A 43,524-nucleotide genomic window follows, 5' to 3' on the forward strand; every position below is an offset into this window, starting at 1 on the left:
GCCAAGAACAAGATTATCGCTGCTGGCCTGACCGTGATGTTCCGCCAGGGCTATCACGGCGCCGGTGTGAGGGATGTCGTGGGCGAGGCCGGGGTTCCCCAGGGCTCGTTCACGAACCACTTCCGATCGAAAGAGGATTTCGCGGCTGAGGTTCTGAACCTCTACTTCGCCTCGATCCGGGAGCGGATCGCCGAGTCCCTCCTCAATGGCGATCTTGCACCACGCGAGCGACTGCGACGGTACCTGGACCTCATCTCGGATCGGCTCGCTGCCGATGGCTATGCGAGGGGATGCTTGATTGGAGACTTCAGCCTGGAAGTCGTCCAGGAGAGCGAAGCGCTGCGACAGCATCTCATCGGGATCTACCAGGAGTGGCTGCAACCCTTTGCCGAATGCATCGCAGAGGCTCAGTCAGCCGGTGAAATTGACAGCAAGTTCGCTCCCCAGGATCTGGCGGAGTTTCTGCTTGCCTCCTGGGAAGGGGCGATCATGCGCATGAAAGTGGAGCGTTCGGACGCGCCGCTGAGGCGGTTCAAGGATATCGCTTTCGCTACGGTTTTCGGTCCGCGGACGTCGTAGTCGCGATCTTGTCGTCTCGGTATTCAGCGAGGAACTGGAAGGTGACACCATGATGCACTCGGACCAGTTGCACATCGATACCGATATCGTTCGCCAGATGGTCTTCGATCAGTTCCCGGAGTATCGCGACGAGCGGATCGAGCAGGTTGGCGCCGTTGGCACGGTCAATGCGACCTTCAGGATTGGATCGAGTGTAGCGGCAAGGTTCCCCCTGCGCGCCACGGATCCGGTCGGATGCGCCGACATGCTGCGCAGCGAAACCGCCGCGATGATGGAATTTGCGGCGCATTCTCCGTTTGCCTGCCCTCGCTCGATCGGGCTTGGTCAGCCCGGCCCGCTCTATCCGTTGCCTTGGGCGATACAGACTTGGATCGAAGGCGATGTCGCCACGCCGGATCGGCTTGCTGCTTCAGCGACCTTCGCGCTCGACATTGCCAACCTGATCGCGTCGCTGCGCGCCGTGAACCCACATGGCCGCCGTTTTGATGGCCAAGGTAGGGGTGGCAGTCTTCCCGACCACGACGACTGGATGTCGACCTGTTTCGAGAACAGCGAGGGTCATATGGACGTGCCTCGGCTCAGTCGCATCTGGGCTCGGCTGCGTCAGTTACCGCCAGCCGGGCCCGACGTCATGAGCCACCGGGATCTTATTCCGGCGAACCTCCTCGTGCGTGGGGACCGCCTTGTGGGCGTCCTCGACACCGGCAGCTTCGGACCGGCCGATCCGGCCTTGGATCTTGTCGCCGCGTGGCATCTCCTTGATCGCAAGCAGCGCGAAATCGTCCGCACTCATCTTGGATCAAGCGACGTCGAGTGGAAGCGCGGAGCGGCATGGGCCTTTCAGCAGGCCATGGGCCTAGTCTGGTACTACCGCAGCACCAACCCAGCAATGAGCGCACTTGGGCGCAGCACGCTCTCTCGCATCCTCGACGATCCGGAGATCTGATGCCAGCGTCGGACGCCGTCGGCGAGGTGGTGGCACTCGGGCCCGAAGTGACGCGTTTCCGCGTCGGCGATCGCGTCTTGGGACAGGTAGTTGCCGATTGGCCCGATGGTGATGCGCCGCCGGTGTTGCACAAGCAGACGCTGGGGTGTCGCTGCCCGGGGTGCTGGCACGCCATGTGGTGTTCGGCGAGGACGCCGCGGTAATGGCACCGGCCTCTCTCAGTGACCACGAAGCCGCGACCTTGCCGATCGCGGCGCTCACCGCCTGGTCCGCATTGGTCGAGTCCGGTCAGTCGCAGCCGGGCACGACTGTGCTTATCGAAGGAACCGGCGGCGTGGCGTTATTTGCGCTGCAATTCGCGCTGGCCTTCGGACAGGTGCCAATCGTGCTGTCCCGCCACGCCGACAAGCTCGAACGCACGCGGGCGCTCGGGGCAAAGCTCGGGGTCGATACCAGCGCGACACCCAACTGGACCGCCGAGGTGCGATCGCTCACCGGCGGGCGCGGCGTCGACCATGTGCTGGAGCTGATCGGCGGCGCCAATCTGCGGCAGTCGATCGAGACGGCAGCGGCCGACGGGCGAGTGTCCCTCATCGGCCAGCTTGCGGGCGCCGAGGTGACGTTGCCAACGCCGACGCTCACGCGCAACCGCATCACGCTCCAAGGGATCGCCACAGGCTCCCAGCGGCAGTTCGAGCGCATGAACACGGCAATCGAGGCGCTGGGCATCAGGCCGGTGATCGATGCCGTCTACCCGTTCGAAGCGGCACGCAAGGCGTTCGAGCACCAGCGGCGCGGACCATTTGGCAAGGTTGTGATCGGCGTCGCCTGAAGGACACGATCGACGAGCGCGGAACCTCCGCTGGCGGGCCGCACCAACTGCGTCAATCCGCTCCCCCGTGCGACACCGTCGCGCAGGGTTTCGGCTTGCCCAACGCCTATCCTGAGGCTCTCCAAGCGAGGACGACGCCATGGCCCAGGACTTTGCTTATCCCACCGACGGCGCGCTGCGCCGCTATTTTGCCGAGGGCGATTTCCTCGATGGGCAGTCGGTGCCGCTGCCGCATCCCGCCCCCGACGCCGCCGATCTGACGATCGCCACGTTCTTTCATATGCCCGGATGGGTCATGGCTTTACTGGGGCTCCGCAACGCACTGGTTGCGCCCCTGGGTCTAAAGACCGGCGGGCCCGAGGATTTGCGTCCTCCGACCCGCGAGGAAATCGTCAGCTGCAGCTATGCCGGCATTTTTGAGGTGCACTCGGCGACGCCGGATGAGGTGGTCCTGGGGGCCAACGACAAGCATCTCGACTTTCGCGTCTCGATCCTGCGGTCGGTGCACGACGACCTCGTCGCCATCAGCACCTGGGTGCGACCGCACAATGGTTTGGGTCGCGCCTACCTTGCGGCGGTCTATCCATTCCACCGCATCATCGTGGCGCGCTGCCTGGCCAACGCGGCACGAGCAGGCATCGTGGCGGCCTGACCTACTCTTCCGGAATCCCGGGGGTGATCGCCGGCATCCTGCTTCTTGTCGCCAACCGAGGGGCGCAGCCCAGTCGGTCACGATCCGACGGGGGCAGCAGCTGACGCCAGAGTCGTCCATGCGCCCATGGCGAGGGTGATGACGGGCTCGAGTTCGGCCCGGCTGGCACCGTCGCGAGCCTGCATCGATAGGCCGTGCATCACAGTGGTGTAGTAGCGGGCGATGGCGTCGAGGCTGTCAGTCGAGACGGCAAGGTCGCCGTCGCCGATGCCTCGGACGAGCCGCTCCCTGATCTCGTTGAACTGCGCCCGGCGAGCCCCCGCCAGAAGTTCCCGCACGGGGTGATTTTCCACGGCGCCCGTCGGTGCCGCGAGGACCAGCATGCAGCCGCGCGGCGCGTCACCGGGCGCGTCATCGTCACGGGCCTGCCCGCCGGCGAGGCATCGCTCAGCAATTGGGACCTCGTCTACAAGCATCAGGTCCAGGTCGTCGGCTTCAACATGGGTATGCTGATCCGGGCCGCTCCGCAGATGTTCGGCGAGGTCATGGGCGAGCTGTTCAGGCTCATCGCAAGTGGCGTGTTATCGCCCGTCCAGCCAACCATCTACGAACTCGCTGAGGGGCCGAAAGCCCTCTCGGAGTTGGCCGGCCGCTCCAGCGTCGGCAAGCTGGGGTTGAAGCTCTGAACTGGCGTCGCCCGTTCGCGCGGCGCAAAGCCTGGCCACCTTGATCACAGGCTGGCTCTCGCCGCCCATTCCGTAGAGCGCCCCTCCGATTACGCCATCTGCATCGCGGCAAAAGCCGGCGCTATTGCCGTTCCGCAGCCCGGTGGTTCGCGAGCGAGGTCGGCATGGTCGTGGGTATCTCCGTCAGACCCTCCCGCCGCTGGAATTTCCACCTGCCGCCGACTTTGACCAGCCTGTCGCGATGCCGCCCGAAGGCAGCGAGCGTCGGGCGGTCGTCCGCATGGCGAACGATCATTGCCCAACTGACATTGGTTTCGGCGCTCTCGCCAGTGAGCGTAACCAGCGGGTTGGAAATGATGTGGAACGTTCGGCCCCGCTCGCTGCTGAGCCCCCCTTCAAGCAGGCTGCGAATTGCACTCGGTCCCGTCGCGCGCCCTAACGGCTCGAGGATCACTTCGCCGTCCTCAGCGAAGAGTGCCGCAAGCTTCGGCCAGTCCCGTTCATCTAGGTAATGTCCGTAGTCGGTGAAGAGGCGGTTGATCGCCTGCAAATCCTCGAGCCGTTCGAGGCGAATGGAGACGTCGGAATCGGAACGAATGGCCATAAGGCTCTCCTCAAGGGTGAACTGCCGCCATGGCGTGCGCCAGATGCGGTTCGATTGCGATGTTGGGGGAATGGTCGATCTGAGATCAGCAGGGCCGGCAAGCGGCATCGACCAAGGGCAGGTTGGCTCACGCTACCGCGCCTCGCAAGCGAATTGTGCCTGAGCCATCGCAGCCCGCCTCGTCAGCTCTCTTCCTGGAGCACTTGGACGCCCGCCAGTGGCACCGCGGCAGCCGGCGGCGGCAAGGTTGGGGTAGCAGCGGGTCGAGGCCGCAGCGACAGGCCGAAGAGCGGCCTCAATACGGCGACACGGCGCACGACCTCGTACCCGATGGCACATCCGGCGATCGTGCCCAGCACGATGACTGAGGCCTCCGCCCAGAGTGGCAGGCCCGCAGCCCAGACGCCGAGACAGACAATCAGGGTCTGGTGCAGGATGTAGTAGGGAAAGACCGCCTCGCTCAGGTAGCGCAAAGCCGGGCTAGTCCGATTGAGATGGCGCTGGGCGTATCCGAGCAGGGCTGCGATCGTGGCCCAGCAATAGGCGATCCTCACCAAGCTCTGAACCCCCTCCCAAAGGCCGATCGCCGGAGTTGATAGCGACGCTGCCAGTCGCACCGCGCCGAGTGTCAGCGCGAGTGCGAGGGCCTGGTGCCATGCCCGATCGATGGCCTGCCAGAAGGGCGGGCTCTTGGCTGCGAGATAGCCGAATACCAGCATGGTCAGCGAGTTGGCGTGGTTGAACCAATCGTCCACGATCGCATCGGTCACCGGAAAGGCATCGCTCAGAAGCGCATCGTAGGCGACGAAAGGGACGACCGGCAGCAGCAGAAGGGGCACGCCGGTCCGGCCTGCATAGAGGCGGTCGAATGGGCGGCGCAGCCACTCCAGTACTGGCCTGAGCGGCGCGAGGAGCAGCGTGTAGAGCAGGATATAAACGACGTACCACAGGTGGTTGTATGTCGGGGTGATGATCGAGAACTCGAAGTCGAAATCAAGGTACTGCCACCAGAATGCGAGGTAGTCCGGCCCGATTTCCCCCTTGGCGAGGAGTTCGTAGTACGCCTGCGGTGTCACGAAGACAAAAAAGCCGAAGAGGATCGGGATCCCCAGCCTTGCGAGTCGCTGCGGCAGCAGTCGGCGGGCCGGCAGCTTGTCCATAACGAACTTCAAAGCCACCCCCGAGATGAAGAACAGCAGCGGTAAGCGCCAGGGCGCGACGAGCCGCATGAGCGGCTCCAGGGCGTGCGAAACGAAGGGGCTCTTCGCGTGCCAGTCCCAGGTCACGTAGAACATTCCGATGTGGTAGAAGATGAGAAAGCCGAAGGCGATGATGCGCAGCCAATCGATGTCGTAGCGGCGCATGTCGGGCGAATGGGCGGGGGTCATGCCGGTCTCCTTGTGTGAGCGAGACCGGTAGGGCTAGGTGGGTAAGTCAGACCCGCCAATCGCCGAGGGACGAGTGCCGGCCCGGCGGGACGAGTGGCGGGTACCGGGGACGCGCGGCGGCGATGGGGGAGCAATGACGGAGCTTTCGGCGGAGCGCGCCGACGAACAAGCGATCGACCGCCGGGTAGTGATGCGCGTCTGGGCAATCGCATCGCTTTTCTTCACGGCAGTGGCCGTGATCAACGCGCTGACGCTGATTACCGAAGCCGAGCGGGCCGGCGTCCCATATGACGCGCATGAGCCTTGGATACTCGAGGGCAGCAGTATCATCGTCCTGTTTCTGCTCGTGCCGGCGGTGGCTTGGTTCGAGCGGCGCTTCCCGTTCGCGGCCGACAGCTGGCCGCGTGTGCTGGGTTGGCACCTGCTCGGAAGCATCATGTTTGCCGGGGCGCATATCGGAGGCCTGTGGCTGCTCCGGACGCTGGTCTTCGGCGCTCTTGGCCAGCCCTACACCCTTCTGGGCGAGCCGCTGACCGACATGCTCTACGAGTATCGCAAAGACCTGTTGCCCTACGCGGTCATCATCCTCTTCCTGTCGCTCACCCGCGGGCTAGAACTGGCGAGGCGGGAGACTGCGGTGGCGCGCCGCGATGCCCGTGACACTGGCCAACTGACGCTGAAATCCGGTGGGCGTACGGTTTTCCTGCATGCGACGTCGCTGGATTGGGCCGAGGCGGCAGGCAACTATGTCGAGATTCGTGCCAAGGGCGTCACCCACCTCGTACGCACCAGCCTCGCCGCGCTGGAACAGCAATTGGCCGAAGCGAGGGCGCCGGTGGCACGTGTGCACCGCTCGCGCCTGATCAACCGCGAGAAGGTTCGCGAGGTAGTTCCTACCGGGGACGGCGATGTCATCATCCGCATGCTGGACGGAACGGAGTTACGAGGCTCGCGCCGGTATCGGGACGCGCTGAAATAGCAGCCGCCGGTCACGACCATCGGCTCGCGCGACTAGACACGAGTCTACCTGCTGCGTGGGCAGCAGCTGAGGCTTGTCTCTGACGGTGGACCGCCGGCGCCGCACCGGGGCAGGCTATTCCCACGAATCGAGCATCGTCTTGGACACGAAGTCGAGGTGCTCGTTCATCGCAGCGCGTGCGCCCTTTGAATCGGCTTTGACGATGCAATCCACGATGCGTTCGTGATCGGTGAGGATGTGCTCTCGCACCTCCTCGATATCGGCGAGATGCTGGTGGAAACGGCTGTCGACAGCTTCCGCTCTCATCGACCAGAGCTGATCGAGTACTTCTCGGAGTACGGAGTTTTGAGCGTAGTCCGCGATGGTCATATGCAAGGCGCGGTCCGTTTCCGTCGACCACACGCCTTCGCTCGCTTCGGATCTCATCCGAGCTATGACTGCTTGCAACCGCTCTTTTCCCGCCACATCGATATTCTGGCAGGCGAGCGTCGTTGCCTCGGGCTCCAGCAGCCGTCGTACGGTCATGATCTCGATCGGAGAGCGGCTCTGTTCCGGCAAGCCTTTCTGGGTCTTCTTCAACCTGCGGACGAAGGCGCCAACTCCCACCCGTATTTCGACCAGGCCAGCGACCTCCAACGCGATCAGCGCTTCGCGCACCGTTGGACGCGAGACCCCGAGGTTTGCGGCCAAGTCGCGCTCCGACGGCAGTTGCTCTCCTGGTTTGACCTCGCCAGCCAGAATCTGGTCGCGAATCTGATCAGCGATCTGGATGTACAGTTTGCGATTTGAGACAGCCTCAAGCCTGATCATATCACCCCTACCGCCGTCGCCCCTGGCCTCTGATGCTAGCGAACTCGTCATGCATAGCAACTCATCCCAAGGTGGTCACTGGTCTAGCCACTTGACAGCTAGTCTGCCTTGCCATCTGATACGCCTAACACGGAAACGCGCGGCCTGGGAGGGGACAGTTGCGTACTGAGGAGCAGGCGTCTCGACGCCTCCCCACCTATGACGACCCCTCGGTTCCGCTCGTCGAGATGAGCGGGATCGACAAGTCGTTCCCGGGCGTGCGAGCGTTGTCGGATGCCCAGTTTTCGCTCTTTGCGGGCGAAGTGCACGCCCTGATGGGCGAGAACGGCGCCGGCAAGTCGACGCTGATGAAGATCCTGTCGGGCATTTACCAGCGCGATGCCGGCGAAATCCGCGTCGATGGCAAGCCGGTGGAGATCGCCGGGCCGCGCGAGGCGCAAAAGCTCGGCATCGGCATCATCCATCAGGAACTGGCGCTGATGCGCGACCTGACGGCAGCGCAGAACATTTTCATTGGCCGCGAGCCGCGCAAAGGCCTGTTGCTCGATGAGCAAAAGCTCAACGCCGATGCGGCAGCCATCTTCAAGTCGATGAACCTGGCGCTCGATCCTCGGGTGCCGGTCGAAAGCCTCACCATCGCCAAGCAGCAGATGGTCGAGATCGCCAAGGCGCTCTCCTACCGCTCGCGCGTCCTGATCATGGACGAGCCGACCGCGGCATTGACCGAGAGCGAGATCGCCGAGCTCTTCACCATCATCGCTCGGCTGAAGGCCGACGGCGTCGGCATCATCTACATCTCGCACAAGATGGACGAGATCAAACGCATCTCGGACCGGGTGACGGTGATGCGCGACGGCGAGCATGTGGGCACGGTTCCCGCTGCCGACACGCCGATCGAGACCATCATCTCGATGATGGTGGGCCGCAAGCTGACCGACGAGGCACTGGTCATCCCCGACACCAGCACGGCCGAGATCGCGCTCGAGGTCCGTGGTCTCCGCCGCGGTAAGGAAATCCGCGATGTCGGCTTCTCCGTGCGGAAGGGTGAAATCCTCGGTCTCGCCGGCCTGATGGGCGCCGGCCGCACCGAAGTCGCCCGCGCCATCTTCGGCGCCGACCCGGTCGAGGCGGGCGAAGTCCTTGTGCATGGCAAGAAGGTCGAGATCCGGCGCCCGCAGGACGCGGTGCGGGCCGGCATCGGTTATCTCTCCGAGGACCGCAAGCAGTTCGGCCTCGCCACCGGGCTCGACGTCCGCAACAATATCGCGCTGGCCTCGCTGTCGCGCTTCATCGGCCCCGGCGGCATCGTCCGCGATGGCGAGATGCGGCAGGTAGCCGAGCGCTTCATCAAGCAGCTGTCCATCAAGACCCCTTCGGACACGCAGGAGGCGCGCCTGCTCTCGGGCGGCAACCAGCAGAAGGTGGTCATCGCCAAATGGCTGCTGCGCGACTGCGAAATCCTGATCTTCGACGAGCCGACGCGCGGCATCGACGTCGGCGCCAAGTCCGAGATCTACAAGCTCCTGAATTCGCTCGCCGCACAGGGCCGGGCGATCATCGTTATCTCGTCCGAACTGCCCGAAATCCTGCGTCTCAGCCACCGCATCGCGGTGATGTGCGAGGGCCGGCTCACCGGCGTCCTGCCGGGCGGCGCCAGCCAGGAAGAGATCATGCGGCTCGCCACACAGCGCGAAAGCGCGATGGCGCCGGAACCGAACAGCAAGGTGGCATAATGGCGATGACCGAAACGGCAGCCAAACCCGGACTTCTCGCCAGTATTCGCGGCTCAGGCGCTTATCATAAGCTGCTGGCTTTTTCCGGCCTGCTGGCGCTGCTGGTCGTCTTCTCGCTGGCCTCGCCCAATTTCCTGCAGACGGCCAATATCCTCGCCATCCTGCAGGCGACCTCGGTCAACGGCGTGCTCGCCATCGCCGCGACGCTGGTGATCATCACCGGCGGCATCGACCTGAGCGTCGGCACGCTGATGACCTTCTGCGCGGTCGTCGCCGGCGTCGTCCTCACCTACTGGGGCCTGCCGCTACCGGTGGGCATCCTCGGCGCAATCCTTGCCGGCACCTTCAGCGGCCTCGTTTCTGGCACGGTGATCGCCAAGCTCAAGGTGCCGCCGTTCATCACCACGCTCGGCATGATGCTCATCCTCAAGGGCCTGTCGCTGGTGATCTCGGGCACCAAGCCGATCTATTTCAACGCAACGCCGGGCTTCAACCAGATCTCGCTCGGGTCGATCGTTGGTTCGGTCGTGCCGGTGATGCCCATTCCGAACGGCGTCTTGATCCTGTTTGTCGTGGCGGTCATCGCGAGCTTCGTCCTCACCCGCACCGCGCTCGGCCGCTACACCTTCGCGCTCGGTTCTAACGAAGAGGCAGTGCGCCTCTCGGGCGTCAATGTCGATCGCTGGAAGATCGCCGTCTACGCCTCCGCCGGCGCCGTCTGTGGCATTGCCGGCCTGCTAATCGCCTCGCGCCTCAACTCGGCGCAGCCGGCGCTCGGGCAGGGCTACGAACTCGACGCCATCGCGGCGGTGGTGATCGGCGGCACTTCGCTCTCGGGCGGCCGCGGCACCGTGCTCGGTACGCTGATCGGTGCGCTTATCATTTCGGTTCTCGCCAATGGCCTCCGCATCCTGTCGGTGGCGCAGGAATGGCAGACCGTGGTTACCGGCTCGATCATCATTCTGGCCGTCTATGCCGACATTCTGCGGCGCCGCAAACTTTAGGCGCCGGCTTTGCCTGCACCGACGCCAGGGTCGGTGCCAATAACGGAGACGGCGAACAACGCCGCCACGACAACGAAGTCAAACCGGGAGGACACCCATATGCTTAGACGTACTCTGCTCGGCGCCGTCGGCGCTCTTGCACTTCTCGCCGCCGCTGTTCCGGCGCAGGCGCAGGAATATGACATCGCCCTTATCTCCAAGGGCTTCCAGCATCAGTTCTGGCAGGCCGTGAAGGCCGGTGCCGACAAGGCCGGCGCTGAATTCAACGCCAAGGTGACCTTCGAAGGTCCCGATACCGAAGCCCAGGTCGACAAGCAGATGGACATGCTGTCCGCGGCCATCGCCCGCAAGCCATCGGCCATCGGCTTTGCCGCGCTCGACAGCCAGGCTGCGACCCCGCTACTGCAGCAGGCCAAGGATGCCGGCATCCCGGTCATCGCCTTCGACTCCGGCGTCGATAGCGACATCCCGCTGACCACCGCCACCACCGACAACGTAGCCGCGGCCGCGCTGGCTGCCGACAAGATGGCTGAACTGATCGGCGGCGAAGGCAAGGTTGCCGTGGTTGCCCACGACCAGACCAGCCGCACCGGCATCGACCGCGTCAAGGGCTTCACCGAGCAGATCAAGGCAAAGTACCCCAAGATCGAAGTCGTCTCGGTGCAGTACGGCGCCGGCGACCAGCTGCAGTCGACCGAAATCACCAAGTCGATCCTGCTCGCCAACCCAGACCTCAAGGGCATCTTCGGCGCCAATGAAGGTTCGGCTCTCGGCGTGCTCAACGGCAAGAAGGAGCTCAGCTCCAACATCGTCGTGATCGGCTATGACTCGGGCGCTGCCCAGAAAGCCGCCATCCTCGATGGTTCGATGGCCGGCGCCATCACCCAGAACCCGGTCGGCATCGGCTACGAGACCGTCAAGGCTGCCATCGCGGCCCTGAAGGGCGAGACCCTGCCCAAGGTCATCGACACCGGCTTCTTCTGGTACGACAAGACCAACATGGACGCGCCGGAAATCGCCGCCGTTCTCTACGACTGATCTCCCTCCGCCGGGCAGGCTCGCCTGCCCGGCACCCCATTTCATTTATCACTTTCCGGCTTGCTGCCATGACCAAGATCACCACGCTCAGCACCCACGACCTCCGCTTTCCGACGTCGGCCTCACTCGACGGCTCGGATGCGATGAACCCCGATCCCGATTACTCCGCGGCCTATGTGGTGCTAGGCACCGACGGGCCGCTCGAAGGTCACGGCCTCACCTTCACTATCGGCCGCGGCAACGAGGTGGTGGTGGCAGCGATCGAGGCACTGCGCGAGCGCGTCATCGGCCTCGAACTCGACTGGATCGCGGAGAACCCCGGCCGCTTCTGGCGCCACGTGACCGGCGACAGCCAGCTGCGCTGGATCGGCCCCGACAAGGGCGCGATGCACCTCGCGACCGGCGCCGTGGTCAACGCCGTGTGGGACCTCCTCGCCAAGCGCGCCAACAAACCCGTCTGGCGCTACGTCGCCGAGATGACGCCCGAACAGCTCGTCTCGATCATCGACTTCCGCTATCTGACCGACGCCATCACGCCCGACGAGGCGCTCGCCATCTTCAGGAAGGCCGAGGCTGGCAAGGCTGAGCGCATCGCCGAACTCGAAGCGAACGGCTACCCCTGTTACACCACCTCCGCAGGCTGGCTCGGCTATTCGAACGAGAAGCTGACGCGGCTCGCCACCGAGGCGGTGGAGGCCGGTTTCTCGCACATCAAGATGAAGGTCGGCCGTGATCTGGCCGACGATATCCGCCGGCTCGAAATCGTCCGCTCGATCATGGGCCCTGACCGCTACCTGATGATCGACGCCAACCAGGTGTGGGAGGTCGACCAGGCAATCCATTGGGTCAACGAGCTCAAGCGCTTCAACCCCTATTTCATCGAGGAACCGACCAGCCCCGACGACGTCGAGGGTCACCGCAAGATCCGCGAAGCCATCGCCCCGGTGAAGGTGGCGACCGGCGAGATGTGCCAGAACCGCATCCTGTTCAAGCAGTTCATCACCCGCGGCGCCATCGACATCGTCCAGATCGACGCCTGCCGCATCGGCGGCCTCAACGAGGTGCTGTCGGTCCTCCTGATGGCCGCCAAATACGGCCTCCCGGTCTGGCCCCACGCCGGCGGCGTTGGCCTCTGCGAATACGTGCAGCACCTCTCGATGATCGACTACCTGGCCGTCTCGGGCACCAAGACGGGTCGGGTGATCGAGTATGTCGACCACCTGCACGAGCACTTCATCGATCCCTGCGTGATCGACAAAGCTGCCTACATGCCGCCGAAGCTGCCGGGCTTCTCCATCGAGATGAAACCCGCCTCGATCGCGGAAAACTCATTCTCGAAGTGAACGCGCGCGCATTGGGCGGGCCTTCCGAAGTCAGGCGCTTGTGGCGGATGCTGCGAGCCCCCTGCCCTCTACCAGCGTCAGTTCGGTGCCGACCACTTGCCGCATGCTGTCAGCCGACCGAGCAGCGTCGCCGGCCTCAATTGCATCGACTAGCTCGGCGTGAACGGCGGTAACCGCCGCGCGCGTATCGTCATCGTCAATCGCCGCCGCAAGGGCCACGGTCAGCTCCACGAGGCCCAGGGCCGAACGGAGCAACTGGTTGCCGGACGCTTCGGCGATGATCCGATGGATTTCGAGGTTGGCCAGCGCGTGAGACTCGACGCTGTCGGCGGCGATCTCCATCTGATGCACCCAGTATTTCATGAGACGGACGTGCTCGGCGGTGCGCTTCTGGCAGGCAAGCTCAGCCGCCCTGCTCTCGAGGGCGAGCCTGATGTCGAACAGCCCCTTATGGAACCCAGGGGCCGGCTCCGCCTCGAAGTGCCACGCGAGGACTTGCTGATCGAAGAAATTCCAATGCGTCTGAGGCGTGACGCGAGTGCCCACCTTGGGTCGTGCTTCCACGAGGCCCTTGGCCTCGAGCGTTCGCAGCGCCTCACGCAGCACCGTTCGGGACACACCGTAGCGCTCCATCATCGCAGCGTCGCTCGGTAGGATGGAACCCACCGGAAACCGGCCCGTAACGATGCCCAGACCGATCTCGTTGATGACGAACGTATGGTAGTTCCGCGCAGCCAGCCGCCCACCGATCGAGCGAATGAGGCTGCCTGGTTCGCTCATGCTACGCTTTCTGGGGCGACTTATCTCCCCGTGCCGAGGCGGCGAATACCAGGCGCTGCAGCACGATGAAGAGGAACAGCAGCGCGCCGATGACGATCTTGGTCCACCAGCTCGAAAGGGTGCCGTCGAAGATGATGTAGGTCTGGACCAGGCCCAGCAGCATCACACCTACGAACGTGCCGAGCACGAAGCCATAGCCGCCGGTCAACAGCGTGCCGCCGATAACCACCGCCCCGATCGCATCGAGCTCGACCCCCGCCGCAGCCAGCGGATAACCCGCGGAGGTATATAGCGAGAATACGATTCCCGCCAAACTCGCGAGCACGCTCGACAGCATGTAGATCTGCACCGTCGTGCGGGCGACCGGCACGCCCATCAGCGAGGCTGAGGTGGTGTTGCCGCCGAGCGCGAAGACGTAGGAACCGAACCGGGTGCGGTGCGCGAGGATCGCGCCGATCGCAAAGACAGCGACCATCAGCAGCCCGATGAAACTCAACCGCCCGCCACCCGGCAGCTTGAAATAGAGCGACGAGAGCAGGTCGTAGAACTCGTGGTTGATCGGCACGGAGTCCTGCGTGATCACCGAGGCGCCACCGCGCGCGAGGAACATGCCGGCGAGCGTCACGATGAAGGCCGGGACCTGCAGGTAGTGCACCGCAAGGCCCATCAAGGCCCCGAACGCCGCAGCCACCGCAATGGCGATGGCAAAGGCAACCAGCGGATGCACGCCGAACCAGCTGATCAGCACTGCGACGAGCACGCCGGTGAAGCCGATCACCGCGCCGACCGAGAGGTCGATGCCGCCCGAGAGGATGACGAAGGTCATGCCCACCGCGGTGATGCCGAGGAAGGCATTGTCCGTGAGGAAATTGCCGAGCACGCGGGTCGACAACATGCCCGGGAACTGGGCGACCGCGAGGGCGTAGGCGATGGCGAAGATGATGACGGTCGCAAGTAGCGGTCGGAGGCTGCGGTTCATCGGGCCGATCCCTTGGAAATGCGCTGCCGGTACCAGCCGACGGCGCGCCCGGCCAAGGGCGACTGGATGACGAGGATCAGGCTGATCATCCCGGCCTTCACCACGAGGTTGAACTCTGGCGGGAAGCCCGAAACGAGGATGCCGGTGTTCATCGCCTGGATGATTAGCGCTCCGATCACCGACATGACGAGCGAGAACCGCCCACCGAGCAGCGAAGTGCCGCCGATGACCACGGCAAGGATGGCGTCGAGCTCGAGCCAGAGCCCGGCATTGTTGGCGTCGGCGCCACGGATATCGGCCGCAACGATGATGCCAGCGATGCCAGCGCAGAAGCCGCTGAGCCCATAGACCATCAGCAGCAGCAACCGGCTGCGGATACCGGCGAGAGTCGCCGCCGAACGGTTGACGCCGACCGCCTCGATGAACAGTCCGATGGCAGTCTTGCGCACCGCGAAGGTGACGATAACCAGCAGCGCCAAGGCGATCACGACCGGCATCGGCAGCCCAACAAAGGAACCAGTGCCGACGAAGATCAGCGCCGGATCGGAAAAGGTGACGATCGAGCCTTCGGTGATGAGCTGCGCGAGGCCGCGGCCGGCAACCATCAGCACGAGGGTGGCGATGATCGGCTGGATGTCGAGCAAGGCGACGAGCACGCCGTTCCAGAGCCCGCACAGCAGGCCAACACCAAGTGCGGCGCCGATGGCAATGGGGGCCGGGTAACCATTGACGACGAGCGTCGCGGCCACGGCGCCGGTCATCGCCATCACTGCGCCCACGGACAGGTCGACGCCTTTGGTCGCAATCACCGCCGTCATGCCGATGGCGAGAATGGCAACCGGGGCGCCGCGGTTGAGCACGTCGATCAGGCTGCCGAACAGGCGCCCGTCCTGCCAGTCGATGCGGAAGAAACCGGGGAAGAGCAGCCAGTTGAGGATCAGCACGCCCGCGAGTGCGAGGGTCTGGGCGTTGATGAATCGGCCAAGCGCCAGGCTCTTCATGCTGCGGCCTCGTCGTTGTGCGCCGCGATCGCCTGGACGATGACGCCGGGATTGATGTTCGCGCCACGAAGTTCTGCCACCATTTCCCGGTCCCGCATCACCACGATGCGCGACGAATAGGCCACCACTTCGTCGAGTTCGGACGAGATCACCACCAGCGCCAGCCCGTCGTCGCGCAGCCGGTTGATGGTGCGGACGATCTCGGCGTGGGCGCCCACGTCGATGCCGCGAGTAGGCTCGTCAAGGATCAGGAACGCCGGGTCGGTGGCGAGCCAGCGGGCGAGGATCACCTTCTGCTGGTTGCCACCCGAAAGCAGCTTCACCGCCATTTCGAGCGAGGCGGCACGGATGTCCATGGCTTCGCCGAACTTGCCGGCGAGCTCGAACTGCTCGTCACGGCTGAGGGCGCTGAACCAGCCCAGCTTGCCCTGCAGCGCAATGGCGATATTCTCGCGCACGCTCAAATCGCCGAAAATGCCCTGCGCCTTACGATCCTCGGGGCAGAAGCCGAACCCCTTGGCGATGGCGTCGCTGGGGTTGCGGATATCGACCCGCTTGCCGTTGATCGAGACCGAGCCTTCGTCGGCGGCGTCGATGCCGAACATGGCGCGCGCCATCTCGGTGCGGCCCGATCCGAGCAGCCCAGCAACGCCGATCACTTCGCCCTTGTGGATGGTCAGCGAAAACGGCTGCACGCTGCGCTTCCTGCCGTAGCCCTCATACTGGATGAGGACCTCGGTCGCGGGGCGCTCGGCTTCGATGCTGGTCGAACCGGAGAACGCCACGTCCTTGCCCAGCATCTTGCGAACGACGTCGGTACGGGTCAGCTCGTTGAGCGGGCGCGTCTCGACCAGCCGGCCGTTACGCAGGATCGTCACGCGATCGGCGACGGCAAAGACCTGGTCGAGGAAGTGGGTGATGAAGACGATGGCGAGCCCGTCTTTCTTGAGGCTCGTGATGACTTCGAACAGCCGCTCGACCTCGTTGCGGTCGAGGCTGGCGGTGGGTTCGTCGAGAATGAGGACCTTGCCGGAGAGCTGGACGGCGCGGGCGATGGCGACGATCTGCTGCACCGCCACCGAATGGCTGCCCAGTTCGGTCGCCGGGTCGATATTGAGGTCGTAGCGCTTGAGCAGGCTGCGCGCGTCGCGCAGCATCTTGCGGCGGTCGACAAGCCCGAAGCGGATCGGCTGATGGCCGAGGAAAAGGTTCTCCGCCACCGATCGGTTCGGCAGCAGGTTCACTTCCTGGTACACCGTGCCGATGCCAAAGGATTGGGAATGCAGCGGGCTGTGAAGCGTCACCGGGGCGCCGTCGACCAGTACCTCGCCGCCATCCGGCTTGTGGGCGCCGGTTAGGATCTTGATGAGGGTCGACTTACCGGCGCCGTTCTCGCCCAGGAGCGCATGCACCTCGCCCGGCAAGAGGCCGAAATCGACTGCGTCGAGCGCCGTGTGGTTCCCGAAAATCTTGGAAACCGCGCGCGCCTCCATTCTGAAGGCCGTCTGCTGCACTTCATCCCCCCGGTCGCGTGCCACCCATGCTCCCGACATGGGCGACGCCTCGCCGGCCGCMGCCGGCGAGGCGCGATACTTTGCTTAGTAACCCAAACCCTTGCGGCTGTCATACTCGGCCTGCGGGTTGTCCGCGGGCGTGTAGAGCTTGGACTCGGTGATGATGAACTTCTCCGGCGCCGTGCCTTCGCCCAGATAGGCGGTGAGGGCGTCGAAAGCCGGGCCGGCCATGTTCGGGGTCAGTTCGACCGTAGCGTTGGCCTCACCGGCGACCATCGCCGCGAAGATATCCGGAACCGCGTCGATCGAGACGACGAGGATGTCGGTGCCCGGCTTCAGGCCCGCGTCCTTGATCGCCTGGATGGCGCCAACGGCCATGTCGTCGTTGTGGGCGTAGAGGGCGCAGATGCCCTTGCCGCCATTCTCGGCCTTGAGGAACCCTTCCATGACTTCCTTGCCCTTGGAACGGGTGAAGTCGCCGGTCTGGCTGCGGATGATCGAGATGTTGGCGTGGCCAGCAATGGCTTCCTCGAAGCCCTTCTTGCGGTTGATGGCCGGGGTCGAGCCGACGGTGCCCTGGAGCTCGACGACCTTGCAGTCCTTGTCGGCGACCTTGTCGACCAGCCACTGGCCGGCAACGCGACCTTCCTTCACCTGATCGGACGCAACCGAGGTCAGGTACAGGTCTTCGGGCGCATCAACGCCGCGATCGAGCAGCACGACCGGGATGTTGGCTTCCTTGGCTTCGGCCAGCACTTCGTCCCAGCCGGTGGCGACCACCGGAGCGACGAGGATGGCGTTCACGCCCTGTGCGATGAAGCCGCGGATCGCCTTGATCTGGTTTTCCTGCTTCTGCTGGGCGTCGGCAAACTTCAGGTCGATGCCGCGCTTTTCGGCCTCGAGCTTGGTCACCGAGGTCTCGGCAGCGCGCCAGCCGGATTCCGAGCCGATCTGCGAGAAACCGACCGTCAGGTCGGCCGCCAGGACGCCCGAGGTCAAAGCGGTAGCGATGCTCGCCGCGACGGCGAGCCGGGTAATGAATGTCACGATGTCCTCCCTTTGCGGCGAGGTGCTTTCACCTTCGCGGCAGGAGAGTCGGTACCATTAGTACTATTATATGTAAAGATGCTGTTCGAACCCTCGTTGGCAGGTATGGCAACCTCAGGCTGCCCTAGACTCTCCCACCATTTTGGCCGCTATCGTAGCCACAATCGTGGACGCTACCCGCAGCCGGGTTCTTCGCGTTCCCTCTTCTGGCCTAACGCGGCCCTAACACGGCATCGGCTAGGGAAGCCGATCGGCTTGAGGTGGGGGACCGGGTGCGCGTACTGGTTGTTGAGGACGAACGGCAGCTCGCGGACTCGATTGCCGAGGGGCTGCGGCTCCACGCCATGGCGGTGGATGTCGCCTATGACGGCGAGGCTGGCCTCGAGCGGGCGGAGGTCAACGCGTATGACGTCCTCGTCCTCGACCGCGATATTCCGCTCATTTCGGGCGACGAAGTCTGCGCCGCGCTGGTTCGATTCCAGTCACAGACCCGTATCCTGATGCTCACGGCGGCGACCGCCATTGCGGACCGCGTTGCAGGTCTCGGGCTGGGGGCTGACGACTACCTGACCAAGCCGTTTGCATTTGCCGAGCTTGTCGCGCGCGTCCAGGCGCTCGGGCGGCGGGCGCGCCCCGCCATTCCGCCGGTCCTCGAACGGGCTGGCATCCGCCTCGACACGCACCGCCGCACAGTGCAGCGCGGCGATCGGCCGGTCGACCTGTCGCGCAAGGAATTCGCGGTGCTCGAGGAACTGATGCGGGCCGATGGCGGTGTCGTCTCCGCCGAGCAGCTTTTGGAGAAGGCCTGGGACGAACAGATCGATGCTTTCACCAACGTTGTCCGTTTCACGATGATGAACGTCCGGCGCAAACTCGGCGATCCCGCCGTGATCGAAACCGTCCAGGGCGTAGGATACCGCCTCAAATGAAGATCCTCGGCTTCCCTTGGACCATCCGCACGCGGCTGAGCCTCCTCTACGCCGGCGCGTTCTTGGTTGCGGGCGTGGCGCTCATCGTTGTCATCTACCTGTATCTGGGGCAGGTGCTCGACCGACAGTTCATCGTGCGGCTCAGGGATCTGGGCGCGCCGGGAGAACTGCCGCCGCCCGATATCATGGAAGAAACCAATCGGCTGCGGGTACTGGTCCAGCAGGGGCGGTTCAATACGCTCGATACGATGCTGGTGGTCTCTCTCGGATTGGTGGGCATCATGACGATCGTCGCCGGTATTATCGGCTGGCTGGTGGCGGGACAGGCGCTTCGGCCCCTCCGCGAGATCACCGCCACCGCACGCCGCGTCGCCGACCGGAGCCTCCATGAGCGCATCGCCCTCACCGGCCCCAAGGACGAAATCAAGGATCTCGCCGACACGCTCGACGAGATGCTCGAGCGGCTCGATCGATCCTTCGATGGTCAGCGTCGCTTCGTCGCCAATGCCTCGCACGAACTCCGCACGCCGCTCACCATCACCCGCACGCTGATCGAGGTCGCCTTGCTCGATGCGGACGCCGACGCCAAGGTCAAGCAGCTCGGCACCACCCTCCTCGCCGTGAACCAGCGTCATGAGAAACTGACCGACGGCCTCCTGGCCCTCGCGAGCAGCGAACACCGGGCCGCGGATTTCCATCCGGTCGATCTCGGAGAGATCGCTGAACACACCGTCTCGGAGCTGCGCCCCATCGCTGACAAGGCCAGCGTCGTTCTCCAAACCGACCTTCGGCCGGGGATCATCATGGGCGACGCTTTCCTCCTCGAGCGGCTGATCCAGAACCTCATCGAAAACGGCATCCAGTATAACCTGCCCGCGAACGGCTGGGTCCGCGTCGCGACGGCGACGGCCGGGCACAGCGCCGAACTCGTCATCGAGAATACCGGCCCGATCGTGCCGGCCTACGAAGTCCCAAACCTCTTCGAGCCATTCCGCCGGCTCGCCGCGACCGAGCGGCTAGCCGGGGCTGCCCGTGGCACGATCGTCCGCGGGGCCGGGCTCGGTCTCTCCATTGTGCGCTCGGTCGCCCATACGCATGGCGGCGAAGTACAGGCGACGCCGCGCGAAGGCGGCGGGCTCATCGTCCGCGTGCGCATTACGGCAGCTCGCGAGGCGGCCCTAACGGCCAGCTAATGCGCCGTTTTGTATCTCGTCACTCCCCAAGACGGAGACGTGACGATGATTGCCCCAAGACTCCTTCTCATCCTGCGCGCCGGCCTCACGGTCGCGGCCATCGCAACCTCTGCGGCCACAGCGGCGCAGCAACCGCCGGCTGACCGCGAGGATGTGGTGCTCGCCTATTCCCAATGCATGCGCGACAACGGCTATGCCGAATTTCCCGACCCGACCGCCGACGGAAACATGCGGTTCCTGATCAACCCGGAAAGTGCACCGCGCTTCAAGGCCGCGGCGGCCGCCTGTCGCGATCTCGCTCCCGAAGGTCTTCGCGATCAAGGCATCACACCGGCGGATCTCGACGCTCTGCTGAAACTGTCCCAATGCGTGCGAGAGAACGGCCTGCCGGACTTCCCCGATCCGGACTCCGAAGGGCGGATCGACCCCAAAGGCGTCGGCGCCGGTCCGAACGATCCTCGGCTCAAGGCCGCGATGGAAGCTTGCCGCGACGCTGCCGGCGGCGCCCGGATCATGATCGGGGGATGATGCGCGCCCGTGCCATACTCACCGGCGGCGTGGTGGTTCTCGCCGCCGGTGCCGTCGCGGTCACCGGCCTCTTGTGGACGCAGCAGCCGCCACCATCTGCAGCACCCTCGGCAGTTCCGGCTGCGACGGCTGAAGTAATGCGCGGAACGCTCCTCGACACCAAGACCGTGACCGGCACCCTGGGCTATGGCGATCTAAGCTCGCTGCGGCCCAGTCTCGCCGGTGCCTCCGCCATGGTCACCTGGATCGCGCCCGTCGGCTCGATCATCGAGCGGGGCGAGCCGCTCTACGCGCTCGACGGCCAGCCCGCGATCCTCTTTTACGGCTCAGCGCCCCAGCATCGGACGCTCCGTTTCGACCCGGACACCCCGTCTCCGGTCTGGGTCGAACTTGAAGAGGGCAAGATGGCAGTCGAGGCGGCCGAGCTGACCCTCCGCCTCGAAGAAGCGCGGCTCGCCGACGCCGAGGCTCGTGCGGCAGACGTCGACGCACGGCTTCAAGACGCCCTCTCGTCCACCCCCGCCACGCCCGAGTTCATTCAGCTCGCCGGGGCCGTCAGCGCCGCGGAGGCCAAGCTCGCTCGCATCCGCGAACTTTCCGCCGCGGAGCTTGCACCCACCGCGGAAATCGCGACCGCCGAAGCCGAATTCGCCACCGCCCGCGCCAGCTTCGACGCCGCCATTCGCACGCTTCGCGGGGACCTCGCCACCGCCGGCCTCGATGCGATGACAGCCCGCGTGGCCATCGCCGAAGCCAAAGTGAAGCGCGACGATCTGCAAAGCGAACTTGCGGCGCTCGTCGCCCGTGCATCTGACAATGCCGACGTCGAGCAGCTTGCCGAAAATCTCGCAGCCCTGGGTTACGCGGGAGCGCTCCCCGAGCAGGTTCGCGCGTGGCAGAAGTCGGCCGGTCTTCCTGTCACCGGCATCGTGGACCCCGGCCAACTGGTCGTCGCCGAAGGTCCCGTGCACATCGCCGCGCACACCGCCGGCATCGGCGAGACACTGATCGAGTCCTCAGCGGACCGCGGCTCCCTCGTCACCTATTCCAGCACCGAGAAGCTGGTTGCCGTCCCGCTCGCGGTGGGTGACCAGGCGCTGGCTGCCGTCGGCCGGGCCGTCACCGTAACGTTGCCCGACGACACCGAGGTCGACGGCATTATCTCCGAGGTCGGGTCGGTGGTGACGGACGGTGCCATCGAGGTGACCATCGCGATCGCCGATCAGGCCGCGCTCGGCGGGCTCGAAGTTGCCTCTGTCGACGTCGAGTTCGTGAGCGACAGCCGCAACGATGTGCTCTCGGTGCCGATCGCAGCGCTCCTCGCGCGTCCGGAAGGCGGCTTTGCCATCGAACTGGTGACCGATAGAGCCAGCGCCCTCGTCCCCGTCGATACCGGGCTCTTTGCGGCCGGGAGGGTCGAGGTGACCGGAGAGGGCATCGCCGAAGGCATGCGGGTTGGAGTGCCCGGATGAAGGACCCCATCGTCTCGCTGCGCAATGTCTCGCGGGCATTCGCCGGCGGCGTCTTCGCCCTGCGCGATGTCAGCCTCGTGATCGGCCGCGGCGAGCTTGTCGCCATCGTCGGTCCCTCAGGCTCGGGCAAGTCGACGATGCTCAACATCATCGGCACGCTCGACCGTGCTAGCGCGGGCCAGGTCGAGATCGACGGGCTCGATGTGTCAGAGCACGGAGACGACGACCTGTCTGCATTGCGTGCGCGCCGCATCGGCTTCGTGTTCCAACACTTCCACCTGTCACCCGGCGTTTCGGCGCTCGACAATGTCGCGGACGGCCTCCTCTACACCGGCGTTGGGCTGAGCGAGCGTCGCGAGCGGGCAGAGGCGGCCTTGCGCCAGGTCGGCCTCGGTCATCGGCTCGACCATCGCCCCCACCAGCTGTCCGGAGGGGAAAAGCAGCGGACGGCAATCGCACGCGCGCTGGTGCGCCGCCCGATGCTGCTGCTTGCCGACGAGCCGACGGGCGCGCTCGACAGCGCCTCGGGTGACGGTGTGGTGCAGTTGCTGCTCGATCTGCACCGGGAGGGCACCGCCGTGGTCGTGATCACCCATGACCGCGAACTCGCGGCGCGCTTCGACCGGCAGGCATCGATTCATGACGGGCAATTGGTCGACGACCGAAGGCGGTGTGCGACGTGACCACTGTGGAGCCGGCAAAGCTGCTGGCCCCCGATGTCGTGCGGCTCGCAGTGTACGGGCTGCGGGCTCGACCGCTCCGGGTCGTGCTCTCGGCGCTTGGTATCGCAATCGGCATCGCAGCGATGATCGCGGTGGTCGGAATCTCCACCTCGAGCCGCGCCCAGTTGAACCAGCTGCTTTCGGAGCTTGGCACCAATCTCCTGAGCGCCGGCCCGGGCACCTCGATGTTCGGCGAAGCCGCGACGATGCCATCGGAGTCGATTGCGATGATCGGACGCATCGCTGAGGTCGAGGCCGTGAGCGCCATCGGTCAACTTGCGGATGCAAAGGTCTATCGGAGCGACCGCATCCCCGAGACGCAGTCAGGCGGGATGGCCGTGTTTGCCGCCCGCCTCAACCTGCTCGAGACGGTTGGCGCACGGATCGCCGGTGGTGCGTGGCTCAACGAGGCTACTGCAGAGTACCCGACCGTTGTCCTCGGGGCCCGCGCTGCCACGCGCCTCGGCATCGGCAACAATCTCATCGGCCAGCCGATCTGGCTCGGCGGCCGCTGGTTCACCGTGGTCGGGATCCTCGAGCCGGTGTCGCTCGTGCCGTCACTTGACCTTTGCGCGCTGATCGGCTGGCCGGCCGGTGAGCGTTACCTCGACTTCGAGGGCGACATTACCACCCTGTATGTTCGTACCGACCCTGCAGCAGTCGAGGCGGTACGCGATCTCCTCGCGAGCACCGCCAATCCCGAGCAGCCGAACGAAGTCGACGTGTCTCGCCCCTCCGATGCCCTGGCAGCAGAGGCCGCGGCGGACATCGCTTTCACCGGCCTTCTCCTCGGCCTCGGCGCGGTGGCGCTGCTCGTCGGCGGCATTGGCGTCGCCAATACGATGGTGATCTCCGTGCTCGAGCGGCGCGCCGAGATTGGCCTCCGGCGCTCGCAGGGGGCAACGCGGGGTCACATCCGCATCCAGTTCTTCGGCGAGGCGCTGCTGCTGGCGCTGCTCGGCGGCGGCAGCGGCATCGTGATCGGCTGGCTGGTGACGGTTGGCTATGCGCAGCTACAAGGCTGGCCAGTCGACATCCCCCTCTGGGTCGCCGCCGGCGGCATCGGCGCAACGCTGCTCATCGGCGGCATCGCCGGCCTCTACCCCGCCATCCGAGCCGCCCGCCTTGCCCCGACCGAGGCGCTGAGCGCGGGTTAGCACCAGAGCGGACGTTGAGGCCAAGCCATCGAGCTCTCACGTTCCCGAACTCACCCCATCCATCTCGATTACTCCCTTGATCAGCCCTTGCTTCTGCGTTGCCCAGGTCGGGATGTTGCGGGCTGCGTCTGCGAGCGTCGTCCGATGGGTGATCAACCGCTCGACCGGTATCCGACCGTTCCGAATGGCATGCATGACCCGCTCGAAATCCTCCGACGTGGCGTTGCGGCTGCCCAGGAGAGACATTTCCTTGCGGTGAAAGTCGGGGTCGGCAAACGTGATGGTCTCCCGGACTACGCTGACCAGCACGTAGGTCCCGCCATGGGCGACGAAGTCGAAGCCCTTTTGCATCGAGGCCGCGTTCCCGGTGGCGTCGAAGACAAGGTCGTAGCCTTCCCCGGCGGTCAGCGATGCCGCTGCCTCGAGTGCCCCCTCCCCTCCCTGGAGCGGTGATGCGCCGGCGATCTCCCGTGCTACTGCCAGCCGTGAAGGATCGAGGTCCATGACTGTGACAGCGACACCCGAGATTGCCGCGAACAGGCTGAGACCGAGGCCGATCGGACCAGCCCCAATCACCAATCCACGCTGACCGGCCTTCGCTCCCGAACGACGGACGGCATGTGCGCCGATGGCCAGGAACTCGACCGCCGCACAGGCATCGATGCTCAACCCTTCGGTAGCAATCAGGTTAGCCGCCGGCAGCGATAGCAGCGACGCCATTCCGCCGTCCCGGTGGACGCCAAGCACCGAGATGCGCACGCAGCAATTGGGCTTGCCAGCTCGGCAGGCGACACAGATGCCGCACGAAAGGTATGGATTGACGACGCAGACTTGGCCGGCGCGAAAACCCGACCCCGGCGGCGCCTCCAGCACCTCGACCGCGAGTTCGTGTCCCATGACCCGCGGATACTCCAGAAACGGGTGCTTGCCTTCGTAGATGTGATAGTCCGTGCCGCAAATGCCGACCCTGAGCGGTCGAACCAGCACGTCCCCCTCGCCGCGCGGCGGCGCCGGCCGGCTCTCGAGCTCCAGCACTCCGGGTTCGCGACAGACCAGCGCCTGCATATCAACTGCTTCCGTTTGTAGAAAATCGGCTGGAACAGCGAGGGTCGGAACTGGGGAGAACCAGGTTCCGACCCTCGCCGCGGGTCACTGGAACTGGGCCATGTTGTCCTTGGTTACCAGTGCCGCACCCGAGTCGATGAGGGATGGGACCTCACCGCCGCGGATAGCCTCGACGAGGGCATCGACGCCGAGTTCGGCCATCTTGGTCGGGAACTGCGCGACCGTCGCGTCCTCGATATCCGCCGTCAGGGCTTCCGCCTCTCCGCAGCAGAAATCAAAGCCCACCAGCACGATCGCATCGCTTGCGATGCCGGCGTTCTTGATTGCCTGCGCGGCTCCCGCGGCTGGAGGGCCGCAGGCAGCATAGATCGCCTTCAGATCCGGATTGGCGGTCAGCAGATCCTGGGCGACGTTGATCCCCAGCTCTTCCGTGCAGTTGGTGCCGCCACGCCCGACGATATTGACCTCGACGCCCTTGAGGCCCTCGAGCATGCCGTTGACGCGATCGTCCAGGGCCGGGACGCCGGGAACACCCTCGAGGATACCGAGCGTGTCGCCGTTCTTGAGCACCGTCTTCAGGTATTGGCCGGCGATGACGCCCGCGGCGTAGTTGTCGGTGGTAGCAAGCGACGTGCGGCCCTTCCAGTCCGGGATGTTGTTGTCCATCAGAACAATCTTCACGCCCTGGGCGATGGCCTTGTCGAGCGCCGGTGCCACCGTGGGATCGACTGGGGTCAGGGCGATGCCCTGCACGCCCTGCGTCACCATCGACTCGATCTGGGCGATCTGGCCCTCGATGTCGGTGGCCGATGTTCCTTGGCCGTAGATGATCTCGACGCCTGGATTGGCCTCGGCGTAGGCCTTGGCTGCATTCTCCATGGTGGCGAAGAACGGCACCGGGAACTTGGTGATGAACCCGATCTTCACGTTATCCGCCGCTGCGACCGGTCCGCAGGTCGCGGCAGCGATCGCCAATCCCCCCAGTAGTAGTTTGAGCTTCATTGGTCTTCCTCCCTTCGGACCGCCTCGGTTGAAGCGCTCCCTCCACTCGATCCCCTCGGATCGATCCCCTAGGCCTCGGCTCCGACGATGAGTGAGACCAGTTCGTGCTGATTGGCTTTGCTGGGCTTGAGCTCCCCGACCTTGCGCCCCTGCCGCAGCACGACGGCGCGGTCGGCAAGCTCGATGACATGTTCCATGTTGTGGGTGATGAGGATCACGGCGTTACCCTCGTCGCGGAGTTGCGCGATCAGGTCGAGAACCTTGCGCGCTTCCCTGAGGCCGAGCGCGGCGGTCGGCTCGTCGAGGATCACGACCTTGCGGGCGAACACCGTCGCCCTTGCCACCGCGATCGCTTGGCGCTGGCCACCGGACATGAGCGCTACCGGCGCGTCGAACCTCGGCAGCCGCACCTTGAGCCGGTCGATCACCGACGCCGCCTGGCGATCCATCTCCCGCGTGCTCAGGAGCCTCAGGCCGCGCGGCAGCCAGCTCGGGAACGACAGTTCCCGTCCGCAGTAGAAGTTCTGGGCCGGGGTCAGGTTGTCGAACAGCGCGAGGTCCTGGTAGACGGTCTCGATGCCCGCCCGGCGGGCCGCCGCCGGGTTGCGGATCGCGGTCGGCTCGCCATCGAGCAGGATCGCGCCCCCATCAAGCGCGTGCACACCGCTGATGCATTTCACCAAGGTGGACTTGCCCGCCCCGTTGTCGCCGAGGAGCGCCAGCACTTCGCCGCGGTAGGCCTCGATGCTCACGCTCTTGAGTGCGTGCACGGCGCCGAAGCGTTTCTCGGCATGGTTCACGGAAAGAACCGGCGAGGCGGACGTGGCGGCGCTCATGACGCCCTCCCCGACTGCATGACGCGCACCCGCGCTTCCAGGTGATTGCGCAGCACGTCCGCCTCGACCGCCACCACGATGATCGCCCCGATTGCGATCATCTGGAAGAACACGTCGACATTGAGCAGGTTGAGGGCGTTGCGGATGACGCCGATCATCACCGCGCCGACAAGGGCGTGACCAATATGGCCGCGTCCTCCGAGAAAACTTGCGCCTCCAATGATCACTGCGGCGATGGTGTCGAGCTCGAGCAGGTTGCCGTAAAGCGGCGAGCCCGCCTCGGTACGGCCGGCAAGAACTATGGCGCCGATACCCGCGCATATACCCGAGATGACATAGACAGAGACGAGCACCCATTTGACCGGGATGCCCATCTGCACGGCCGCTTCGGGCTTGCCGCCCACCGCGTAGATCCAGCGCCCCCAGACCATGGCCCGGGCTATGAAGAGTGCGGCAGCAGCGACGCCGAGGACCACAAAGAAGGAATTGGGGATGCCCAGGGTCGAGCCGCCGCCGATCGCCGCGATCGCCGCCGGCATGCCGCGCATGGTGGTGTGGCCGATCGCCAGTTCCAGCGCGAGGCCACGCGCGATGCTCAGCGTCGCCAGGGTAATGATGAAGGGATGGGGCAGCCGGCCGAAGACATAGACGAGCCCATTCACGGCCCCCACGAGCGCCCCGCTCAGAAGCATCGCCGCCATGACCAAGGGCGCAGAGTCGGCAACTCGGAAAGCGAGCCCGCCGATCACCGTTGCCAGCGCGAGGTTGGCGCCCACCGAAAGATCGATACCGCGTGTGAGGACGACGAGATGCTGCCCGATGGCGACGATCGCGATTACGGCGGTCTGGGCAACGATGTTCCCAATGTTCACCGGCTTCAGGAAGTTGGGGGTCGCCAAGCTGATGACAACCACGAGAACCGCAAGAATAAGCACCGGGCCAAAACCCAGCAGCTTCAGCGCGATGGCGAGAGCTGAACCTTCAGCCGCCGACCGGGCACGTACCTCAGCCCTATCTGCGCGCGGTCCCTCTTCCACGAGCACAGTCCCCTCCCGTATGTTCATTATGTACAAAAAACTTCCATTTACAGAAATCGTCAAATTGTTTTTTATAGGTTGCAGAACAACTGCAGGGGACTGAACGTGAAGACCGATACTCTGTTCAAGCGCACGTTCAACGACGCCCTGGTGTTGATGGCCGAGCTGAGGGAAGGCGATCCCGTCCCTTCGGAGCCGGTGCTGGCCGCCAGGCTTGGGGTCAGCCGTACAACGGTGCGCAAGGTCCTCGCCGCGCTGGGCGATCAGGGGATGGTGCGCGGCACTGGACGACTACGCTTCGTCCGCAGGGTGGGACGCCAGGCCTCCCCGTTTCCCGAGGCTGAAACTGTTCCCACCTCCGTCCAGGTCGAAAAGCAGTTCATGGAATGGATGGTACGCGGCGATGCGAGGCCCGGATCGTTGATCAACGAGCTCGAGCTGGCGCGGCAGTTCGGCGTCGCCACCACGGTCATCCGGGAGTTCCTGAACAGCTTTCAGCGCTTCGGCCTGATCGAGCGGCGGCCGAGCGGCGGTTGGGTTCTGCAGGGGTTCACCGGCGGCTTTGCGCTGGAGTTGTTCGAGATACGAGAAATGTTCGAGCTGCGTTCGGCAAAAGCCTTCGCCGGGCTACCGGAGGCCTCGCCGCTTTGGCGCGAGCTGCGGCAGCTGCGTGAGGAGCATGTTGCGCTGCTTGGAGAAATCGACACCCGCTTCCACGACTTCTCCAGTCTCGACAGCCGGTTCCATCGCCTGGTCAACGCGGCCCTTCCCAACCGCTTCATCGATGGGTTCTACGACATCATCACGCTGATCTTTCACTACCACTATCAGTGGAACAAGAAGGACGAGCGCGAGCGCAACGAGGTCGCCATCCGCGAGCACCTCAACTACATTGACGCGCTGCTGAGCCGGTCGCGCGCGACCATTGTCTCCGCCTGCCGCACCCACATGACCTCAGCCAAACAGACCTTGATCCGTTCGACCTCCGACGCGGCGACGGCCTAGTGCTGGCGGCCAGCGGGCTGGAATTGCCCGCTAGACGGAGAAGTCAGCCCTTCACGGCCCCACCGGTCAGGCCCGAGATGACGTAGCGCTGCGCCAGCAGGAAGAAGGCGATTGCCGGCATGATGGACAGCGTGAGGAAAGCGAGGATGCGCGGCCAATCCGAGCCGAATTGGCCCTGGAACTGCATGATGCCGAGCGGCCAGGTGTACTTGTCCTCGGAGTTGAGGACGATCAGCGGCAGAAGGAAGCTGTTCCAGCTGCTCACGAAATTGAAGACGCTCACCGTTGCGATGATCGGCAGGCACAGCGGCAGCGTGACGTACCAGTAGATGCGGATATAGCCGCAATTGTCCATGCGAGCCGCGTCGATCAGCTCCTTGGGCAGTTCCTTGAAGAAGTTATGGAAGAGCAGCACGGCAAAGGAGACGCTGAAAGCCACCTGCACCGTGATGATGCCCCAATGGCTGTCGAGCATCCCCAGGTCGCGCATCTTGATGAACAGCGGCAGGATGCCGGTCGCCGACGGAAAGAGCAGGCCCAGCATCAGATAGCCCATGACGAACTTGCGGCCGAAGAACTTGATGTGGGCCAGCGCGAAGGCTGTCATCGAAGCCACGAGCGTTGAGAGCACCACCGTGCCGGCTGCGATCAGGAACGAGTTCCACAGCGACGAGAAGTAGCGCGGACCACCGAGAATCTCGACGAAGCGCACCGTATCCCAGCTCGCCGGCAGGCCGAACGGGTTTACCCGGAGCTCGCCGATCTCTTTGAAGCCGCCTAGCGCGGTGGTGTAGAACGGCACGATTACGAAGGCCACGACGACCAGCAGCGAGATCCACTGGACCGCGGAGATGACGGGGCGGCGTTTCCGGTTTGCGGCGGCCATCAGTTCTGCTCCACCTTGAAGAGAATGCGACGATAGGCGAGCGCCACGGCCACGCAGGCGATGAAGAGCAGCACGCTCACCGCGCCCCCGAACCCGAGCTTCATGCGCAGGATGCCGAACTGGTAGAGGAACGTCACGATGGTGTGGCTGGAGTGCGATGGGCCGCCGTTCGACAGCGGAATGATCAGGTCGAACAGCTGCAGCGCACCGGTAACGGCGAAGAACACCGAGATGACGATGGCCGAGCGGATCATCGGGATCTTGATGTGCCGCACGATCTGCCAGCGCTTGACGCCGTCCAGCCGCGCCGCCTCGATGACCTCGGACGGAATGGACTGGAGCCCGGCGATATAGATCATCATGTGGAAGCCGAAGTACTTCCAGGTGATCACCAGCATGATGGCCGGGATGACCCAGGTCTTGTCGCCGAGCACGAACGGCATCTCGACGCCAATGGCGTTGCCGATGGCCGGCAGCAGGCCGTAATTGCCGTCGTAAACGAACTTCCAGATGAGCCCCGCGGCGACTTCGGCCAGCATGAAGGGCAGGAAGAACAGCGTGCGCATCACGTTGATGCTGACGGCGCGCTCCGCCAGCGCAATAGCACACCACATGGCGAGCGGCAGTTGGACCAGCAGGGAAACGGCCACGACGATCAGGCTGTTGCGGACCGCGGTGCCGAAGTTCCGGTGCTTGAGCACGTCGACGTAGTTATCGAAACCGACGAAGTCGGTGATCGGGCCGTAGCCGTTCCAGTCGAAGAACGAGAAGGTCGCCGCGTCCACCATCGGCAGCACGACGAACAGCGTGAAGAGGATGAGCGCCGGCGGCAGGAACAATAGCAGCGGCACGAGGCTCTTGCGTTCCATGTAGCGACGGCGACGTTGCACTACGGGCAGGGTCGAGGTCGCCGCGTCGGCTATGCTGGTCACTGGATGATCCTCCCTCGAAGTCCGCCTTGTAGTCCAAGGCGAGGAGACAAAGGCCGGCGGCGCATTCGATCTGAAGCTCGCGCGGGCGAGCCGGAAACCGGCGGGCGGCGTTGGCCGCCCGCCGCAAAGGCCTGCCGCCTAGAGCGACTCGTCCACGGCTTCCTTGATCAGCTCAGCCGCTTCCTGGGCGCTGATCGAGTTGCCGGCGAGCTCGGCCGAGACGTCGTTCACCACACCGCCCACGTTCGGGCCCAGGGCCTGATCGAAGAACAGGGCATGCCAGTGGGCGCTGCCGATGTCTTTGGCGATCTGCACCTTGAACGGGTTGGTCATGCCATCGGCCGCGCCCTTGGCGATCGGGATGTAGTAGGCGGCTTCGGCGTATTTCTTCTGCACTTCGGCAGAGTTGAAGTACTCCACCCACTTCACCGCGGCGTCCGAGGCGTTCTTTGAGAAGAGGATGCCGCCCAGGCCGCCAAGCGTGTCGGTGGGATCACCCTTGCCGCCTTCGATGGTCGGGAAAGGCAGGATGCCGAGCTGGTCGTCCGGAATGCCCTGCTTGTTCGCCGAGTTGTCCTTCATGGCGCCGTAGTCCCAGTCACCCATCAGGTGCATCGCGGCCTTGCCGTCACCAAACAGGCCCGAGGCGTCGCCATAGCTGGCGGCCAGGAACCCCTGCTGCCAGGGGTCGAGCTGGGCCAACTGCAGGAAGTACTCGCCCGCCTTGACGAAATCCTCGCCGGCGAAGCCGTCGCCCTCACCACGGGCAGCTGCCTCGAAGCCGCCTTTGCCGGCCAGCCGCACGACGAGCTTGGACCACCAGAAGTGGGCCGGCCACTTGTCCTTGGCGCCGACGGCAATCGGAGTGATGCCGGCATCCTTGAACTTCTGCACCCCGGCGAGGAAACCCTCCCAGGTCTGCATGCTGGCGGGATCGACGCCGGCCTGCGCGAACAGGGGCTTGTTGTACCAGAGTACGACCTCGCTCACATCGCGCGCGACGCCGTAAATGTGGCCATCGGGCGCGGTGAAAGCGGAAACACCGGCCTGGCCCTGATTGTCCTTGGCCTCCTGGGACAGCACGTCCTCGACCGGGCGCAGGAAGCCGGCCTTGGCCTGCTCGTAGAACACGCCGCCGCCCCACGAGTGGAACACGTCGGGCGCATCGGCCGACTGCAACAGTGTGGTCAGCTTGGCCTTGAACGCTTCGTTCTCGAGGAACGGGAGCTCGACCTTGATGTCCGGATTGGCAGCCATGAAGTCGGCTGCGATCTGGTTCATCAGCTCCACCTCGGCCGGGATGGATGTGATGTGCAAGTGTTTGACGACGGTCTGGGCCTGAGCTGGCAAAATGGCGGCCATAGCCAGCATCGCGGCAAGCGCAATACGCTTCATGGTTTCTCCTCCTGTCCTCGCGGCGGCCCTGCCCTCATCGGTCTTTGCGAGCCGCAGAAGTGAGGCGTTCCCGCCATCACCACTTGCTACTTTCTACGCATCCCTTATTAAAGGCGCAAGAGGAACGTACCTCAGAAATGAGCGGGCGCGGTGAATGCGGCAGCTAACTGATTGAGATAATTTGGAAACACGGCATGTCTGGACGCCTCTCCGCCAGCAAATCGTGCATTTCGCCAGACATTTTGATATGGTATGCGCACTAATTCACTTTCGCCGTTGGAGAGTCACCTGGTCGTCAAAATCGCAGACCCGCTGCTGATGCGTGAGATCAACAAGTACCATGTGCTGGAGACCATCCGGTGCCATGGACAGATTTCGCGCGTCGAGATCTCCGAACGCACGCTGCTTAGCGGCACCACGGTGTCGGCGATCACCGGCGCACTGATCGAAGAAGGCTTGATCGACGCCATCCACACCCAACCGCACAACGAGGCGCAGCGAGGCCGGCCGCGCGTGCTGCTCGGCCTCGTGCCTGATGCTGCCTATGTTCTCGGTATCAAGATTTCGGAGAGCGTCACCACCGTAACGCTGGTCGACTTCCGCGGTGAGCTCGTTGCCTCGTCGCAGCTGCCGATCCGAATGGCCCGCCAGCCGGCGGACGTGATCACTGACATCATCGAGGATGCGCTCACCGACTGCGTCAACAAGTCGGGCATCGATCGCAGCCGCATCAAGGGCATCGGCATCGGCGTGCCGGGACTGGTCGATCCGCGCTCGGGCAAGAGCTACTCGAGTTCGGTTTTCGGCGAGCGTGAAATTCCCATTGGGTCGCTGCTCAGCGAGCGCACCGGATTGCCGGTGAAGCTTGAAAAGCCAGCAAATCTGCTGGCGCTGGCCGAAAGCTGGTTCGGCTATGCGCAAGCCGAACGAACCTTCGCAGTCATCTCGCTCGACCAGACGGCGAGCCTGGGCCTGTGGATCGAATCCGATCTGCACCGCGGCGCCAGCACGCTCGGCCCGACGTTTGGTCATATCAAGGTGGGCGGCGCTGGCCAGCCCTGCGAATGCGGTCAGGTCGACTGCCTGAACGCCTATGTGAGCGATGCCGCCATGCGGCGAGAGGCGGCTGCGCGACTCGGCGAAGGTTTCCTCGATAGACCGCTGGCGCGGACGGACATCATGGGGGCGCTGGCCGAGGCGAGCGATGCCGGCGTCGAGGCGGCACAGGCGGTGATCGACGCACAGGGTGCACGGCTCGGCCTCGGAATTTCCTACGTCGTCAACCTCATTAACCCCGAGAAGATCATCGTCGCGTTCGCGTCCTCGCGTTATGGCGAACTCGTTGCGCCGGCGCTCGAGACAGCCGTCGCGGCCAATAGCTTCCGTGCGCATCTCGCCACGACGCAGCTCATCTTTCACACGCTCGACGACCAGCTTTGGGCGCGCGGCGCTGCCGCCCTCATGCTGCGGGACATCTATAGCGCCCCATGGACATCTGCCTATCAGGAGGAAAGAAAATGACGAAGTCTGCGCTGATCGTGTGGGGAGGATGGGATGGGCACACGCCTGAGCAGAGTTCGCGCCTCGTTGGCTCGATGCTTGAATCACATGGCTTTGCCGTCGACATAGAACCCACCACCGAGGCTTTTGCCGACGAGTCCCTCAGCCAGTACGACCTGATCGTTCCGGCCATCACCATGTCGCGGATCGAGCGCGAGGAACTCACCAACCTCCTCGCTGCGGTACGCAGCGGCACCGGCCTCGCTGGCTTCCATGGCCTCATGTGCGACAGCTTCCGCAACGAGCCCGACTATCAGTTCATGACCGGCGGACAGTGGGTGGCGCACCCGGGCAACATCATCGACTACGTCGTAAACGTTGCGAAGTCAGACGACCCGATCATGACCGGCGTCGGCGATTTCCCCTACCGCTCGGAGCAGTACTACATGCACTTCGACCCGAGCGTCGAAGTGCTCGCCACCACCACGTTCTCCGGCGAGCATTTCGACGAGATCGATGGTGTGGTGATGCCAGTGGTCTGGAAGCGCCGCTACGGCAAAGGCCGCGTCTTCTATTCGTCGCTGGGCCATGTGGCGGACGAATTCCAGGTCCCGCAGATGCGGACGATCTTCGAGCGCGGGGCCCTCTGGGCCGCGCGCTGAACCACGCTAACCATCGCAAGGAGGAGACGATGGCTGAACTTCAGCTGCGGAGCATCAACAAGAGCTTCGGCGCAGTACAGGTGATTCACGATGTCAGTCTCGACATCGGCAACGGCGAGTTCGTCGTCTTCGTCGGCCCATCAGGCTGCGGGAAATCCACGCTGTTGCGCACCATCTCCGGACTCGAGGAACCGACTGCCGGACAGGTCCTGATCGGCGGCGAAGACGTCACCGACTACGATCCTTCCGAGCGCGGCGTCGCCATGGTCTTCCAGTCGTACGCGCTCTACCCGCACATGACGGTCGAGGAGAATCTCGGCTTCGGGTTGCGCATGGGAGGCACGCCCAAGGATCAGGTCTCGACGCGGGTAAATGAAGCCGCCCGCGTCCTTGAACTGACCGAGCTTCTCGAGCGCAAACCGCGCCAGCTCTCGGGCGGCCAGCGCCAGCGCGTCGCCATCGGCCGCGCCATCGTCCGGCAGCCAAAGGCCTTCCTCTTCGACGAGCCGCTCAGCAACCTCGACGCAGAGCTCCGGGTGCAGATGCGCATCGAGATCGCCAAACTGCACCAGCAGCTCGGCGCCACCATGGTCTATGTGACCCACGACCAGGTCGAGGCCATGACCCTGGCGGATCGGATCGTCGTGCTGCGCGCCGGCCGGGTGGAACAGCAGGGCAGCCCGATCGAGCTCTATGACAACCCCGACAACACCTTCGTGGCCGGTTTTATCGGATCGCCGCGTATGAACTTCCTAGATGGGACCATAGCGGCCATCGACGGGCAGGAGCTGACCGTCTCGCTAACCGCGTTCGATGCCCCTGCCCTCAAGGTAAGGCGACGTGGCGGCGGTGGTGCGGTGGGCGACGCGATCAGCGTCGGCATTCGGCCTGAGCATTTCGCCGACGTTAGTCTCGGCGGGCCGACGCTGACGGCCAAGGCTCAGGTGGTCGAGCAGTTGGGCGGCGTCTCCTACGTCTATGCCGCGGGTAAGGACGACCAGACCAAGGTAACGATCCAGCAAAAGGGCCACTCCCGCATCAGCAGCGGTGCCCTGATTGAGGTGGGCATCGAACCCGGCGCGGCAATGGCCTTCGACAAGGCAGGGTTGCGGCTGTAGCCACCTGAATAGTCGCAGGGCCGAGCATCTCGCCCGGCCCTGCATCTTGATCGCTTAGAGACCGCCACCACCGTGCAGCTTTCGGACCTTCTCCGCAGCGTCCTTTGCGGCCGCCTCGACGGTCATGGTGCCGGTGAGAGCATTTTGCATCATGTCCGGAACAATGATGTTCATGATCTCAGGCGCCTCCGGCAGGGCCGGGAACGGGATGCCGTTGGGCAGCATCGATGTGGTGACGTCGAGGAACTTGATGGTGTCGAGGCGTTCCTTCATCCACTGCGTCTTGAAGCCGTTGACGTTGCCGGGGTTTGACCCCGCCCAGGCAAGCTTCAGCGACCATTCGGGACTGGTCCACATGCAGATCAACGCCTTGGCCGCAGGCTCATCGACCTTGCCGCCCTCGACGTATTGGGATTTGACGATGTGGATGTTGGAACCGCCGAACACCACGGCGCGCTTGCCATCGGGGCCGGTGGGGATCAGGCCGTAGCGCATGTTGTCGAGCACGGTCTGGGCCACCGCCACGTCGCTGCCGGTCGCTTTGCCGGCGAGTTCGACCATCTTGGCGTACTCGGACGGGTGCGAGATCATCATCCCGAGCTGGCCGGAGATGAACGGCGCTTGGTTTTCACCCTGGGTGTTGGTGAGCGCCGAAACGGGCACCGACTTGTCCTTGACGTACATGTCATAGGAGGCCTGCAGCGAGCGGATGGAGGCCGGGCTGTCGAGGCGGACTTCGCCGTAGGTCGGGTTGGGGTCGGCTTCGTCGAAGACGCCGCCGCCATAGCCCCAGAGCTGCGGCATGTAGCGATAGGGCGTGTTGCCGGCGTTCTGCTTGGCGACGAGACCGTAGCCGGCGATGCCGAGCTTGTCGTGGATCTGCTTGGAATAGGCGACGACGTCGTCCCACGTGGCGGGCGGGTTCTCCGGATCCAGGCCCGCGCGCTTGAAGATGTCGGCGTTCCAGATGAACGCCATCGTCTCGTTGTTGGTGGGAATGCCGTAGACCTTGCCGTCCCAGGTTACCGCCTTCATCGCGCCGGGCCAGAAGTCTTCTGGCTTGTAGCCCACGTCTTCGGGCTTCAGCTCTTCGAGATAGCCCTTGGACGCAAACTCGGTGCCGCCCAGGATCTGCAGGCGGATCGCCATTGGAGCGGAATTGCCGAGGAGCGCGGTGCGGAACTTGTCGAGCAGCTCGTTATAGGTGATGCCCTGCTCGGTGAGCTCAATGTTGGGGTATGTGGCGCGGAACGCCGCGAAGAAATCGCGGTAGTTGTCGCGCATGATCTGCGGATCGGCTTCGAAGATGCCCTGGTACCAGAAGGTCAGCTTGCCCTTGTAGTCGGTCGGAGTGACCGAGTTGCAGTGACCAACGGTATCGAACGTCTCGGTGCCTGCGATCGATCGCACGTATTCCGGCGACCATTTGCTGATGTCGATGCCCCCGGCGAAGGCCGTCGAGGTAAGGCTTGCCGCCAGGCCAGCCGCTGCCACGCCGTGCGCAAGCGCGCGGCCAATTCCGTGTTCTGACATGAATTTCCTCCTCCACCCGCGGCCTGCGCCCCTCGCGCAGATCGAGAATGACTGTCCGGCAACCTGCCGGCTACGCAATTAACGCCTCGTTTTTGGGACAGGCAACAAGGATTTTGCAAAATTTCATCCATCTCTCTAGAAATTTGGCGAGAAACCGGCAAAGCTGCGCCGCTACCGAACGCACGGATCGACATTGATGAGAGAGTTCAAGGCCCGCCCCCCCGTTGGCATCGACCCGACCGGCGTGTCGGAAGAAGGGGCTCTGGTCTACGGACTGATCCGCGATGACATCATCTCCGGCCGCCTGGAAGCCAACTCGCGGCTGGTGGTGGCGGAGCTGTCGGAACGGCACAAATCACCGGCAAATGCGGTGCGAGAGGCGCTGCAGCTGCTGCGCTCGCAAGGCTTCGTGCTGATCGTCCACAACAAGAGCGCGCGCGTCCGCCCGATCGACCAGGACTTCGTGCGGGACGTCTACGAGATCGGCGTGCTGATCGAGCCCTCGATGGTTCGATGGTTCGTGGATATGGCCACCCCGGCCGATATCGCGGAACTGGAACGCATCCAGCACCTCATCGAGGCCAACAACTTCGCCGACCCGATCCTGCACAGCGAGCTCGATACGCAGTTTCATACGGTCATGTATGAGCGCCACTACAACCACCTCGCGGCCGAGCTTTGGTGGAAGCACCGCGAGGTACTGCGCGCCTTGGGACGGCGCTACAGCTTCACCCTTTCCCGCCGCGCCCAGGTGATCCGCGATCACCGCGAACTCATCAGGCTGGTCAAGGAAGGCGACGCCGCGAGAGCTGCGGACTTGATCGCCCTGCATGTGGATGGCGCGGGCCGACATGTTCTCGAGCAGATGCGGGCGGCCACCTCGGCGCGCGCCGGCTGAAGCCAATTCTTCGCATGCGAGGGGCATGCACAAGGTTTTTGAGGGAACGATAATGAAGATCACGGGCGTCCAGCCCTGGCTGGTCAAGGCCACCACCTCGTATTGGGGCGAGTACCTGTTCGTCGAAGTCACGACCGATGAGGGCATTTCCGGCTGGGGCGAGATCACCTCGACCACCAAGATCGCCAACCGGGCACTCTGCGCCATCCTCCGGCAGATCGGTGGCCAGATCGCCGGCGAGGACCCCAGCAAGATCGAGCGGCTGTGGCACAAGCTGTTCCGCAGCTTCACCTACATGGGCAGCCGCGGCGCCGCCTGCGAATGCGTGAGCGCCATCGACATCGCGCTCTGGGACATCCGGGGCAAGGTGCTCGGACTGCCGGTCTACGAACTGCTGGGCGGCGCGGTGCGCGACGAGATCTCGCTCTACACCCACCCCGACCAGAGCAAGTTCACCTCCGACGAAGCCGTAGTGGCCGAGATCACTGACATCGTGAAGTCGGGCCACAAAGCGTTGAAGTTCGACCCATACCCTCACCAGCGTGGGGGCAACGAGCAGCGCGACGGCTATCTCGACGGCATGATGACCCGCGCCGACGAGCGCAAGGCCGCCGACCTCACCGCGCTGATCCGCAAGACCGCCGGGCCCGAGATCGAGATCCTGATCGATGCGCATGGCCGCTTCGACGTGCCGACCGCGATCCGGCTCTGCCGCTCGCTCGAGGAAGCCGGCCAGATCGACTGGTTCGAGGAGCCGGTGCCACCTGAGAGCTATGGGGCGCTGCAGCAGGTGCGCGAGAAGGTGAACGCGGCGATCTCGGTGGGCGAGCGGGCCCATACCAAGTGGGACTTCGTAGCGATCCTCGAAAACAAGCTCGCCGACTACATCATGCCCGACGTCACCTGGACCGGTGGCATCACCGAGATGAAGAAGATCGCGACGCTGGCGGAGGCCTTCTACGTCCCGATCTCGCCGCACGACGCCGGTGGCCCGATCAATGTGCTGGCCGGCGCGCACGTGATGATGACGGTCCCGAACTTCTACCGGCTCGAGACCTCGCGCTGGGATCTGTCCGGATACAACGAGCTCATGCACACCCGGCTCGATAACTCGAACGGCGCCCTCAAGCTGCCGCGCGTGCCCGGGCTCGGTATCGAACTCGACCGGGACTATCTCGAAGCGAACAAGATCGAGCTGGCCTGACAGCCGGACCAACAAGCTTCGCACGGCACTTCGGTGTGAGGCGAGCCAAGCAAGCATCGACCGGGATCGATGCAGCGTCCTGGGGAGGGACCGATATGAAGATCACCGGCATCGAGACCGTCGTCGTCAACGCCGTGCACCGCAACTGGATCTTCGTCAAAGTGCTGACCGACCAGCCGGGCCTCTGGGGCTGGGGCGAAGCGACCCTGGAGTGGAAGACCCGGGCGGTGAAAGGCACGATCGAAGACCTGTCACCGTTTCTCATCGGCCAGGATCCGATGCGGATAGAGCATCTGGTCAACACCATGACGCGCTTCAGCTTCTGGCCGCTGGGCTCGATCGGCCTCACCGCCGTCTCGGGCATCGAGCACGCGCTGTGGGACATCAAGGGCAAGGCGCTGGGTGTGCCCGTGTGGCAGTTGCTCGGCGGCAGGGTGCGGGACAGCGTCCGCGTCTATACCCACCTCAAGCGCGGCGACTCCACGGCGCGCGTCCCGAACACCGATATCAGCCGCTTCTGCGACGCGGTGCAGGAGACGGTGGAGATGGGCTACAACGCCATCAAGCTCGGCTTCGTCCCCTACACCGGCTATGACGCCCCCCTCCCCGCTGTCAGGCATGTCGAAAAGCTCGCCGCCGCGGTACGTGAACGGGTTGGCGACGGCGTTGAAATCATGACCGACTTCCATGGCCGGCCGGACTCGCTGGATGCGGCGATCGCCTACATCAAGGCGATCGAGCCGATCAAGCCGCTGTTCTGCGAGGAAGTGATCCAGCCGGACGACACCGCCGGGATGGCCGACATCGCGCGCCGCGTCGACTGCCCACTGGCGACCGGCGAACGGCTATTCACGCCACGGGAGTTCGCCGAGGTCGCCCAGACCCGCGCGGTCGCCTACATTCAGCCGGACCTCGCGCACTGTATGGGTTTCACCGGCGGCCGCAAGGTCGCGGCCATTGCCGAGGCAGCGCATATGGGCGTCTGCCCGCACAACCCGATGGGCCCGGTGGCCGGCGCCGTAGCCCTGCAGTTCGACGCCGCTACGACCAATTTCGTCATCCAGGAGGAGGCGGTCGGCATCGTGCCGTGGTTCGAGGAAATCTGCTCGACCTACCCGCTGAACCTCGTCGATGGCGCATGGGCCATACCGGAAGGACCGGGCCTCGGCATCGAAATCGACGAGAAGGCCGCCGCGCGCCACCCGTTTGCGCAGGAGATCATACCCGCTGCCGAATCCGTCCTCGCGGATGGCCGCATCGCCAATTGGTGAGTTGGCGCTGACAGGCATGCAAGGACTGGGCACCGCCACTCCCTGCATACCTGCGCTCCACATTGCCGGCCAGAAGCCCCCACCCGGGCTAACGGTACCTCACCTGGTTCCAGCGATGACCGAGTAGCGAGAGGATGATGATCAGCCCGTAGAAGAACTGCACGTAGAAGCCCGACAATCCGGCGCCGACCACTCCTGACTGGATGAACGACACCGTGAAACTGCCGATGGCGCTGCCGATGATCGTGCCGATGCCACCCCATGGCGCCGTGCCGCCGACGAACACCGAGGCCAGTGCAGGGAGCAGATACCCGTCGCCGGAAGTCGGCCACCAGGTGTAGTTGATCATCACGGCGGCGACGCCAGCCAAGGCCGCGCCAAGGCCGACGAACGCGAAGGTCTTCAGCCGCACCAGCTTGATGTTGATGCCCATCTGCTGCGCCGCGTCAGGGTTGTCGCCAACCATGTGCACATGCACGCCGAAGCGGTGCCTGTTGTAGATGAGCGAGCAGATCCCCACGAACAGCAGGGCCCAGAGCACCTGCACGGGAGTGCCGAAGAACTGGCCGCCGAAGATCTGGAAGGTCAGCGTCTTGGGCAGGCCCACCAGGGCGATCGACTTGCCCTCTGTGTTGATCTGGATCAGCCCCCGCAGCATGAAATTCATGCCCAGTGTGGCGATGAGCGACGAGAGGTTGCAATAGACGACGAGCCAGCCAACGCAGAGCCCAAGCACGAGGCCCGTCAGCACGGCGGCAATGATACCGAGAAACGGATCGTACCCCGCCTGCACCACGAGCGCAAAAACCCAACCGGCCATGCCGATGGTCGCCGGAAACGAGAGGTCGATTTCGCCCACGGTCACCACGTAGACCAGTGGCACGACGACGAAGAGGACGACGGGCAGGCCGATGAGAACGGCGCGGTACATGTTCCACTGCGAGAACACTTCCGGATTGCCCACGAAGAAGCAGGCAAGCATGACCACCAGCACGACGAACGAACCGATGGCTGGCCGGTGGTCGATCAGGAAGCGGCGAACTCTGGAGCGGTCGGCGTGCTTGCCCTCGGCAACGCGACGGACCTTGTCCGCATCGAGGGCTTTGGCCAGCGAATGACCGTCACGGTTGGCTGTATCAGTCATACTGTCCCTCCTGTGGACTCAACGCCGGCGCCACCCGGATGGGCAAGCTCTTCCATGAAGCGGACAAGGGCTTCCGCCGAGCCGAGTTCGGCCTTGGTGGCCTGCAGCGCCACGCGTCCACGATCGAGCACGACGAAGCGATCGGAAATGTCGAACACGTGGTGGATGTTGTGGCCGATGAACAGGATCGAGCGGCCCGCTGCCCGGGCCTGCCGGACGAAATGGAAAACCTTGGCCGTCTCGGTGAGCGAGAGCGCCGTCGTCGGCTCGTCCAGGATGATCAGGTCGCTTTGGTTGTACATTGCCCGGGCGATGGCCACGCCCTGGCGCTCGCCACCGGACAACTGGCCGACAATGGAACTCGGGCCGAAGACCTTCGAGGTGAAGCCGATCTCGCGCATCAGGCGCTCGGCCTCTTCGCGCTGCTTGCGGACCTTGAGAAAGCCAAGCGGGCCCACCAGTTCGCGGCCCATGAAGACGTTCCAGATGATGGTCTGCTGCACGGCCAGCGCGCGGTCCTGGAACACCGTCTCGATGCCCGCCTCGCGCGAGCGTGCCGCGTTCCAGTTCGAAACCGGCTCGCCGCGCACGAGGATCTCGCCCGTCGTCGGTCGAACCGCGCCTGCAAGGATCTTGATGAGAGTGGACTTGCCCGCGCCATTGTCGCCGACGAGGCCGACGACCTCGCCCTGGTCCACGTGAAGGTCAACTCCGCCAAGGGCGTAGACCTGCCCATAGGACTTCTTGATGTCCTTGAGCTCGATAATGCGATTTTGCACGATGCCCTCGCTGCAAATGATGGGCCGGGGCCCGGCCGGAACCGGACCCCGCCGCCGGGAGCCCTTAGCGAAGACCTTCCTTGGCCAGGTCCGCAACAGCTCCGTAATTGTCGGGGGTCACGAAGCCGGCACCGGTATCCACATTGATCGAGCCGAGGCCGTAGACGACCTGCTGGCAGAGCGACAGGATCGGCATGTAGCCCTGCAGGAAGGGCTGCTGGTCCGAGGTCAACTGCACCCAGCCGTCCTTGAACGCCTCGACGATCTGCGGGCTGGTGTCGAAGCCGATGTTGATGACGTCGCCGGCATTCTTGCCTGCCGCCTGCATGTAGGTGGCGGCGTTACCGAGCGGCTGGCCACCCGGATAGGCGATGATCTTCACATCGGGGTTGGCCGTGACAGCCGCCGTGATTACTGGAATGCCCACGTTTGGATCTGTGCCCAGGCCTTCCGGACTTTGCAGCTTCACGACCTTCAACCCAGCGGCCTCGAATGCCTCGAGTGTTCCGAGTTCGCGTTCGGCGCGTTCGATCTGCGACCAGTCGCTCATCACGATAGCAACATCGCCGGCCTTGAGACCGAAACGGCGGATGGCTTCCTCGCCCAGGGCCTTGCCCTGTGGCTTCTGCTGGGCCCCGACATAGCCGCCGCCGAACTTTGCAGTGACCTCGTCGACCGGCACGTTCTGGTACATCATCTTGATCCCCGCGGCGGAGGCTTCTTCGGCCAGCGGCATGATCGCGGCATTGCCCGGGTGGCCCATCATGGCGATGCCGTTCGGGGCAGCGCCGATGGCCTCACGAAGCTGCTGGATCATCTTCTCCGAGCTCCAGCCCGAGAACACGTAGTCGACCTGAGCGCCTGTATCCTTAGCCGCCTGGACGGCGCCGTTGTAGACGATCGATGCAAACGCATCGCCCTCGGCACCACCCGCAAAGAACCGGATCTTGACGTCGCTGCACCAGTTGTCGCGCAGCGTTTCCGCCATGGCGACACTCGTCAGGCTGGCGATGGTGACCGTTGCAAAGGCTGCTGCGGTCAGTGTCTTCAGAACAATCCTAGTCATAGTCACGTCCTCCCTTTCGTGCTGTGCACGGTTTTGCGTGCCGGCTCCCCCGCCGGCACCACTCATCAGCTGGCGCGTCGTAGCGAGGGGTCTCCACCCTCGTAGTTCGCCGCCAGATTCACGTAGTCGCCGCCGCGGCTATGCTTGAGATAGTTGAGCGCCCGGACCTGTCCGGTCATTTCAAGCGCGTCGCGATAGACCGGGTCGTGCCAGCCTTCGATGTCGATCGAGCCGGTCCATCCGGCGAGCCGCAGCTCGGAGATGATGTCGGTCCA

General features: G+C 64.4%; 44 protein-coding genes and 1 pseudogene (1 of these 45 only partly in view). 24 read left to right on the plus strand and 21 right to left on the minus strand.

Features of this window, described 5'->3' with window-relative positions; translation table 11 throughout:
* From AC1DYL_RS02810 to AC1DYL_RS02830, 5 genes are all read left to right on the plus strand, one after another.
* Positions 1 to 579 carry the 3' portion of a TetR/AcrR family transcriptional regulator gene (locus tag AC1DYL_RS02810; protein WP_477172029.1) on the plus strand. 15 nt of this gene lie to the left of the window's left edge, so the window shows 579 of its 594 coding nt (coding positions 16-594); its start codon lies beyond the left edge, outside the window; its stop codon occupies positions 577 to 579.
* A 49-nt stretch (positions 580 to 628) separates the two neighbouring features.
* On the plus strand, positions 629 to 1,525 hold the full coding sequence (locus AC1DYL_RS02815; RefSeq protein ID WP_477171985.1) for an aminoglycoside phosphotransferase family protein: 897 nt from the start codon (positions 629 to 631) through the stop codon (positions 1,523 to 1,525).
* Complete coding sequence (locus tag AC1DYL_RS02820; protein WP_477171986.1) at positions 1,525 to 1,728, plus strand: alcohol dehydrogenase catalytic domain-containing protein; 204 nt, start codon at positions 1,525 to 1,527, stop codon at positions 1,726 to 1,728. Before AC1DYL_RS02815 ends, AC1DYL_RS02820 begins: the two co-directional genes overlap by 1 nt.
* Positions 1,671 to 2,357, plus strand: coding sequence for a zinc-dependent alcohol dehydrogenase family protein (locus AC1DYL_RS02825; RefSeq protein WP_477171987.1), 687 nt, complete (start codon positions 1,671 to 1,673; stop codon positions 2,355 to 2,357). The genes AC1DYL_RS02820 and AC1DYL_RS02825 overlap by 58 nt, the downstream gene beginning before the upstream one ends.
* Before the next feature lie 139 nt (positions 2,358 to 2,496).
* Positions 2,497 to 3,009, plus strand: coding sequence for a DUF2867 domain-containing protein (locus AC1DYL_RS02830; RefSeq protein WP_477171988.1), 513 nt, complete (start codon positions 2,497 to 2,499; stop codon positions 3,007 to 3,009).
* A 77-nt stretch (positions 3,010 to 3,086) separates the two neighbouring features.
* Here AC1DYL_RS02830 and AC1DYL_RS02835 read toward each other — a convergent pair whose 3' ends face one another.
* Positions 3,087 to 3,347 carry a hypothetical protein gene (locus AC1DYL_RS02835; protein ID WP_477171989.1) on the minus strand — a complete coding sequence of 87 codons (261 nt, stop codon included), beginning with the start codon at positions 3,345 to 3,347 and terminating at the stop codon, positions 3,087 to 3,089.
* 3 nt (positions 3,348 to 3,350) lie between these two features.
* On the opposite strand from AC1DYL_RS02835, the gene AC1DYL_RS02840 reads away from it, so the two are divergent.
* Positions 3,351 to 3,695 (plus strand): zinc-binding dehydrogenase, encoded by a 345-nt coding sequence (locus AC1DYL_RS02840; protein ID WP_477171990.1) that lies wholly within the window; start codon positions 3,351 to 3,353, stop codon positions 3,693 to 3,695.
* A 121-nt stretch (positions 3,696 to 3,816) separates the two neighbouring features.
* Here AC1DYL_RS02840 and AC1DYL_RS02845 read toward each other — a convergent pair whose 3' ends face one another.
* Together AC1DYL_RS02845 and AC1DYL_RS02850 are read right to left on the minus strand one after the other, a co-directional pair.
* On the minus strand, positions 3,817 to 4,299 hold the full coding sequence (locus AC1DYL_RS02845; protein WP_477171991.1) for a nuclear transport factor 2 family protein: 483 nt from the start codon (positions 4,297 to 4,299) through the stop codon (positions 3,817 to 3,819).
* Between the two features lie 182 nt (positions 4,300 to 4,481).
* Positions 4,482 to 5,687, minus strand: a complete 1,206-nt coding sequence (locus AC1DYL_RS02850; protein WP_477171992.1) for an acyltransferase family protein — start codon at positions 5,685 to 5,687, stop codon at positions 4,482 to 4,484.
* 133 nt (positions 5,688 to 5,820) lie between these two features.
* Here AC1DYL_RS02850 and AC1DYL_RS02855 point away from each other — a divergent pair, with 133 nt between their 5' ends.
* On the plus strand, positions 5,821 to 6,666 hold the full coding sequence (locus AC1DYL_RS02855) for a LytTR family DNA-binding domain-containing protein (RefSeq protein ID WP_477171993.1): 846 nt from the start codon (positions 5,821 to 5,823) through the stop codon (positions 6,664 to 6,666).
* Between the two features lie 114 nt (positions 6,667 to 6,780).
* On the opposite strand, the gene AC1DYL_RS02860 is transcribed toward AC1DYL_RS02855, so the two are convergent.
* The gene (locus AC1DYL_RS02860; RefSeq protein WP_477171994.1) at positions 6,781 to 7,476 is read right to left on the minus strand and encodes a FadR/GntR family transcriptional regulator; all 696 of its coding nucleotides are present in this window, start codon (positions 7,474 to 7,476) and stop codon (positions 6,781 to 6,783) included.
* A gap of 227 nt (positions 7,477 to 7,703) precedes the next feature.
* Between AC1DYL_RS02860 and AC1DYL_RS02865 the strand changes: the two genes are divergently transcribed.
* The 4 genes from AC1DYL_RS02865 to AC1DYL_RS02880 all read left to right on the plus strand — a co-directional run bounded on the left by AC1DYL_RS02865 (position 7,704) and on the right by AC1DYL_RS02880 (position 12,594).
* On the plus strand, positions 7,704 to 9,209 hold the full coding sequence (locus AC1DYL_RS02865) for a sugar ABC transporter ATP-binding protein (RefSeq protein WP_477172030.1): 1,506 nt from the start codon (positions 7,704 to 7,706) through the stop codon (positions 9,207 to 9,209).
* A complete protein-coding gene (locus AC1DYL_RS02870) occupies positions 9,209 to 10,213 on the plus strand; it encodes an ABC transporter permease (RefSeq protein WP_477171995.1) in 1,005 nt (334 codons plus the stop codon). Before AC1DYL_RS02865 ends, AC1DYL_RS02870 begins: the two co-directional genes overlap by 1 nt.
* Before the next feature lie 99 nt (positions 10,214 to 10,312).
* On the plus strand, positions 10,313 to 11,251 hold the full coding sequence (locus tag AC1DYL_RS02875) for a substrate-binding domain-containing protein (RefSeq protein WP_477171996.1): 939 nt from the start codon (positions 10,313 to 10,315) through the stop codon (positions 11,249 to 11,251).
* 68 nt (positions 11,252 to 11,319) lie between these two features.
* Positions 11,320 to 12,594, plus strand: coding sequence for an L-fuconate dehydratase (locus tag AC1DYL_RS02880; RefSeq protein WP_477171997.1), 1,275 nt, complete (start codon positions 11,320 to 11,322; stop codon positions 12,592 to 12,594).
* A gap of 30 nt (positions 12,595 to 12,624) precedes the next feature.
* Here AC1DYL_RS02880 and AC1DYL_RS02885 read toward each other — a convergent pair whose 3' ends face one another.
* From AC1DYL_RS02885 to ytfQ, 5 genes are read right to left on the minus strand one after another with little or no spacing between them, the layout of a single operon-like run.
* Positions 12,625 to 13,374 (minus strand): FadR/GntR family transcriptional regulator, encoded by a 750-nt coding sequence (locus tag AC1DYL_RS02885; protein ID WP_477171998.1) that lies wholly within the window; start codon positions 13,372 to 13,374, stop codon positions 12,625 to 12,627.
* Between the two features lies 1 nt (position 13,375).
* Positions 13,376 to 14,353, minus strand: coding sequence for a galactofuranose ABC transporter, permease protein YjfF (gene yjfF, locus AC1DYL_RS02890; RefSeq protein ID WP_477148536.1), 978 nt, complete (start codon positions 14,351 to 14,353; stop codon positions 13,376 to 13,378).
* Positions 14,350 to 15,354: an ABC transporter permease gene (locus AC1DYL_RS02895; protein WP_477148535.1), complete on the minus strand. Its 1,005-nt coding sequence runs from the start codon at positions 15,352 to 15,354 to the stop codon at positions 14,350 to 14,352. Before AC1DYL_RS02895 ends, yjfF begins: the two co-directional genes overlap by 4 nt.
* Entirely contained in the window at positions 15,351 to 16,907 is a 1,557-nt protein-coding gene (locus AC1DYL_RS02900) for a sugar ABC transporter ATP-binding protein (RefSeq protein WP_477171999.1), read from the minus strand. Before AC1DYL_RS02900 ends, AC1DYL_RS02895 begins: the two co-directional genes overlap by 4 nt.
* Positions 16,908 to 16,952: 45 nt before the next feature.
* A complete protein-coding gene (gene ytfQ, locus AC1DYL_RS02905; RefSeq protein WP_477172000.1) occupies positions 16,953 to 17,915 on the minus strand; it encodes a galactofuranose ABC transporter, galactofuranose-binding protein YtfQ in 963 nt (320 codons plus the stop codon).
* 272 nt (positions 17,916 to 18,187) lie between these two features.
* Between ytfQ and AC1DYL_RS02910 the strand changes: the two genes are divergently transcribed.
* The 6 genes from AC1DYL_RS02910 to AC1DYL_RS02935 are packed head-to-tail and all read left to right on the plus strand — an operon-like array spanning position 18,188 to position 23,916.
* A complete protein-coding gene (locus AC1DYL_RS02910) occupies positions 18,188 to 18,844 on the plus strand; it encodes a response regulator transcription factor (RefSeq protein ID WP_477172001.1) in 657 nt (218 codons plus the stop codon).
* Positions 18,841 to 20,037, plus strand: a complete 1,197-nt coding sequence (locus tag AC1DYL_RS02915; protein ID WP_477172002.1) for a sensor histidine kinase — start codon at positions 18,841 to 18,843, stop codon at positions 20,035 to 20,037. The genes AC1DYL_RS02910 and AC1DYL_RS02915 overlap by 4 nt, the downstream gene beginning before the upstream one ends.
* A gap of 39 nt (positions 20,038 to 20,076) precedes the next feature.
* The gene (locus tag AC1DYL_RS02920; RefSeq protein WP_477172003.1) at positions 20,077 to 20,565 is read left to right on the plus strand and encodes a hypothetical protein; all 489 of its coding nucleotides are present in this window, start codon (positions 20,077 to 20,079) and stop codon (positions 20,563 to 20,565) included.
* Positions 20,562 to 22,037 carry a peptidoglycan-binding protein gene (locus AC1DYL_RS02925; RefSeq protein ID WP_477172004.1) on the plus strand — a complete coding sequence of 492 codons (1,476 nt, stop codon included), beginning with the start codon at positions 20,562 to 20,564 and terminating at the stop codon, positions 22,035 to 22,037. Before AC1DYL_RS02920 ends, AC1DYL_RS02925 begins: the two co-directional genes overlap by 4 nt.
* On the plus strand, positions 22,034 to 22,720 hold the full coding sequence (locus AC1DYL_RS02930; protein ID WP_477172005.1) for an ABC transporter ATP-binding protein: 687 nt from the start codon (positions 22,034 to 22,036) through the stop codon (positions 22,718 to 22,720). The genes AC1DYL_RS02925 and AC1DYL_RS02930 overlap by 4 nt, the downstream gene beginning before the upstream one ends.
* On the plus strand, positions 22,717 to 23,916 hold the full coding sequence (locus tag AC1DYL_RS02935; RefSeq protein WP_477172006.1) for an ABC transporter permease: 1,200 nt from the start codon (positions 22,717 to 22,719) through the stop codon (positions 23,914 to 23,916). Before AC1DYL_RS02930 ends, AC1DYL_RS02935 begins: the two co-directional genes overlap by 4 nt.
* A gap of 36 nt (positions 23,917 to 23,952) precedes the next feature.
* On the opposite strand, the gene AC1DYL_RS02940 is transcribed toward AC1DYL_RS02935, so the two are convergent.
* The 4 genes from AC1DYL_RS02940 to AC1DYL_RS02955 form a co-directional block, all read right to left on the minus strand.
* Positions 23,953 to 24,981 (minus strand): zinc-binding alcohol dehydrogenase family protein, encoded by a 1,029-nt coding sequence (locus AC1DYL_RS02940; protein ID WP_477172007.1) that lies wholly within the window; start codon positions 24,979 to 24,981, stop codon positions 23,953 to 23,955.
* A gap of 84 nt (positions 24,982 to 25,065) precedes the next feature.
* Entirely contained in the window at positions 25,066 to 25,983 is a 918-nt protein-coding gene (locus AC1DYL_RS02945; protein WP_477172008.1) for a sugar ABC transporter substrate-binding protein, read from the minus strand.
* A 68-nt stretch (positions 25,984 to 26,051) separates the two neighbouring features.
* On the minus strand, positions 26,052 to 26,819 hold the full coding sequence (locus tag AC1DYL_RS02950) for an ATP-binding cassette domain-containing protein (RefSeq protein ID WP_477148525.1): 768 nt from the start codon (positions 26,817 to 26,819) through the stop codon (positions 26,052 to 26,054).
* Positions 26,816 to 27,919 (minus strand): ABC transporter permease, encoded by a 1,104-nt coding sequence (locus tag AC1DYL_RS02955; protein ID WP_477172009.1) that lies wholly within the window; start codon positions 27,917 to 27,919, stop codon positions 26,816 to 26,818. Before AC1DYL_RS02955 ends, AC1DYL_RS02950 begins: the two co-directional genes overlap by 4 nt.
* Before the next feature lie 42 nt (positions 27,920 to 27,961).
* Between AC1DYL_RS02955 and AC1DYL_RS02960 the strand changes: the two genes are divergently transcribed.
* Positions 27,962 to 28,861: a GntR family transcriptional regulator gene (locus AC1DYL_RS02960; RefSeq protein WP_477156392.1), complete on the plus strand. Its 900-nt coding sequence runs from the start codon at positions 27,962 to 27,964 to the stop codon at positions 28,859 to 28,861.
* A 43-nt stretch (positions 28,862 to 28,904) separates the two neighbouring features.
* Here the strand turns inward: AC1DYL_RS02960 and AC1DYL_RS02965 are convergent, their stop codons facing one another.
* The 3 genes from AC1DYL_RS02965 to AC1DYL_RS02975 form a co-directional block, all read right to left on the minus strand.
* Positions 28,905 to 29,747, minus strand: coding sequence for a carbohydrate ABC transporter permease (locus tag AC1DYL_RS02965; protein WP_477172010.1), 843 nt, complete (start codon positions 29,745 to 29,747; stop codon positions 28,905 to 28,907).
* On the minus strand, positions 29,747 to 30,616 hold the full coding sequence (locus AC1DYL_RS02970; protein ID WP_477172031.1) for a carbohydrate ABC transporter permease: 870 nt from the start codon (positions 30,614 to 30,616) through the stop codon (positions 29,747 to 29,749). Before AC1DYL_RS02970 ends, AC1DYL_RS02965 begins: the two co-directional genes overlap by 1 nt.
* A 201-nt stretch (positions 30,617 to 30,817) precedes the next feature.
* Positions 30,818 to 32,074: an extracellular solute-binding protein gene (locus AC1DYL_RS02975; RefSeq protein ID WP_477172011.1), complete on the minus strand. Its 1,257-nt coding sequence runs from the start codon at positions 32,072 to 32,074 to the stop codon at positions 30,818 to 30,820.
* A gap of 318 nt (positions 32,075 to 32,392) precedes the next feature.
* On the opposite strand from AC1DYL_RS02975, the gene AC1DYL_RS02980 reads away from it, so the two are divergent.
* From AC1DYL_RS02980 to AC1DYL_RS02990, 3 genes are read left to right on the plus strand one after another with little or no spacing between them, the layout of a single operon-like run.
* A complete protein-coding gene (locus AC1DYL_RS02980; RefSeq protein ID WP_477172012.1) occupies positions 32,393 to 33,595 on the plus strand; it encodes an ROK family transcriptional regulator in 1,203 nt (400 codons plus the stop codon).
* Positions 33,592 to 34,236: a ThuA domain-containing protein gene (locus AC1DYL_RS02985; RefSeq protein WP_477148519.1), complete on the plus strand. Its 645-nt coding sequence runs from the start codon at positions 33,592 to 33,594 to the stop codon at positions 34,234 to 34,236. The genes AC1DYL_RS02980 and AC1DYL_RS02985 overlap by 4 nt, the downstream gene beginning before the upstream one ends.
* Positions 34,237 to 34,265: 29 nt before the next feature.
* Positions 34,266 to 35,354 (plus strand): ABC transporter ATP-binding protein, encoded by a 1,089-nt coding sequence (locus tag AC1DYL_RS02990; RefSeq protein WP_477148518.1) that lies wholly within the window; start codon positions 34,266 to 34,268, stop codon positions 35,352 to 35,354.
* A 54-nt stretch (positions 35,355 to 35,408) separates the two neighbouring features.
* Here the strand turns inward: AC1DYL_RS02990 and AC1DYL_RS02995 are convergent, their stop codons facing one another.
* Positions 35,409 to 36,887, minus strand: coding sequence for an ABC transporter substrate-binding protein (locus AC1DYL_RS02995; protein ID WP_477172013.1), 1,479 nt, complete (start codon positions 36,885 to 36,887; stop codon positions 35,409 to 35,411).
* 196 nt (positions 36,888 to 37,083) lie between these two features.
* Here AC1DYL_RS02995 and AC1DYL_RS03000 point away from each other — a divergent pair, with 196 nt between their 5' ends.
* The 3 genes from AC1DYL_RS03000 (at position 37,084) to dgoD (ending at position 40,260) form a co-directional block, all read left to right on the plus strand.
* Positions 37,084 to 37,785, plus strand: a complete 702-nt coding sequence (locus AC1DYL_RS03000; RefSeq protein ID WP_477148516.1) for a GntR family transcriptional regulator — start codon at positions 37,084 to 37,086, stop codon at positions 37,783 to 37,785.
* 52 nt (positions 37,786 to 37,837) lie between these two features.
* A complete protein-coding gene (locus AC1DYL_RS03005; RefSeq protein WP_477172014.1) occupies positions 37,838 to 38,989 on the plus strand; it encodes a mandelate racemase/muconate lactonizing enzyme family protein in 1,152 nt (383 codons plus the stop codon).
* Between the two features lie 95 nt (positions 38,990 to 39,084).
* Positions 39,085 to 40,260, plus strand: a complete 1,176-nt coding sequence (dgoD, locus tag AC1DYL_RS03010; protein WP_477172015.1) for a galactonate dehydratase — start codon at positions 39,085 to 39,087, stop codon at positions 40,258 to 40,260.
* A gap of 88 nt (positions 40,261 to 40,348) precedes the next feature.
* On the opposite strand, the gene AC1DYL_RS03015 is transcribed toward dgoD, so the two are convergent.
* The 4 genes and pseudogenes from AC1DYL_RS03015 to AC1DYL_RS03030 all read right to left on the minus strand — a co-directional run.
* Positions 40,349 to 41,404, minus strand: a complete 1,056-nt coding sequence (locus AC1DYL_RS03015) for an ABC transporter permease (protein WP_477172016.1) — start codon at positions 41,402 to 41,404, stop codon at positions 40,349 to 40,351.
* Complete coding sequence (locus tag AC1DYL_RS03020; RefSeq protein WP_477148512.1) at positions 41,401 to 42,183, minus strand: ATP-binding cassette domain-containing protein; 783 nt, start codon at positions 42,181 to 42,183, stop codon at positions 41,401 to 41,403. Before AC1DYL_RS03020 ends, AC1DYL_RS03015 begins: the two co-directional genes overlap by 4 nt.
* Before the next feature lie 64 nt (positions 42,184 to 42,247).
* Positions 42,248 to 43,249 (minus strand): substrate-binding domain-containing protein, encoded by a 1,002-nt coding sequence (locus AC1DYL_RS03025; protein WP_477172017.1) that lies wholly within the window; start codon positions 43,247 to 43,249, stop codon positions 42,248 to 42,250.
* Between the two features lie 65 nt (positions 43,250 to 43,314).
* Positions 43,315 to 43,524: pseudogene (locus AC1DYL_RS03030) on the minus strand (sugar phosphate isomerase/epimerase); the annotation flags it as partial.

The organism is Devosia sp. P1_H9, assembly GCF_056405135.1.

Excerpts from the sequence above, each read along its gene's own strand:
- AC1DYL_RS02965 (WP_477172010.1), bottom strand. The coding sequence starts at position 29,747 with ATGGCCGCCGCAAACCGGAAACGCCGCCCCGTCATCTCCGCGGTCCAG.
- AC1DYL_RS02980 (WP_477172012.1), top strand. The coding sequence starts at position 32,393 with ATGCGTGAGATCAACAAGTACCATGTGCTGGAGACCATCCGGTGCCAT.
- AC1DYL_RS02970 (WP_477172031.1), bottom strand. The coding sequence starts at position 30,616 with ATGGAACGCAAGAGCCTCGTGCCGCTGCTATTGTTCCTGCCGCCGGCG.
- AC1DYL_RS02985 (WP_477148519.1), top strand. The coding sequence starts at position 33,592 with ATGACGAAGTCTGCGCTGATCGTGTGGGGAGGATGGGATGGGCACACG.
- AC1DYL_RS03000 (WP_477148516.1), top strand. The coding sequence starts at position 37,084 with ATGAGAGAGTTCAAGGCCCGCCCCCCCGTTGGCATCGACCCGACCGGC.
- yjfF (WP_477148536.1), bottom strand. The coding sequence starts at position 14,353 with ATGAACCGCAGCCTCCGACCGCTACTTGCGACCGTCATCATCTTCGCC.
- AC1DYL_RS02820 (WP_477171986.1), top strand. The coding sequence starts at position 1,525 with ATGCCAGCGTCGGACGCCGTCGGCGAGGTGGTGGCACTCGGGCCCGAA.
- AC1DYL_RS02900 (WP_477171999.1), bottom strand. The coding sequence starts at position 16,907 with ATGTCGGGAGCATGGGTGGCACGCGACCGGGGGGATGAAGTGCAGCAG.
- AC1DYL_RS02930 (WP_477172005.1), top strand. The coding sequence starts at position 22,034 with ATGAAGGACCCCATCGTCTCGCTGCGCAATGTCTCGCGGGCATTCGCC.
- AC1DYL_RS03005 (WP_477172014.1), top strand. The coding sequence starts at position 37,838 with ATGAAGATCACGGGCGTCCAGCCCTGGCTGGTCAAGGCCACCACCTCG.
- AC1DYL_RS02855 (WP_477171993.1), top strand. The coding sequence starts at position 5,821 with ATGACGGAGCTTTCGGCGGAGCGCGCCGACGAACAAGCGATCGACCGC.
- AC1DYL_RS02945 (WP_477172008.1), bottom strand. The coding sequence starts at position 25,983 with ATGAAGCTCAAACTACTACTGGGGGGATTGGCGATCGCTGCCGCGACC.
- dgoD (WP_477172015.1), top strand. The coding sequence starts at position 39,085 with ATGAAGATCACCGGCATCGAGACCGTCGTCGTCAACGCCGTGCACCGC.
- AC1DYL_RS02940 (WP_477172007.1), bottom strand. The coding sequence starts at position 24,981 with ATGCAGGCGCTGGTCTGTCGCGAACCCGGAGTGCTGGAGCTCGAGAGC.
- AC1DYL_RS02865 (WP_477172030.1), top strand. The coding sequence starts at position 7,704 with ATGAGCGGGATCGACAAGTCGTTCCCGGGCGTGCGAGCGTTGTCGGAT.
- AC1DYL_RS02870 (WP_477171995.1), top strand. The coding sequence starts at position 9,209 with ATGGCGATGACCGAAACGGCAGCCAAACCCGGACTTCTCGCCAGTATT.
- AC1DYL_RS02915 (WP_477172002.1), top strand. The coding sequence starts at position 18,841 with ATGAAGATCCTCGGCTTCCCTTGGACCATCCGCACGCGGCTGAGCCTC.
- AC1DYL_RS02885 (WP_477171998.1), bottom strand. The coding sequence starts at position 13,374 with ATGAGCGAACCAGGCAGCCTCATTCGCTCGATCGGTGGGCGGCTGGCT.
- AC1DYL_RS02995 (WP_477172013.1), bottom strand. The coding sequence starts at position 36,887 with ATGTCAGAACACGGAATTGGCCGCGCGCTTGCGCACGGCGTGGCAGCG.
- AC1DYL_RS02815 (WP_477171985.1), top strand. The coding sequence starts at position 629 with ATGATGCACTCGGACCAGTTGCACATCGATACCGATATCGTTCGCCAG.
- AC1DYL_RS02880 (WP_477171997.1), top strand. The coding sequence starts at position 11,320 with ATGACCAAGATCACCACGCTCAGCACCCACGACCTCCGCTTTCCGACG.
- AC1DYL_RS02830 (WP_477171988.1), top strand. The coding sequence starts at position 2,497 with ATGGCCCAGGACTTTGCTTATCCCACCGACGGCGCGCTGCGCCGCTAT.
- AC1DYL_RS02895 (WP_477148535.1), bottom strand. The coding sequence starts at position 15,354 with ATGAAGAGCCTGGCGCTTGGCCGATTCATCAACGCCCAGACCCTCGCA.
- AC1DYL_RS02875 (WP_477171996.1), top strand. The coding sequence starts at position 10,313 with ATGCTTAGACGTACTCTGCTCGGCGCCGTCGGCGCTCTTGCACTTCTC.
- AC1DYL_RS02990 (WP_477148518.1), top strand. The coding sequence starts at position 34,266 with ATGGCTGAACTTCAGCTGCGGAGCATCAACAAGAGCTTCGGCGCAGTA.
- AC1DYL_RS03025 (WP_477172017.1), bottom strand. The coding sequence starts at position 43,249 with ATGACTAGGATTGTTCTGAAGACACTGACCGCAGCAGCCTTTGCAACG.
- AC1DYL_RS02925 (WP_477172004.1), top strand. The coding sequence starts at position 20,562 with ATGATGCGCGCCCGTGCCATACTCACCGGCGGCGTGGTGGTTCTCGCC.
- AC1DYL_RS02950 (WP_477148525.1), bottom strand. The coding sequence starts at position 26,819 with ATGAGCGCCGCCACGTCCGCCTCGCCGGTTCTTTCCGTGAACCATGCC.
- AC1DYL_RS02850 (WP_477171992.1), bottom strand. The coding sequence starts at position 5,687 with ATGACCCCCGCCCATTCGCCCGACATGCGCCGCTACGACATCGATTGG.
- AC1DYL_RS02975 (WP_477172011.1), bottom strand. The coding sequence starts at position 32,074 with ATGAAGCGTATTGCGCTTGCCGCGATGCTGGCTATGGCCGCCATTTTG.
- AC1DYL_RS02860 (WP_477171994.1), bottom strand. The coding sequence starts at position 7,476 with ATGATCAGGCTTGAGGCTGTCTCAAATCGCAAACTGTACATCCAGATC.
- AC1DYL_RS03015 (WP_477172016.1), bottom strand. The coding sequence starts at position 41,404 with ATGACTGATACAGCCAACCGTGACGGTCATTCGCTGGCCAAAGCCCTC.
- AC1DYL_RS02845 (WP_477171991.1), bottom strand. The coding sequence starts at position 4,299 with ATGGCCATTCGTTCCGATTCCGACGTCTCCATTCGCCTCGAACGGCTC.